This window comes from Carnobacterium sp., from assembly GCF_049673005.1.
GTDB lineage: Bacteria > Bacillota > Bacilli > Lactobacillales > Carnobacteriaceae > Carnobacterium_A.
Window position 1 is genome coordinate 1 of record NZ_JBATXB010000088.1, and the last position, 57671, is coordinate 57671.

Sequence of the window (57671 nt, forward strand, 5' to 3'; positions counted from 1 at the left end):
ACGATGCTTGAAGCTCATTAAAATGACTTGCTAGCGAAATTACTTTCACTTTGTTTCTTTTGGTTCGACCCTTGGTCGAACCGCCGTTCACAGTTTATTGTTTTACTTTGTTCAGTTTTCAAAGGTCTAATTTGTTTGTGTTGTCGTTTTGACAACTTATCAATATTATCATGTGTTGACTAACCTGTCAACAGCTTTTTAATATTAATTTTTTTGTTGTTGCGATGTATCGCTACGACATCTACTAATATAACAGCTATACACAGCTTCGTCAATGATTTCATTTAAATAAATCGGCTGATTCCAAAAAGGCAAACAATAGCAAATAATATGTTTATATATACTGTTTTTAACGCTAAAAAAAGATTAATCATCCCTTTGCGTTTAGCATTGTTCGTTTTTAAAAAAATAAGAATTCTTCATTTTAAATTAATGAAGAATTCTACTTAGGCGATTACTTAATTTTTATCTTTCCATTTCTTTTCAATAAACCCAACTCGACCCGATCCTTTACTGTATCCAGAATAATGCGCTGGATTTTTTTTGTAAAAATCTTGGTGATAAGTTTCAGCAGGATAGAAAACTACTGCTGGTTCAATTCTTGTCACAATCGGTTTTTTGAAGCGTCCACTGTTTTGTAGGTTTAGCTTAGAAGACTCTGCTATTTGTTTTTGTTCATTATTATGATAAAAAATAACAGGTCGATAAGAAGAACCTTTATCTGCAAACTGTCCACTTGCATCTGTCGGATCTGTCTGTCTCCAGTAAATTTCTACCAAATCTTTATAACTCATCAGTTGTGGATCGAAAGTTATTTGAACAGCTTCTGTATGGCCAGTCGTATCGCTACACACCTCTTGGTAGGTAGGATTCACAGTATGACCACCAGTATAACCTGAAACAACGGCCTCAATCCCGGGTTGCGTATCAAATGGTTTAACCATACACCAGAAACATCCTCCGGCAAAAGTTGCCTTTTGAAATTCTTGTTCACTCATCTTCATTTCCCCCTCTAATACTAGGCTAGATAGATTGTATCACGATAATTTAGCAGAAGATATTACTTTATTCTTCTATTAATGCTAGGAATACTAAAGTTTTTTAGCTCAACTAACTCGTGTATGCCTTAGATAATCTTATTTTATTCAGAAACAACAACAATTTTACCTAGAGCATGATGTGTTTCGCTTAATTCATGCGCATCATAAATTCCTTTTTCAGTAAGCGGGAATTTAGCCCCGATAATTGACTTAACTTTTCCTTCAGCCATTAAGTCTGCAATTTCCATTAACTGTTTGCCGTTGGGATCTAACCAAATACTATCAAACTCTACATCATATTGCTTTCTAACTTCCTCATCAGCAAGACCTACAATAGATATCATTCGACCAGTTTTGGGTTTTAAGACTTTAAAACTATCATTTTGTACTGCTCCACCCATGGTATCAAGTACCAAATCTACTCCACTTAAAATTTCTGAAAAATCTTCCGTTTTGTAATCAATAATTTGGTCTGCACCTAATTCAGCTAATAATTTATGATTTTTCTTACTTGCAGTAGTGATAACTTTAGCACCAATCGTTTTAGCTAATTGTATTGCATAAGTACCAACTCCACCTGCTCCAGCATGAATCAATACCGTCTCGCCTTTTTTTAACTTTCCATGATCAAACAACCCTTGCCAAGCAGTTAAGCCAGCAAGCGGAACAGCTGCTGCTTCTTCAAAACTAGTATTCGCTGGAATCTTAGCAAGTAAATCTTGGTCTACTATCGTGTACTCAGCATAAGTGCCAAAGCGAGTTGTTTCTGGTCGAGCGAAAACTTTATCTCCAACCTTCCATTCTGTTACTCCATCTCCAACTTCACTAATAACTCCAGCAACATCCCACCCTAAAATAATTGGAAATTGCCAATCCATCATTTGTTGTAAATATCCTTCACGTAATTTCCAGTCAATCGGGTTTATTGATGTTGCTTTAACTTCAACAACTACTTGATTTTTACTTGCCTTTGGATTGTCAACTTGCGCTTCCTTTAATACGTCTTTACCGCCGTAATTTTCAATTACTACTGCTTTCATCATTTTTCCTCCAATATCGCTATTATACTTATTTTTTGTTAGCTAGTTTCTTTTATATAATAAATGATTAAAATTTTAATTGCTAGTTATTTGACTTACTTCTTTATATAAAAAAAGGTATTCTACACACTAGACTAAACGCCTAGTGAATAAGATACCCTTTTCAAACACTATTCTATTTATTTTGTTTTTTTATCTCAGTAATTCCGCCCATGTAAGGAATCAGTACATCCGGAATCTTAACAGTTCCATCTGCTTGTTGGTAATTTTCTAGAATAGCCGCAAATGTTCTTCCTACTGCTAATCCTGATCCATTTAATGTATGGACATACTCTAATTTTTCTGTAGTTTCATTACGATAACGGATTTTTGCACGTCTAGCCTGAAATGCTTCAGTATTTGAACAAGAACTAATTTCGCGGTAAACGTGTTGTGCCGGAATCCAAACTTCTAAATCATACGTCTTAGCTGCAGAAAAGCCCATATCTCCGGTACATAAGGCTAGTACACGGTACGGAAGATCTAGCTTTTGTAATACTGCTTCAGCATTATTTGTCATTTTCTCTAATTCATCATATGAATTCTCTGGTTTACTAAATTTAACCATTTCAACTTTATTAAATTGATGTAATCGTATCAATCCACGAGTATCTCTTCCAGCGCTTCCTGCTTCAGACCTAAATGAAGGACTCAACGCAGTAAAGTAAGCTGGTAGTTGTTCTTCTTTTAAAATTTCATTTCGATAGTAATTTGTTAACGGTACCTCTGCTGTTGGTATCAGCGTTAAATCTCTATCTTGAATTTGAAACACATCTTCTTTAAATTTTGGAAATTGTCCCGTTCCATACATAGAATCACCATTAACTAAAATAGGTGTAATCATCTCTGTGTAGCCATGCTCTCCGGTATGCAAATCCAACATAAAATTATAAATCGCTCGTTCTAATCTAGCTCCCAGCCCTTTATAAAACACAAAACGACTACCCGCAACTTTTGATCCACGTTCAAAATCAACAATATCTAGGAGTTCTGCAATTTCCCAATGAGACTTAGCTTCGTAATCAAAGGTTTTTGGCGTCCCCCATTTTCTTACCTCCAAATTATCCGCTTCATCATCGCCGACAGGTACTGATTCATGAGGTAAGTTTGGTAGTCCTGAAGCAATATCTTCGATTTGGTAATCTAAAGTTTCAAGTTGCTCGTCTTTCATCTTAATTTCATCGCCGACTTCACGCATTTCTTTAATTTTGCTATCCGCATCTTCTTTATTTCGTTTTAAAGAAGCAATTGCTCCTGAAACTTCGTTACGATATTTTTTTAATTTTTCTGTTTCAACCAAAAGTTTTCTTCTTTTTTCATCTAAGGCAATAAATGTATCTAAAACCTCTTTTTTTACTCCACGATTTTTTAATTTCTTAGCTGTATTTTCATAATCATTGCGTAGTTCTTTTGTATCTAACATTGCATTCTCTCCTTTTTTTATTATCTTTTTTATCAAACAAAAAAACCACTCCATCCCAAATAACACATAGGGACGAAATGGCCTTGAATAATCGCGGTACCACCCAAATTTAGAAGCTAGTTTAGTTAACTTCTACACTTTACTTCAGATAACAGTCTGGAGCTGAAACAATTTAGTCAATTTTTACGTTGATTTCATTGTTTACTTCATACGACGGATTCAAATAAATAAACCATCAGTTTACACCAACCACTGACTCTCTTGTTGTATTTACTTACTTTACTATCTCGTATTACTAACGTTCGATCTATTTAATTATATGACTACAGTTTACCTAAACTTTATTATTAAGTCAACGAAATTAAGCGTTCCCAAAAAATAACAAGATATTAGAATTTAGTTGATCTATATCTAATTGCTTTTAAAAAAAAAGAACAAATTTCCCTTAGAAGAAATTTGTTCTTTCTTAGTTCTATTTAAACGTTAATTAAAATAAATCAGAAACAAAAACCTTAATCCAACGACCAGCTAGTACAAAGATGTTAGCTTTCTCTATTTCATTAGCAGCAATCACATCTACTTTAGCGCCTTTTGAACCATCAATGTAACCTAAATCATCATTTTTTATTGAGATTTCAGCTTGCCCAAGGTTTGTACCTTTTTTGATAGGCGCTTCAATTTGTTTTGAATCGTTTAAGATTTTTTTCTTAGCCGTAAATGTTGCTTCTTTATCTTTTACATCTGTGTTAGTAGGTACCAATAACGAAACATCTGATGCTACTGCTAATTTCACGTTGTCTGTTTTACCATTTTCCACTTTTAACGGCTTAACACCTTCTAAACCATCATTTTCTTTGTATACTTCAACTTTTTCCCAGTTTGAAAAAGCCCAATCCATCATTTTATCCGTTTCAACAAAACGTTTTTGTAAATCTTTCTGCCCATCAGTAGCGTTCATCACTACCGTAATAATACGCATCCCATTTTCTTCTGCAGTCCCAGTAAATGTTGCTCCAGCGAAGTCCGTTGTTCCTGTCTTTAATCCATCAACATTTTCACGTTCAGATACAAAACCTTTCAACATCCAATTCCAGTTTTCCATTTTGATAGAATCTGACGTTCCCTCTTTAAAAATCATCATAGGAATTGAAGTTGTCTCTAGTACTTCTGGATAAGATTCCAATAAATTCTGTGCTACAATCGCGATTGAACGAGCCGACATAGCATTTTCATTTTTTTCGTTACTACCAGGATACATATGTCCTTTCAAATCTGCGTTAGATAAACCAGTACTATTATAAAGCTCGTAATCTTTGATTCCCCAAGATTCTACTTTTTCTTTCATCCTATCAACAAACTCTGGTTCACTTCCAGCAATAGATTCTGCCATAGCTACAGTAGCAGCATTTGCGGAATAGATTGCCATTGCTTGATACAATTCTTTAAATGTATAGGTTTCATCCTGTCTTAAAGGAACGTTAGATAATGAATTATCTTGGCTTAGCTGTTGCGCATAATCACTTATAGGAACAGCTTGATCCCATTTAATCTCACCTTTTTCAATTGCCTCAAAAATAAGATATTCTGAGATCATTTTAGTCATCGAAGCGATTCCTAATTTCTCATCTCCATTTTGATTCATTAAAACTTTACCTGTACTAGGCTCAAGAATAAAAGCTGCTTTTGCCTCAATCTTTGGAGCAGCTCCAGCCGCATGTACTGTTGACACTGGATTAGTAACCGGTAAAAAAGCTCCCATCATTAATGTTATCACTGTTATTAGTCCAAATTTCATTGTTTTTTTCATTTAGTTAAATTCTCCTCAATAAGTTTCACGATTTAAATGGAATTTCCCACTCACTTTTCTATGTTAGCGAAATACAATGGAAAAAACAACCTTATTTTTCATTATTCATTATCTGACGCTTGTTTTTAAATTTATCCTCTAATTTTGATTCACGTGAAACAATTTGTGTATTTTGTTGACTAGGATGTAACGGAAAATGTAGTATAAATTGAGTTAAATTGTCATCAGACTTTGCGTAAATATAACCACCATGTAGCTCGACAATACTTTGCGCGATAGCTAAGCCTAAACCCGTCCCACCTGTTTCTTGAGACCGAGATTCTTCCACCCGATAAAAACGATCAAATAATTGATTCAATGATTGTGGCGGGATGGGCGTACCATCATTATTGACGGAGATAATAACTTCATTTCTAACTTGCTCAACCTCGATTGAAACTTGCAGTCCATCGTCTCCATAATTTAATGCATTTGAAATTAAGTTATTAAAAACACGTACAACTTTTTCTGTATCTGCTTCCATCATAATGACATCTTGTTTAGAATTTACTTCAATTTGCATATTTTTCTTTTTAGATTCAAATTCAAAATCTGCTGCTAACTGTTCTAGTAACTGAACCATATCAAATTCACTTAACGTTAAAGGAGTAGTTGTTTGTCGTACACGCGTATATTCAAATAAATCTTCCACTAAAACTTTCATTTGTTTGGCTTTTTTGTAGGCAGTATGCGTATATTTTAGTAATTCTTCTTCATCTTTATAACTACCTTGCTCTATCAATCCTAAATAACCAATAATAGACGTTAAAGGTGTTCTAATATCATGGCTAACATTCGTAATGAGTTCATCTTTAGATTGTTCAATTCTTCGCTCTTCTTCCATTGCTTGAACCGTACTATCCACTAACACGTGGATACTCTCTACAACCTTCTTCATATCGCTACTAAAATCTGTTGCAATCCTGTGTTCATAATGACCTTCTGCAATGTAATGAAGTTCGCTGATAATATGATGCAATTGCATTTGTCTATATCTTCTTTTTAAACGCCAATGGATAGCAATTACCGCAATGATAAAAAGAATGAACCCGAAGAACGGAGTGATAGAAATAACTTGATTACTCTGAATGCTAATAATCGCGTCACCAAATATCCAAAGAGAACGGATAATTTCCGGAAAAGCTAATACCATACGGCTAAGAATAATAAAAACCGCATAGTATAATAGACCGATCATTCCCATTGTGACTAGACCTTCAAGAATTAACTGACTCTTTTCTTTTCTAGTAATTTTCAAGCCTTTTCTCAACTCCTTTACATTAACCATCTTTCTAATTAACGATTCTCGATTTTATATCCTACACCCCAAACGGTTTGGATAACTTTCTCTCCGCCTGTAGCTTCTTCTATTTTGTCACGTAAATGACTAACGTGAACCATTACAGTTTTAGCAGAAATCAAACTCTCTTGTTGCCAGACTCTTTCAAAAATCTCATCTGCACTAAAAACACGATTTGGATGACTAGCTAGTAAATATAAAATACCAAACTCTAAAGCCGTAAGTTGAATAGATTGATTTGTTAGTGTCCAAACTTCGTGAGATTCTTTGCTAATTATTAAAGGTCCAATTTCTAGACTATCAAGTCCTTCTTGAGCAGTGGCATACGTACTCCTTCTTAAAAGTGACTTGATTCGAGCCATCACTTCTAATGGATTAAATGGTTTTGCTACATAATCGTCTGCACCAGAAATCAACCCTTTAATCTTATCAATATCCGTCGTTTTAGCACTTAACATCAAAATAGGCAACTGTGAATCTTGCCGGACTGTTTTAACCACTTCAATTCCATCAATGGTTGGCATCATGACATCTAGCACCATCAAATCAATATCCTTTTGGTTTGCTAACTTAGTCAACGCATCTTTACCGTTATAAGCCTTTTCAACTGTATAGCCTTCGTTTTTAATATAAATACTTAACAGTTCAACAATTTCTTTATCATCATCGACTACTAAAATCTTCATACTTCCACCTCATTTTAGCCGTATTTTTATCTAGCATACCAGAAATTACTAAAGTTTTTATTAAAAAAACTAAGTTAGCAGTCTGTTTTAAAAAACAGTTGCTAACTTAGTATGTCTAAACATAAGAATCAAAAAAGGAAACTTATCACTCTATTATTGAATAGAGTAGTTTGGTGCTTCTTTTGTAATTTGGATATCGTGTGGATGAGACTCTCTTAATCCGGCTCCACTCATTTGCACAAATTGTGCATCTTCACGAAGTTGTTTTAAGTTTGCTGCTCCAACATATCCCATTCCTGATCGTAATCCTCCAAGCATTTGGAAAATAATATCTGATACGCCACCTTTATAAGCAACACGACCTTCTATACCTTCTGGAACCATCTTATTTGCTTCATTCACACCACTTTGAAAGTAACGATCACTTGAACCATGTTCCATTGCAGCTAAACTACCCATCCCACGATATGTTTTGAAACGACGACCTTGGAAAATTTCAAATTCACCAGGAGACTCATCTGTTCCGGCCAACATACTTCCTAGCATAACCGCATGACCGCCGGCAGCTAATGCCTTAACGATATCGCCAGAATATTTAATTCCACCATCAGCAATAATCGTACGCCCATATTCTCTGGCAACTTCGGCTGCATCATAAATAGCTGTAAGTTGGGGAACTCCCACTCCTGCAACAACACGCGTTGTACAAATAGATCCAGGACCAATTCCCACTTTAACTACATCAACCCCTACATCGTATAAAGCTCGAGTTGCTTCTCCTGTAGCCACATTTCCCGCAATTAATGTAATATCAGGGAATGCTTCACGAATTTCTTTTATTTTACGTATCACGCCAGCACTATGACCATGTGCAGTATCTACAATAATTGCATCTACACCTGCATCGATCAAAGCTTGTGCACGTTCAAATGTGTCTGTCGTAACACCAACAGCAGCTGCTACTAACAAACGTCCATGACTATCTTTAGCCGCATTGGGAAATTCAAGAATCTTTTCAATGTCTTTAATGGTAATTAATCCACTTAAACGGCCTGTTTCATCAACAATCGGTAACTTTTCAATTTTATGTTTTTGCAAAATTTCTTCTGCTTCTTTTAAAGAAGTTCCTTTAGGAGCCACTACTAAATTGTCTTTTGTCATCACATCATTAATTGGCATCGAATAGTCCGTCACGAAACGTAAATCACGGTTGGTTAAAATCCCTACTAAAATACGATCTTCCATATTATCTACAATTGGAACACCACTAATTCGGTAACGACCCATTAATTTTTCTGCATCAGAAAGTAAATCAGTCGGAGTCAAAAAGAAAGGATCAATAATAACGCCACTTTCAGAACGCTTTACTTTTCTAACTTCGCCAGCTTGTTCTTCGGAACTCATATTTTTATGAATAACACCTAGTCCACCTTGACGAGCCATTGCAATAGCCATATTTGAATCAGTAACGGTATCCATACTTGCACTCATTATCGGAACATTTAATTTGATATTTTTAGCTAATTGAATACTCAAATCAACCTCATTTGGTAGAACATGACTTTCTGCAGGAACCAATAATACATCATCAAACGTGAAGCCTTTTTTTACGAATTTCGTTTCCCAATTTGACATCTAGTTAAACACTCCTTTTACATTCTTTATTTACAATTTGGTTTAGATTTTACTTACAAAAATAACAGAGATACTGCAGTCCGTCAAGGCTAGTTTTTTAAAATCCAATCAAATCAAGCGTTATCTTTATTTTTAAAATTAGTTCTGTCTATTAAAGTCCTAAAGATAGAAAAAAGTTTTCAAACTCTTAACGTTATAAGAGTTTGAAAACTTCTTTATTTAGAATAAGCCACCATGAATATTTAATTTACGTTTAAAGTAAATCTTAGCTGCAAAAGCTGTTATCCCAATAGCAATATTGACACCTGCTGACATCAAAATGTTGATAGAACTTGGAAGAAGAGCCATTGAGGCAGTCATGACAAACATCCATCCTAACATTCCAGTTGTTGATACGAGTATATAACGTAATGTGTTTCCTTTTTTATTTTTACCAGGCATATTTTTGGAAATCAATAAAATCACAAAACCACCGAGAACAAAGTTTAAAATCATGGTTATTATGCCCATTTCAGATCCTTGTCCTTTGCCTATAAAACTAGATAAACCAGTAATTAAGGCAAACATAGCACCCATCAATAAACCACCATCTAACATGATTTTCCAATCTTCAGAACGGCCGGTATCCGTATCTTTTGGTGAAGCCAATAGTACATTTGTACGTTCTGTTACTGTTCCATATAATTGACGAGCCGTTTGACCAGATTTTTGACCTTTAATTAAATTCTTCAACATTTCATTGTAAATAGCAACGCGCTTTTCTTCAGAAATATTTGCCGCAATCAAGGCTTTATCCAAACTCATCATGTATTGATCATTTCTTTTAGTCAGCTGTTGAAAAAGCTCTTTATTTTCTTCTTTTGTAGCTGCTTGTTCATTTATATTTTCTACTACCAATCGAAAAGCCTCCTTATTAAATCTTAAACGCTGTCTTAAATGAAGCAATTAACACTTTTATTATACATTAAAGCGGAACAACATAACATCTCCATCTTGAACAATATACTCTTTTCCTTCTGATCTGACACGGCCAGCTTCCTTAGCAGCTTGCATGTTTTCGTATTTATTTAAATCTTCAAATGAAACCGTCTCAGCACGAATGAATCCTCGCTCAAAATCTGTATGAATAACTCCGGCTGCTTGAGGAGCTTTCATCCCCTGTTTAAATGTCCAAGCTCTTACTTCTTGAACTCCTGCTGTAAAGTATGTTGCTAGTCCCAACAATGAATACGTTGTACGGATTAGTTTATCCAATCCTGATTCTGAAATCCCAAGATCTTCTAAGAACATCTCTTTTTCATCATCTTCTAATTCAGCAATTTCTTCTTCAATTTGAGCACAAACAACAACCACTTCTGATTTTTCATTTTCGGCAAATTCACGAACTAATTTTACATACTCATTATTATCTGCATTTGCTACTTCTTCTTCAGCAACGTTCGCTACATATAAAACAGGCTTAGTTGTTAGCAAGAACAATTGTTGAACATATTTTTCTTCTTCTTCACTAAAATCGATTGTGCGAGCAGATTCACCTTTTTCTAGTGTCGCAATAATTTTTTCTAATATAGCTGCTTCTACTAAAGCGTCTTTATCTTTTGTTCTAGCAATTTTAGCTACTCGAGTATACCGTTTTTCAACGGATTCAAGATCAGCTAGAATCAATTCAAGATTTATTGTTTCAATATCTGATAAAGGATCAACTTTACCCGTCACGTGAATAATATTATCATTGTCAAAACAACGGACAACATGACAAATTGCATCTACTTGACGAATATTTGCTAAAAATTTATTTCCTAGCCCTTCTCCTTTACTCGCACCTTTTACAATACCCGCAATATCTGTGAACTCAAATGTTGTCGGTACTGTTTTTTTAGGTATAACTAGTTCTGTTAAACGATCTAAACGATAGTCAGGTACTTCAACAACTCCAACGTTAGGATCAATAGTAGCAAATGGATAGTTCGCTGCTTCTACTCCTGCTTTTGTTATCGCGTTAAAAAGTGTTGACTTTCCTACGTTTGGTAAACCTACAATTCCTGCTGTTAATGCCATTCCTAATTCACTCTTTCTTTTATTAGTTTAGTTTAATCTTTACTTTTCTCAGCTTGTTCTAGCACTTTTTTCATCTTTTTTTCAAATTCTCTTCTTGGCATCATCACCATGTGCCCACACTTTAAACATTTAATACGAATATCCATACCCATTCTAATAATTTCCCAGCGGTTCTCTCCACAAGGATGAGCTTTTTTCATTTCAACTATATCGTTTAAATCGTACATTTTTTCACACTCCTGTTTCAATTTACCTATTCTTCATCAAATTGAATATCTAGAACATCTAAAATACGAGTTAAATCTTCCGTTGAAAGATACTCTATTTCGATTTTTCCTTTTTTATCTTTTTCGTGAATAATGACTGAGGTTCCAAACTTATCCATTAGTCTTTCTTCACTTTCACGAATATAATAAGGTTTTTTAGTTGTTTTTTCTATTTTTTCGACTTGTTCCTTTGGATTATTCATTTTAGTAACCAATTGTTCTAATTGACGAACGGTTAGATTTTCTTTTATAACTTTTTTAGCTAACTTAACAATTTGTTTTTTATCTTTTAAACCTAATAATGTTCTCGCTTGGCCCATTGAAATATCATTAGCTTGTAGCATTTGCTTTACCACTTCAGGTAACCCTAGTAGCCTCAGATAATTGGCAATGTATGGACGACTTTTTCCCAGTCGCGCAGCTACGTCTTCTTGTGTCAATTTCAACTTCTTCATCAACATGTCATAAGCTTCAGCTTCTTCAAGTGAAGTTAAGTCTTCTCTTTGCAAATTTTCTAGAACAGCGACTTCCATCATTTTTTCTTCATCAAATTCACGAATAATTGCTGGTATTGTCGTCTTCCCAGCTAATTTGGAAGCTCTAAAACGTCTTTCCCCAGCAATGATTTCATAGCCTTTTATTGTCGATTCGCGTAAAATAATTGGTTGGAATACCCCTGATTGCTTAATTGAGCGAGCCAATTCGTTAAGAGCTTCTTCATCAAATGTTTTACGAGGTTGATAAGGATTCGGACGGATATCAACTAATTCAATTTCTTGAACTCGTTCACTTGAAACATCAATTTTGTCTAAATCAGAATACTCGCTAAAAAGAGCATCGATACCTCTACCCAAACCTTTGCTATTTTTATTAACCATTCGCTAACACTTCCTTTGCTAACTCCAAATAGACTTCTGCCCCTCTTGAGCGTGGATCATAATCAATGATTGATAAACCGTGACTTGGCGCTTCAGACAAACGTATATTTCGTGGAATAATCGTTTTATATACTTTCTCGCGAAAATATTTCTTAACCTCATCGACTACCTCATAGCCTAAATTTGTTCTTGCATCTAACATCGTTAACAAAACACCTTCGATTTTTAAGTCTGGATTAAAGTGTTTTTGCACTAAACGTACTGTATTTAGTAACTGGCTTAGTCCTTCAAGAGCATAGTATTCACATTGAACAGGGATTAGGATTGTATCACTTGCCGTAAATGCGTTAATCGTTAAATGTCCCAACGAGGGTGGACAATCTATCAAAACAAAATCGTAGTCATTTGTGATCTTCGCTAATGCTTGCTTTAATCTCGTTTCTCGCGCCATTTGATTTGTTAACTCAATTTCTGCACCCGCTAATTGAATTGTTGCAGGTACGACCCACAAATTTTCTCTGGAAGAAGGCAGTACGACTTCTTCTATCGGAGTTTCATTTACTAAAATATCATAAATATCTTTCTCTACATCAACTTTGCGAACGCCTAGACCACTAGTTGCATTTCCTTGAGCGTCAATATCGACCAATAAGACTTTTTTACCGGAATAAGCTAAACAAGCACCTAAGTTGACTGTTGTAGTCGTTTTACCTACTCCGCCTTTTTGATTTGCGACTGCTATAATACGTGCCATTCTTTTCCCTCCATCTATGATCATGACTGTCTTTTATTTTTTAAAGAAATAAAAAAGAGAAAGAATACACGTGCGCATCTTTCTCTTACGCATTTTTTCAAAATGATCTATCATTTTTCGCTCTTTATTCACTTTTTTTATAAAGGACTTTTATTAGGTGTACCTGGTTTTCTAGGATACTTTTTTGGTGTTATTTTTTTCTTATCAATCAATAAAATGTGTCGTTCTCCAGCTTCTTTAGGTAATTCAAAAATAAACTCTTCTCTAAATTTCCCTCCAAGCGTTGCAATCGCTTTTTTACTATCTTTCATCTCATTATCGCTACTGCTAGCTTTTAAAGCTATAAAAACCCCATCTTTTTTTACTAATGGTAAACATAACTCGGCTAAGACACTCATTCGAGCTACTGCTCTAGCCGTTACGAAATCAAATGATTCACGAAACTGTTTATTTTGACCAAATAACTCAGCTCGATCATGATAGAAATGAACATCTTCTAACTGTAACGTTTTTGCTAAAATAGTTAAAAATTGGATTCTTTTATTTAACGAATCAACTATCGTTACTTTTAAATTTGGAAAAATAATTTTTAGGGGGATGCTCGGAAACCCAGCACCAGCACCTACGTCACATAAGCTTTGGACCCCTTTATTAAAATCCACATATAATCCAGCTGTTATTGAATCATAAAAGTGTTTTAAATAAACTTCTTCGCTTTCAGTAATCGCTGTCAAATTTATTTTTTCGTTCCACTCTTGTAATAAAATCAAATAATTATCAAACTGCTTCATTTGTTCTTCGTTAACGTCAATCCCTTTGTTATGAAGGGCTAGTTTAAACTCTTCTGGATTCATAAGACAACTCCTTTGATAGTGTGAAACACTGATTTGTTTCACAGGTTCATCTGTATAACTGTATAACAAATCTTAACTAAGTGCAATGCCTAATCTACTTTTTTTTGCCTTTTTATGTATAAAAAAAGATAACCCATTTCAATCTTATATTTTTTTTATAATATAATTTCCATTAATAACCTATTCATTTTTAGAAACAACTTAAATGACCAGTCATTCAAGCCTCTTATATAGAAAGAAGTTATCAAAATATAAAGATATTCTCTACACAAATAAGATTAAGTAGCTAGATATACTAATATTAGAAGAGCTAAGCTCAAATAATTTACCTAATCAGTCAAAAATAGTATGATATATAGTGAGTGGTCTGTATCTATTTACTATACGCTTAAATTTTAATTCAAGGATGATTAAGAAAATCTAATTCATTGGTATAGCTCTTATCCAAGTACTATCTTGAGCTGCCTAATAATTGAGCAGATTCTAGTTTTAGTTGCTTGACTTAATTTTTTAATAACGCTAGTCTTAACTTTGGTCTTTCGACCTTTGTTGAAGATATTCTGGTTAAATACTGTAAACAAATCAATTGAAAAATAGTACTTTAAAAAAAGATAAATCAAGCAAATTTTGGAGGGAAGATGAACGAATGGCACTAACTAATATAACTAGCAAAGACATGTATCATGCATTTTTACATGGAGCATATGAAGTTGTTTCGAATAGACAGTTTCTAAATAAGATAAATGTATTTCCAATACAAGACGGCGATACAGGTACGAATCTCTCTTCATTAATGGAAACAATTATCAACGAATCTACAGAAGGTGAGACTGTTAAGCAAACCTTAGAATCTTTTTCTGATGCGGCAATACGTGGAGCTAGAGGCAATTCAGGCATCATATTTGCCCAATACATTTATGGATTAAGTATGGAAGTTTCTGATAACGAATGCATTGATTATAATCAATATGCACTAGCTAGCAAAAAAGCTGCTGAATATGCCTATGACTCAATAGACCAACCTGTAGAGGGTACTATTTTAACTGTTATGAGAGATTGGGGAGAAGCTCTGAGTAAATATGATGGAGCAAATAATAATATTACCGAACTGTTATCTTTAGCGATAACCGTATTAAATGATGCAGTGACGAAGACACAATATCAATTAAAAGAATTGCGCAAAGCAAAGGTTGTTGATGCTGGAGCTAACGGTTTTTCTTTTTTTATCCACGGAATGCTAGAATATTTTAAAAAAGGATCCGTGATAGACATAGAATCCATTAAAAAATTACAAAGGGATAACATCGACATAACCGTTGAACACGATATGGACTCTGAAATAACTTATAGGTATTGTACCGAATGTTTAATAAGGGGATCCGAAATAGATACAAAAAGGATGAAGAAAAGTTTAAACCCACTAGGTGATTCTTTAGTGGTGGCAGCGAATAAAGATCAAGTGAGAATCCATATACATTCTAACGAACCAGAAAATGTTTTCGAAATCCTTCGTCAAAACGGAAACGTAGAATACCAAAAAGTAGATGACATGAAAAAACAACAAGATGTTATGTTACGAAGAAAATCAGATATAGCTATTTTAACCGATAGTATAGCCGATCTTCCTCAAGAATTTATAGATAGTGAGCAGATTCATATCATCAATATGACTATTTTGTTCGAAAATACTTCTTTTATCGATAAATTAAGCATCACTCCTAAACAATTATTAGACTATTCTAAAGATAGCAAGGATCTACCGACATCCTCCCAACCGGATGAAAAGTCAATAGAAAATATTTTACTTTATCTCTCTACTCATTATAAGTCATTGATTATTATGACCGTATCAAAGCAATTGAGTGGTACTTATAATACAATAACTAGAGTGGCTAAGAGAATAGAATCTGATCACTTCAAAATAGATACCATAGATACGAAACAAAATTCAGGCGCTCAAGGGTTACTAGTCGCAAAAGCTGCTGACTTAATCTCTCAAGGTTACCATCATAATGAAATCGTTGATATCATAAATAACGATAGAGCAAACAGCAAAATATTGGTTCGTGTAAAGACCTTAGACAATATGATAAAATCTGGTCGACTAAGCACGACGATGGGTAAAATAGGAAAAAGAGTTGGATTAAAGCCTATTGTTACTTTAGATAAAGATGGCAACGGGAAATTAGATAGTGTTTCTTTTACAACCAAAGATAGTCTCAATAAGTTAGTCAGACACGTTAAGAAAATAATGAAAAGCAATACTATAGAATCCTATAATATTGTTCACATCAATAATCTAGAAGAAGCTAAGGAATTAAAGATTTTGTTCACAGAATTAATTGGCAAAGAACCTAGATATATTATGGAAACTTCTTCTATAGTAGCTATCGGAGCGGGTTCGGGTGCCGTTGCATTATCCTACACACTAAAGAATCAGAAAAGTTAACGTTTACTGGATAGATATGTTTAATTTAACGCACCATAAAAAAATATATCCTTTGTCATTCTGTTGTGTAGTTTGATTATTTTATTGCTTGAAAAATATAGATAGTGAAAGTAGGAGATCGACTATGTTGGAATTTTTAAAGCATTACTTAATAGCCTTTGTTGCTTTTTTAGTAATTGACCTAATTTGGCTAGTATTTGTTGCCAAAGATTTGTATCAACGTGAGTTAGGCTTTATTATGAGTGATAAACCTAATTGGATTGCGGCCGCTATTTTCTATTTAATTTTTATAGGAGGATTGCTATTCTTTGTTATCAATCCTGCTATAGAAACCAATAGTTGGACCTATGCTTTATTTGCAGGAATGTTCTTAGGTTTGCTAACCTATGCTACCTACGATCTAACTAATTTAGCAACTTTGAAAGATTGGCCTCTCAAGATTACTATCATTGACTTAATATGGGGAACTTTTTTAGGAGGTTCAGTTTCTACTATTACATTTTTTGTAGCTAAATTCTTTAAATAAATTTTCAGCATAAAAAGACCACTAAATTTTGTCAAACGACATAAAAAATTCAGTGGTCTTTTTTCTATTCATAAATATATATATTATTTAAAACCCTTTTTTTTGACCTCGCCATGGCGGATTTTTACCTTCTTGAAACTCATCTATACCAGGTCCACCCAACCGCTTAAGTCTCCAAATCCCATAAATTAATGTTAAAACTAAAACTGTTACTGTTGCTGGAAAACCAAGTAAAATACTTGCCCATCCTAACTCTGTTAGATTCCCTCTATTGTATAAAAGTATTTGAAGAACCATTCTTGCTAAAAATAAGAGTGCCCAAACCACTGTTACTTCTCTATAAGCTGGTTTTACATCTTTTCTCAAAAACCATTCAAAATTCCAACCTCGTGATAAATGACTTAAAATCGCTGCGAGCGGTTTCCCAATAAGAACGCTTATAGTAGAGACTAAAAATAAGGCCCCACTTCCTATTATTTTAGGCAAAAAATAATTTGCTGCATTATCTGCAATCAATGCAAAACCAGAAGCAAGAGCTACTCCAGCAATCCCTGCCACAGCATATAAAAAACTCTCTTTCTTTAAAATTCTAACGACGGCTAAAATACTAGCAAGAGATAAAGCTAATATAACTCCTTCTTTAAGTCCAAATAGATTATTTCCTATTACATATACAATTGGTGGAATAATGGCATCAATTGTCTTTCCCGATAAAAAGTGCCTTAATTCATCCCCGATATCCTTAAATAGTTTTTTCATTTTTTCTCCTTTAAACCTTTACTAAATTATAGCACATGTCTTATAAATTGAGAGCTTTAAGTATAGGACACCTTCCCATCACTACCCATTCAAAAGGCTCTTTTTTATATTAAGCTATAAAAAATCAAAAAAAGTCGTACAAATTAATGCATGACTTTTTTCGATCATATGATGGTCCCAACTGGGCTCGAACCAGCGACCCCTACCTTGTCGAGGTAGTGCTCTCCCAACTGAGCTATGGAACCTTTAGCTTATTAAATTCTTCTTTACGATTATATCCTACTCTCCCTATTAAAGCAAAGTACTTTTTTATCGTTTTCCAGCAACAAAAAAAGCCGTACAAACTTAATGCATGGCTTTTTTTTGTTGCTATTAAATAGTTCTTACACTTTTACAATTCTGCCTTGCTCTATATAAACCATTAAGACAGAAATATCTGCTGGATTAACACCACTGATACGACTTGCTTGAGCAATTGTTTCAGGTTGAATAAGCGTCAATCTTTGCTTAGCTTCTGTTGCAATTCCATTAATAACAGAATAGTCGATACTTTCAGGAATTCGCTTGTTTTCCATTCTTTTTAACTTATCTACTTTTTGAATAGCCTTTTTGATATAGCCTTCATATTTAACTTGAATCTCAATTTGCTCTTCTACTTCTCTTGGTAGAGTGACATCTAACGGAGCAAACTTAAGAATGTCCCAGTAAGAAATTTCTGGTCGACGCAAGAAATCAAGGGCTAAAATACCATCTTTTAATGGCGCGATAGTTTTCTCAGCTAAAAACTCTTGAATTTCTACTGTTGGTTTCAATCGAATATGACTTAAACGGTTCATTTCTTGTTCGACATACTCTCTTTTCAAAAGTAACGCTTCGTATCGTTCTTTTGAAGCCAGCCCAAGATGGTAGCCTATTTCTGTCAAGCGTAAATCAGCATTATCATGACGCAATAACAATCTATACTCTGCTCTTGATGTTAATAATCTATAAGGTTCGTTTGTGCCTTTTGTTACCAAATCATCAATCATCACGCCTATATATCCTTCGCTGCGTTTCATCACGAACGGTTCTTTGCCTTGTGTCTTAAGAACAGCATTGATTCCTGCCATAATTCCTTGACCAGCAGCCTCTTCATAACCCGATGTCCCGTTCATTTGACCAGCTGTAAACAGATTTTCAACGGCTTTTGTTTCTAGTGACGGACGTAATTGATGTGGTACAACGACGTCGTATTCAATGGCATAACCACTACGCATCATTTCCGCATTTTCTAATCCCTCAATCGTATGCAAGATATCTTCTTGAACATCTTCAGGAAGTGAAGTAGACAGACCTTGTACGTAAACTTCCTCCGTATGACGACCTTCTGGCTCTAGGAATAATTGATGTCTTGGTTTATCACTGAAACGAACTACTTTATCTTCAATTGATGGACAATAACGAGCTCCTACTCCTTCAACAATACCTGTAAACATCGGTGCACGATGCAAGTTTTCTTGAATAATCTGATGTGTTTTATCATTAGTGTATGTTAACCAACAAGATAACTGATCTTTTAGATAGGAACTGCTAGGTGTTTCATAACTGAAATGATTTGCTTTTATGTCTCCTGGTTGCTCTGCAGTCACCTCATAATTAATAGTTGAAGCCTTAACTCTCGGAGGTGTCCCTGTTTTAAATCTATTCAGTTCAAAACCGTGTTCGATTAAGTTTTCTGAAAGTTTAATTGACGGTTGAGAATTATTTGGACCTGAAGAATATTTTAATTCTCCAATGATAATTTGCCCCCTTGAAGATGTTCCTGCTGTTAGAATGACAGCCTTCGAACGATAAATCGCACCTGTATTCGTAATAATTCCTTTACAAATGCCGTCTTCTATAATTAATTCCTCTGCAATACCTTGTTTTAAAACAAGGTTTTCGGTTGTTTCAATTGTCCGCTTCATTTCATTGGCATACATAAACTTATCTGCTTGCGCTCTTAGAGCTCTTACCGCTGGACCTTTTCCAGTATTTAACATTCTCATCTGAATATAGGTCTTGTCTATATTATGTCCCATTTCTCCACCTAATGCGTCTATCTCTCTAACAACAACCCCTTTAGCTGGACCACCTAATGATGGGTTACAAGGCATAAATGCGATCATATCTAAGTTTAGAGTGATTAATAACGTTTTACTTCCCATTCTTGCAGAAGCTAAAGCCGCTTCAGAACCTGCATGTCCTGCTCCAACTACTATAATATCAAAATTACCTGCTTCGTAATGTTGCATCAAATCATTCCTTCCATTTCATATTCACTTCGCTATTATTATTATTTCCCTAAACAAAATTGGCTAAATAATTGAGTCAAGAGCTCGTCTTGCACACTATCGCCAGTAATTTCGCCAAGTAATTCCCATGAGCGAGTCATATCTATCTGAACTAAGTCCACGGGCATTCCTGATTCGATCCCTGTAATCACATCATCTAAAGCAGATTCTGCATCATTTAGCAATGCAATATGACGTACGTTAGAAACATATGTGGCATCTTTTTCTCCTGTTTGTCCTGCAAAGAATAAATAAGCGATTTTTTCTTCTAATTTATCAATACCTGATTTAGTTAGAATAGATGTCTTCACAATAGAATCAGGATCAACAAGTTCTTCTAACTTTGTTAAGTCTAACTTATTTGGCAAATCCATTTTATTTAAAATTACAATCCGATGATTTTGATCTGTAGCTTTTATTAATAGTCTATCTTCTTCAGTTAATTTTTCATTTTGATTAAAAACAAGTAAAACTAAATCTGAATTCGCCAAAGCTTGACGGCTTTTTTCTACGCCAATTCTTTCTACAATATCTTCTGTTTCGCGTATTCCAGCGGTATCAACTAACTTTAAAGGAACTCCTCTAACATTTACGTATTCCTCAATAATATCTCGGGTTGTTCCAGCAACTTCAGTTACAATTGCTTTTTCTTCCTGTAACAAGAAATTCAGTAAGCTAGACTTCCCAACATTAGGTCGTCCTATAATCGCTGTAGCTAATCCTTCTCTTAATATTTTCCCTTGACTAGCTGTTTGTAGTAGTTGTTGAATTTGAGCTTTTACTAGCTTTGCTTTCTCTACTAATAATTGCGACGTTAACGTTTCTACATCATCGTATTCAGGATAATCAATATTAACTTCTACCTGAGCAAGAGTATCCAAGATATCTGATCGTAGATTTCTTATTAATGTTGATAAGTTACCGTCTAATTGTTGTAAGGCCACATGCATGGCTCTATCTGTTTTAGCTCTTATTAAATCCATCACTGCTTCTGCTTGTGATAAATCAATGCGGCCATTTAAAAAAGCTCTCTTAGTAAACTCTCCTGGCTCAGCTAAACGAGCACCAAATTGAAGAACAACCTGTAAAACTTGATTAACTGATGTAATACCTCCGTGACAATTAATCTCAACCACATCTTCACGCGTAAAGGTTTTAGGAGCTCGCATCACTGAAACCATTACTTCATCAACTGTCTTACCTGTCTTCGGGTTTTCAATATGTCCATAATGAAGCGTATGACTTTTTTGATTGATTAGTTTTTTTGTACCTGACCTATAAACACGATCAGCAATCTCTAATGCCTCATCTCCACTTAAACGAACAATCCCTATTGCACCTTCTCCTGGTGGTGTTGAAATAGCTGCTATTGTTTCAAATTCTAATGACAAACTCCTTCACTCCTTTTTAATTTTTCGCGCGAAAAAAGCGCCCACTCCACCCATTTGCTACTATCAAATGGAATGGATAAAGCACTTTGACTACTTTTATCATTCAGATAAATTTATATTCGTTTATGATTCACTTAATTGTTGCTGTTCCGTTTAGACTATACAAGTTCTCTAACTATTTGTCAACAATACAATACTATTTTTTTTTGTGTATGTTTCTACTATATATATATATATGTATGCACCGTCTAATTAAAATTAATTCAATCCATGCTAATAGCTCTAAATTTTTTATAATTATTCTATTTTTCTTTTTTAACCGTTTTATTATATTACAGTCTCTTTATCCTTTTTTAATAAAAAACCAAAATATACATTGTTTTTGTTCACTTTCTTGCTTTTTTTACTTCTTTCGAATAGTAAAAAAACTAGATTTGAACTTTTTTACAAAATAAAACTCGTTGTTCATTACGAATAATTCGCTAATGTGTCTAAAAAATTACAAAGAAAGCTCTTTCTTACAAAAAAGTTGATTTTCTATGCTTTTTCTTAATTTTATAGCTAAATAATACAAACATGATAAGAAGATATAACGATTAGGCTTTTCTCTTTATTTTAGATTTATTCATGGTAGGATAGCACATGTTGAAGGAATAACCCCTTCGTTATAAGTAATAGCACAAAATAAAAGCTGAAATGTCGCTCTTAAAACTACGGTCAATCGCTCTTAAAGGATGCAACCAAACTACTATCAATATGGAAAACAAAAAAGGAGATTAAAATTATATGTTTAACTTAAAATCAAAATTATTTATCGCAAGTGCAACTTTAGCTCTAACTGGTGTCATAGCTGTTTCAAACCCAACAGAAGCATCTGCTGCAGAATACAATGCTTCTACATGGGAAGCTCGCTCAGTTTCTGAAATCAAAGATGGGATTAAAAAGAATGAAGACGGAAGTTCTGAATACACCATTCAATGGGGAGATACCCTTTCTTCAGTTGCAGCTGCAACGGAAACTTCTCTTGATTCTTTAGTAAACGTAAATGATATAAATAATGCTAACATTATCTTTACAGGAAACACTATCTCATTATCTGCTGACCACTCAACTGTGACAGTCGAAAAAGAAGATAAAAAAGTTAGTTACGATGTAAGCCCAGCAACCGAAGTTGTAGAAACAGAAGCTCCAAAAGAAGAAGTACCTGTTCAAAATGAAGCTCCAGTAGAAGAACCTGTAGCAACTGTAGAAACTCCAGCTGCTGAGCCAGCTCAACAAGCGACTGGACAAACAGTGACTGTTCAAGCAACAGCTTACTCAACTAACCAACCTGAATTAAGTGATACGACTGCAACTGGGATTAATTTAAATTCAAACCCTAACGTTATTGCCGTTGATCCAAACTTTATTCCTCTAGGTTCAACTGTTACTATCCCGGGATATGGAACATTTATTGCTGGAGATACAGGTAGCGCAATCAAAGGAAATCGTATTGATATCCACATGACTGATCTTAACCGTGCTGTTAACTTTGGTAGACAGACAATGAATATCCAAGTTTCTAAATAATTTTTGTACTTCTATCAATACAAGTACAAAATTTAATAGAAAACAAATTATGTAAAAAACTCGTGAACTAATAAAGCCTCTGCTTTTTATGTTCATGAGTTTTTTTGTTTTTTAGACTGTTCGTTCTTTGTTTTAGTCACTCATTATAAATAATCATTCGTTAAGATAAATTGTATTGCTTTGATTCTTTTCGCTGCTAAATATGCTAAACTATAGATGGAAAATAAGAAATGAGAGGTCTTTTACAGTGAATAAATTTAACGAGATATCTTTGGAAATCCAAGGCGCTATCATTAATCAGAGCTATTTACCCGGTGATCTTTTACCAAGTGAAAATGAACTCGCAAAAAAATATAAGGTTTCTCGTGAAACTATCCGAAAAGCATTATCTTTGTTATTAGAAAACGGGTATATTCAAAAACAACAGGGCAAAGGTTCTATCGTTTTGGATATGAAACGCTTTGATTTTCCAATATCTGGATTAACTAGTTACAAAGAGTTGCAAACTGCTCAGCACATAAACAGTCAAACCGTTGTTTCTTCAAACATAAAAATGACTCTGCCTAATTCTTTGGCAGAACGTTTAAGAATATCCGATAGTACACAAGTTATCTATATAGAAAGACAGCGTAAAGTTGACGGTGAAGTTGTTATTTTAGACAAAGATTTTCTCTTAACTACTGTCATTCCTGATATACCTAACGAAGCCGCAGAAGATTCTTTATATGACTACATCGAAAACACCTTAGGCTTAGTTATAAGCTACGCACAAAAAGAAATTATCGTAGAATTAGCTACATCTGAAGATCATCGATTAATGGATCTACATGGTGACACTCATGTTGTAGTTGTTAGGAGTGATGTTTATTTGGAAGACACAACACTATTCCAATACACGGAATCAAGACATCGTTTAGACCGGTTTCGTTTTGTAGACTTTGCTCGTCGTAAAAATCCAAGTGAGCTAAAAAAAGAATCAACTAAATCAATAAAAGACAGCCATCTCTAGGATGCTGTCTTTTATTGATTTAGTTAAATTTGTTATTCTTTACTATCAAAATAAAAAGCTACCGTCTCATAGGGTTCCATTACAAATGGTGAGATTAATGTTTTATTTTTTTTATTTCCTATTAGATAACTATTTTGTCGATTCAAGAATTCTTTAGGAATCTCAACGCTAACTGGCTCATCATAAAAATGATTTAAAACTAATAATTGTTGCCCGTTGTATTCTCTAACATAAGCATAAACACTTGAATGTTCTAATAAGATACCACGATAATTTCCTTCCGAAATAACTTTCATTTCCTTACGTAATTGAATTAACTTTTTATAATACGACAGAATTTCACCTGTTGCTTGTTCTTTTTCTACATTGATCTGTAAATAATTATCTGCTACTTTTAACCATGGTTCACCGGTTGTAAAACCAGCATTGGGTTCATCTGACCATTGCATGGGCGTTCGACTATTGTCTCTAGACTTCTCTTTGATAATAGCCATCGTCTCTTTTAGCGAAAACCCATTCCCAATTAATTCAGCATAAGCATTGTGTGTTTCAACATCAACATAATCATCTAAATCTGAAAACCCAGGATTTGTCATCCCTATTTCCTCTCCTTGATAGATATAAGGCGTCCCTCTCAACAGGTGCATCGTTTGAGCCTGTAGTGTTGCTGACGCATAAAAATGGCGTTCAGGATCCCCAAAACGACTAATCGCACGAGGTTGATCATGGTTATTCCAAAACAATGCATTCCATCCGTTTTTTTCTGTCATACCTGTTTGCCAATCGTTTAATAATTGCTTTAACTCCATAAAGTCAAAAGGCATTAAACTCCATTTTTCGCTATCTAAATAATCTACTTTTAAATGGTGAAAACTGAATAGCATAGATAATTCTTCATTTTTAGGGTTTGAATAAGCTGCTCCATTTTCTATAGTAGTAGAAGACATCTCACCAACTGTCATTATATTTTCTTTTCTACCAAACGTTTCTTTATTTAACTCGTGAATATAGTCATGTGCTATTGGTTTATCTGTATAAAGAGATTTACCTACACCATCTATCGCATCAATTAATACTTCATCTTTTCCGATAACATTGATGACATCAAATCTAAAACCCGTTACCCCTTTATTTAGCCAAAAGTTAACAACTTTAAACATTTCTTTCCTAACTTCAGGATTACGCCAATTTAAATCTGCTTGCGAAACATCATATAGATGTAAATACTCTTTTCCAGTACTTCCAAATGGTTCCCAAGCTGGTCCACCAAATTTAGATACCCAATTAGTAGGATGACTACCATCTGATTTAGGTTCACGTAAGATGTAGTAATCTTGATACTTTTTTTCTCCTGCTAGTGCTTTTTGAAACCATTCATGATCAATAGAAGTATGATTTAAAACCATATCTAGCATAATTTCCATTTGATTTTTTTTTGCTTCTTCTACGAGTATTTCGAAGTCTTCCATCGTTCCAAATAAAGGATCAATCTCAGTATAATTGGAAATATCGTAGCCATTATCTTTTTGAGGTGATGAAAAAAATGGATTAATCCAAAGCATATCCACTCCTAAGCTAGCTAGGTAAGGAATTTTCTCAATAATCCCTTTTAAGTCCCCAATTCCATCTCCATTCGAGTCTTTAAAAGATTTTGGGTAGATTTGATAGACGACTTTTTCATGAAACGCAGTCAATTTTATTCCTACTTTCTACTAATTTATTTGCCTAATTCTGGTTCAGCAACTACTGTTTGCTCTGTTTGCTCTGTTTGCTCTGTTTGATCTGATTTATTAAAGATGTTGTACTTACGGAAGACAATCGTCAATACAAATGGTACGACAATTGCGATAGCCATGCAAATGATGAATATAAACCAATATTCGTTTTGAATAGACAGAAGACCTGGTAGTCCTCCAACTCCAATTGAGTTAGCTGTAACGTTAAATAATGTTGAAACCATTCCAGCGATACCAGAACCAATCATCGCTGCTACAAAAGGATAAATGTATTTAATATTAATCCCAAACATTGCTGGTTCTGTTACACCTAAATAGCAAGAAATAGCAGCTGGAATAGAAATTTGTTCTTCTTTTTTATCTCCACGATGTAAGAAAATAATCGCTAATACTGCAGAACCTTGTGCGATATTTGATAAAGCTATCATCGGCCAAAGATTCGTTCCACCAAAGTCAGCAACTAGCTGTAAATCAATGGCATTTGTCATATGATGCAATCCTGTAATAACTAAAGGTGAGTATAAGAAACCAAATAATGCACCGAACAACCAGTTTACAGAACTACCTAAACCAGTGTAAACCAATGTTGAAATCCAACCTCCAATAACCCATCCAATCGGTCCTAAAACAGTATGAGCAATCAATACTGTTGGAACTAAAGCAAAGAATGGAACAAATATCATGGATATTGCTTGTGGTACAATTTTTCTTAATCCCAATTCCAAGTAAGCTAATAAGAACCCTGCAAGCATAGCTGGGAGAACTTGAGCTTGGTACCCAATCATATCAATTTGGAAAAAACCAAAATCCCAAAACGGTATATCTGCTGCTGCAGTTCCAGCTACTCCATAAGCATTTAATAGCTGTGGTGATACTAGCGTGATACCTAAAACGATTCCTAAAATTTGTGTCGTACCCATTTTTTTTGCAATACTCCATGTAATTCCTACTGGTAAGAAGTGGAAAATGGCTTCGCCAATTAACCATAAGAAACTATTTACACCGTTCCAAAATTGGCTAACATCGACAATCCGGTTATAAATCGGATCTCCTGCTTCAGTAAATTGTTTCATCCCATCTACCACTAGTTGGCCCAGTGACTCCATCTGGATTTCTCCTAAAATATTTCTGAACCCTAAAATTAAACCACCAACAATAATTGCGGGAATAATAGGCGTGAATATCTCTGCTAAAACAGACATCGCTCGCTGAATGGGATTTTGATTTTGCTTACTAGCCGCTTTCACTTCATCTTTCGATACGCCTTCTTTTCCAGAAATTTTTGCAAATTGATTATAAAAAGTAGCAACATCATTTCCAATAATCACTTGATACTGACCTGCTTGAGTAAATGTGCCTTTAACTGCAGGAATATCCTCTATTTTTTTGTTATCTGCTTTTGCTGGATCCTTCAATACAAAACGCATCCGAGTAGCACAGTGACTGACTGCTGAAATATTTTCTGAACCACCGATAAATTCTAATAATTGCTTAACATCTTGACCATAATCTGCCATTCTTTTTCTCCTCCTTTTAGACGAACAATTCCTTAACTTGTATATACAAGTTGAATATACCTTATTTAAAAATAATATGCAAGCGTTTACCTTAGCTGGAAATGTTTTTTTTAGAAATAGTGTTGAACTTTTTTTAAGCTCCAATTTGTATAAGAATGGAGATTAAAATAAACAAAACGAACATTACGTTTGATTCGAAACAATTTCGTTCGTTTTCCTCTTGAAAAATCATTTAATTTATCTTATACTCCTTAAGTGGTTATATATTAACAATAAAAACAAAAAGATATGTATTGTTCGCATTTCCAACAATCTTAAAAGGAGGATTTATACGTGACAGCGAAAAAAGTTCCATACATCATTGTTGCACCCGGATTAATTTTATTAATTGTATTTTTAGTATTGCCCCTATTCTCTATTGTTTGGCCTACTTTTTACGATGGAGCATTTACCATTGCATCCTATCAAGCTTTTTTTTCAGATTCATATAATATAGGTATTTTATGGCGTACAATCCGAATTTCCTTACTAGTAACACTATTCAGTATTTTTCTAGGATTGCCTACTGCTTACTTTATTGCTAGAAGTGACCGTAAATATCGAAGTTTAATGATGGGCCTAGTCCTCTTTCCTTTATTAACAAATTCAATTGTGCGTAGTTTTGCTTGGATAAACATTTTAGGAACAAACGGTATTATTAATCGATTCTTGCTAACGATTGGTTTGGTTGAAGAACCTGTAAGGATGTTATATACCGATTTTGCAATCACGATTGGTTCTCTCTATTTGTTTCTCCCTTTAATGGTTACAACATTAGTAGGAACTATCGAAAATATTGATACTGAAATTATGGAAGCCGCTGAGACTTTAGGCGCAAGTCCATTAAGAGCCTTTATAAAAGTTATTTTTCCACTTAGCATTCCTGGAGTAATTGTCGGCAGTATTCTTGTTTTCACTGGCACCTTGACTGCTTATACTACTCCGCAACTTTTAGGAGGCAACCAGAATATGATGATGGCTACGTTCCTTTATCAAAATGCAATGACATTAGGAAACTGGAATAATGCAGGCGTTATCGCATTAATTATGATTGTCACAACATTATTTGTAATGACAGTATTTAACTGGTTAGCAGCTCAAGTTGATCGAAGAGGAGGAGATATCCATGCGTAAACAAAAGAAACTTTTCTTTTTTGTGTTTTTAGTCTTTCTTTTCTTATTTTTACCTTTATTGATTGTTGTCATTACTTCCTTTGGTGAAAATCCGAGTATCCAATTTCCTATCAAGGGTTTTACATTTCAATGGTATGCGAACGTCTTTAAGGTAGCAGGCTTTTTAAGTAGTTTTTGGTTGAGTTTAAAAATTTCATTACTCGCCACTCTACTCGCTTTAATTATTGGGATTCCAGCTGCTTATGCACTTTCTCGTCATGATTTCTTTGGTCGTAAAGGGTTGAAAAGCTTTTTTCTTTCTCCAACCATCATTCCAGGAGTTGTTGTTGGATTCTCCCTTTTTCAATTTATTGTCATTCGCTTGCAGCTACCTATTTTTCAAGGGTTACTGTTAGGTCACTTCATCATCAGTTTGCCTTATATTATTCGAGTTGTAGGCGGAAGTTTAGAACAATTAGATTTTTCTATCGAAGAGGCTGCTTGGACATTGGGAAGCACACGCCTATCTGCTTTTTTCAAAGTAATTTTACCTAATATTTCTTCAGGAATTTTTGCTTCATTTATGTTAGCTTTTATTAATTCCTTTAATAATATTCCCGTCTCACAATTTCTAACCGGTCCAGGAATCATAACTCTGCCAACTAATTTAATTAGTTACATTGAATATAACTATGACCCTACCGTTTCAGCTTTATCAGTAATGCTGATGATTACGACAATCGGTATGATGGTCTTAATTGAAAAAACATTAGGACTTGCTTCTATTTCTTAATTATCCTTAAACAAAATATACTGCTACATAGCTATTAAAAAGGAGGACGCCATCCCATGGCATTTGTAAGTTTAGATAATATCCGTGTTAGTTATGACGGAAAGACAGATGTTTTAAAAGATTTGCAACTATCTATCCAAAAAGGAGAGCTAGTTTCTCTTTTAGGACCATCTGGGTGTGGGAAAACCACCACACTTCGAACAATCGCAGGACTGATAGAACCAAATGACGGAACTTTTATCGTTGACAAAAATGATTTAACTAAAGTGCCTGTTCACAAACGGAACTTCGGAATGGTCTTCCAGTCCTATGCTCTTTTTCCTCATTTAACTATTCGTGAAAATGTAGAATTTGGATTGAAACTTCGGAAAGAAAGTAAGTCTAGCATGAAAGAAAAAGTTGATCGGATGTTGGAGGTTACTGGTCTAAATGAATTTTCTAAACGTTACCCAAAGCAATTATCTGGAGGCCAAAGACAACGTGTTGCTTTGGCACGAGCTTTAGTAATAGAGCCTAAGTTATTATTATTGGATGAACCGCTTAGTAATTTAGACGCAAAACTACGTGTCACTATGCGAATTGAAATTAAACGAATCCAACGAAAACTAGGTATCACTACTGTATTTGTAACTCATGATCAAGAAGAATGCTTCTCTATTTCAGATAAAGTTGCCGTTATGAATAAAGGAATTATCGAGCAATTTGATACTCCTGAAGAAATTTATCAGAATCCAAAAACAGAATTCGTAGCACGGTTCATTGGTTTTGAGAATTTTATTAACTTAGCGAAGGAAACAGATTATTGTTATATAGCAGAAGATGGCACTCTCTTTAAGACAACTCAGACAGTAGATCACTCTGATATAAAAGGCACTATTCGTCCTGATGATATCAAGATTCTTCCAGCTGGTACACCAACAGAAAATACAATCGTTGGAACCGTACTTATCCGCACTTTCTTAGGAAAGAGTTATCAATACGAAATAAGAACTGATTTAGGAAACTTACTTGTCAATGATGAAAATACCAATACCTATGAGACCGGAAGTAAAGTTAACCTATTCTTAACCCCTGAAAAAATAATTCTTGTTTAAATAATTTTTTTAACAGTATAAATAAAAAAGGAGATGTTTATATCATGAAAAATTGGAAAATGACTACTTTATCACTTGCGGTACTAACGTTGCTGACAGCGTGTGGAAATACAGATTCAGATAAAGCAGGAGTAGATGAGGAATTAGTTGTTTCTACTTTTGCCTTAAGTGAAGATGTTATTGATCGGGATATTTTTCAACCCTTTAAAAAAGATAAGGGAATTGAATTAGTTTATGAAGTGGGAAATTCGAGTGAACGTTTTACAAAACTACAAAATAATCCAAACTCTACTATTGATGTTATAGAACTATCTCAAGCTAATGCAGCTACTGGTATGGAGGAAGGTTTATTTGAACCATTAGATAAAACTAAAATTACGAATCTTGCTAACCTAGTAGATGGAGCCAAAGATGCCGTTGAGACTTCTGGAGCGCCTTATACAATGAACAGCATCGGAATTATCTACAATAAAGAAGCTGCCGGCATGGAAATCAATGAATGGTCTGATTTGTGGGATCCTTCTTTAGCTGGAAAAATTTCTATTCCTGATATCACGACTACATTTGGTCCTGCAATGCTTCATGTGGCTAGTGACTTTAAAGGCGTAGATATCACTAGTGATAACGGTGAAGCAGCTTTCGAAGCTTTAACTGAGTTAAAACCAAACATTACCAAAACGTATACAAAATCTTCTGATTTAGCTAATTTATTCCAGTCTGGTGAGATTGTTGCTGCTGTTGTAGGTGATTTTGCATATCCTATTATTTCTGAAGCAAATCCTGATGTAGCGTATTTGGTACCTGAATCTGGCACCTACGCAAACTTTAACACGTTAAATGTCGTTGCGAACTCTAAAAATAAAAAATTAGCTTATGAATTCATCAACTGGAAACTTAGCCAAGAACTCCAAACCACAACTGCTAAATCTCTAAATGAAGCACCCACTAACAAAGATGTAGAACTAAACGATGAAGTAGCAGCTAATAAGACATACGGCGGTATAGCCAAACGTGCTAAAGCCATTGACTACACATTTGTAAATAGTCATTTAGAAAAATGGATCACTACATGGAACAAAACCTTAAATCAATAAACTGCTTTCGCTGTCTCTAAACAGCTCTTGCCGGGACAACTGTTCCGGCTTTTATTTTAAACTTAATTATGAAGGGAGAACAGTATGCAAATCGACTTACTAATAGAAGAAGCTTTTGTATTCAACGTTTTTATAAAAACTTTTGAAAAGAAAAATATTGCCATAGCTAATGAGAAATTTTATTTTATCAGTGAGGAAAATTTACGTTATCTTCAATCCAAGAAAAAATTAAATGCGCAAGGAAAATATATTATTCCAGGCTTCATTGATATCCATATGCATATTGAAAGCTCCATGATTCCACCGTCTATTTTTTCAGGAGTCGCTCTTTCTTATGGAGTCACTACGGTTGTGGCTGATTCTCACGAAATTGCTAACGTCTTCGGTCTACCCGGAATGGAAGCCTTCATGCAAGAAACAACAGATTTAGATATCTTTTATGCCATCCCTTCTTCTGTTCCTTCTACCACCCCTAAACTTGAAACAACAGGTGGTTTTATTGGTGTGAATGAGATTAACTCCCTTTTAAATCATCCAAGAGTCATTGCTCTAGGCGAGGCGATGAACTTTAAAGGTATTACCGACGAACTAGATTCTCTAATCAGAAAAATTTTAAAAGAAGTTCAAGAAAAGAAACCGCTGATGCCTTTGGAAGGGCATATTCCACGTGTATCAGGAGAAATTTTGGCAAAATTCATGTATGCCGGACTTACAGCTGATCATACTCAACAGACACCTGAATCAATTTTAGAAAAAATAACTAAAGGGATCTTTTTAGAATTACAAAAAAAATCTATTACTCCAGAGAACATTCAAATTGTAGTTGATCATAATCTTTACGAGCATGTTGCTATCATTACCGATGATATTATGGCTGATGATTTACTGGCGGGGCATTTGGACAATAATATACGTCTTGCTGTTGAATGCGGTATGCCTGTTGAAGAAGCTATTTACATTTCAACCTACACTCCAGCTCGTCGAATGGGGTTCCAAGACCGAGGAGCAATCGCTTCGGGTTTCCTAGCTGATTTTATAATTATGGATAATTTAGAAAAAATAACCATTGAAAGTGTCTATAAAAAAGGAAAGTGTGTTCATCAAAAAGACACTAACATAACTTATCCTCCTACTAAACCAAGTTTCCCTGCCTATTTTTATGATAGCATTCAATGTAAACCTCTAGCGGAAGCAGATTTGCATATTTCAGTGGAAGGAAATCTTGATTCTGTTATTTGCAACGTTATCCAAATTCAAGAAATTGGCACTTTCACTGAGCACGTTCAACGAGAAGTTCCAGTTAAAAATGGACGATTAGATTGGGAAAATAGCAATCTTTCTTTAATTCTTGTTATGGAGCGCTATGGAAAGAACGGGAATATCGGTTATGGACTAGTGGAACACGCTTTAAAAGAGAAAGGGGCCGTCGCGACAACGTGGGCCCATGATCATCATAATTTAATGATAATGGGTACATCTACTGAGGACATACTCCTTGCACAACACAAGGTATTGGATTTAAATGGCGGCTATGTCGTTAGCAAAAGGGGAAGGCTTTCTGCAAGTTGTCCTTTACCGATTGGTGGCATTCTAAGTGATGAAACCATTTATACATTAGGCAATCAACTAAAGGAAGTAAGGCAAGCTATGATTGATTTAGGTTATAAAAATACCAATGAAATCATGTCTTTTTCCACCCTTTCTTTACCCGTTTCTCCTAAGTTGAAAATAACTGATTTCGGAATGATGGATGTACACACACATGCCCACGTGCCGCTAATAGAGGTGAATCAATGAGAACTTTGATTACTCATGTACATGTGCTAACAATGGACGATAACTTTAACGAATACTCTTCTGGTTACATCCTTCTTGAAGATAATGTTATTCTGAAAGTAGGTCCGATGTCTGAAGTCCCTGATCTGTCTGGAATCTATACGATAGATGGCAAAGGAGCTATCGCCATGCCAGGAATGGTAAACACCCATACTCATATTGGAATGATCCCTTTCCGTTCATTAGGCGATGACACCCCTGATCGACTAACTCGCTTCTTGTTCCCACTAGAAAATACCTGTATGACAAAAGAACTAGCCTATCATAGCGGAAAATACGCAATTGCTGAAATGCAGTTAGCTGGCGTTACAACGTTTTTAGATATGTATTATTATGAAGATGAGTTAGCACGCGCATCCGATGAAATGGGTGCACGAGCTATTTTGGGAGAAACTATTATCGAGAAGGCGTGTGATGTTTCAGAACCTTATGGTGGATTGCTTTATTCAGAGAAGTTCATCTCTAAATGGATTAATCACGACCTTATCACTCCTGCTATTGCACCTCATGCACCTTACACTAATACAGATGAATCTTTAAAAGAAGCATCCCGTATCGCTCGTAAATACAATGTACCTCTTTCAATCCATGTAAGCGAAATGGAATTTGAAATGCGTAAATATGCCGAAGAGCTTGGTAAAACACCCGTTGCATATTTATCCGATTTGGGAATTCTAGATAAAAAAGTTATTCTAGCTCACGGTATTTTTTTAACCGACGACGATATTAAACTTCTTAAAAAAAATGATGTGGCAATTGCTCATTGCATCGGTGCTAACACAAAATCTGCAAAAGGTGTTGCTCCTGTCCAAAAAATGTTACAAGCTGGTTTACGAGTTAGCCTTGGGACAGATGGACCTAGTAGCGGGAACACGTTAGATTTATTTATTCAAATGAGACTCTTTGCTAATTTTCATAAACTAACTTTAAAGGACCGTTCCGCTTTTCCAGCTCGAGATATTGTCCAGATAGCTACAATTGGAGGTGCTAATGCTTTAGGGATGGCTAAAGAAATTGGATCCTTAGAAAAAGGTAAAAAGGCTGATCTAATTTTAGTAGAAACCCATTCTGTCAATATGTTCCCCATCTTTGATCCTTATTCTGTACTTGTATACTCGGCTAATTCTAGTAATGTACAAGATGTCATGATCAACGGAAAATGGGTCGTACGTAATAAAAAGCTCATTCAGCATGATTTAAATAAATTGCAAGACAATCTTTCAGAGCAAATGAGTGATTTCCGGAAATCTGCCTTCAAAATGGATGGAAAAAATAACTAGAACGTTTTACTAAAATTATCTGACGGACAATAAAAAAAGCATCTTGAGTACAATGTACTTAAGATGCTTTTTTTCTCAGCTTGCTTATTTACTTTACAGGTTCAATTACTAAGTAACGATGAGGCTCGTTACCTTCAGAATGGGTTGTAACAAGCTTGTTTTTACTTAAATAAAAATGAATCTGTTTTCTTTCAAAAGCAGGCATTGGTTCTAAAAAGACAGGTAAATTAGTACGCACAACTTTTTCAGCCGTTCGCTCAGCTATATTTTTCAAACTTGCTTCACGACGTTCACGGTAATCACCAACATTTACTATTACAGTAAATTTAGTTTTTGCATGTTGATACAACAGGACTTGCGCAAGTGATTGCAAAGCATTTAGAATTCTACCATGTTTACCGATAATCAAACCAGCATTTTCGGTATGGATATGAAAAATTACTTGTCTTTCAGATAAACTAACCTTTGTCGTTACAGTAGTTTCAATCCCCATTTTACTAGAAACATCAACCAAGTAATCAGAAACCAATTGCAACGCTTTATCATCATCTTTGATAATTTCCTCTTCATCAACTTCACTTGCAACAACCAAGTCTTCGATCTTTTGATTTTGTATTGTTGTATTCTCAGTAAATAGTGAAGCATGATCTTGAATAGATGGCTTTGGTTCTTTGTTAGCTTTTTCTTTATCAATCAAGCTTTTTTCTACTATTACTACAGCATCCTTTTTCCCAAAACCAAAGATACCTTTCTTTCCTTCAGTAACAATTTCAATAGAAGCATTTTCCTTATTGATACCCAAAATTCCTAATCCCTTTTGAATAGCTTCCGCCACTGTTGCTGCTTGAGCTGTGTACTTCTCCATCCGCTTATCCTCCGTTCTATCTGCTTTTAAACGATAGTAAAGATTATTTCTTTTTCTTTTTCCTCTTCGGATTTAATGCTTTATCTAATGTGCGTTGACGTTCGCGTTCAACTTGAAGTTTTTCTTCTCGCTCTTTTATAATTTTAAATGGATTATTTAAAGCTAGTGTTTGTAAGACAGAAAATGCATTTCCCACTACCCAATACAAAGATAAAGCACTTGGCAAAGTAATACCCATAAATAAAATTAATGCGGGCATCATGTACATCATTGACGAAGTTGCAGGGTTGGATTCTGCTTGACTCATAGTCGATAATTTAGTTGTTGCATACGTTAAAATAGCAGCTACAACAGGCAGTACAAACATTGGATCTGGTTTTCCTAGATTCATCCATAAGAAATTCCCAGTACTCAGTGCTTCAGTCCGACTGATAGCCTGATATAACCCCATTAAAACTGGCATCTGAATTACTAAAGGTAGACACCCTGCTACTGGATTTACTCCTGCTTCAGAATATAGTTTAGACGTTTCTTCTTTTAACTTACCCTGTGTTTCAGCATCTTTAGAAGCATACTTAGCTTGTAGCGCTTTTAACTGAGGTTGTATTTCACTCATTTTACGAGTGCTTTTTGTTTGTCCGTGCATCAAAGGCAATAAAATAATTCTAATCAGCAAAGTAAAGACAATAATTCCTAGTCCATAACTTCCACTAAATAAATCCGATAACCAAATGATAACACGAGAAAAGTTTAGCACAACATATTTATCCCAGAACCCTGTACTATCTGCAGTAATAGGCTCCGTACCACAACCTACTAATACAACAGCTAACAGCACTGTCCCAAGCAAAAGAAGTAATCGCTTACGGTTTTTCATAGTTTTCCCTCCACATTCTGTAAATAAAAAAATAAGCTAATCTAACATCTTAGCCAATTTCAAAACGTGAATTAAACTTTTTTTAGTTTCTTTTACTGACATATCTGCCGCTGGTTTACGGGCGATAACAATAAAATCTTTCTCCGTTTTTAATTTGGGCTTTAATTCTGTTAAGCTTTGTCGTATTTTTCTTTTAACATTATTCCTTACAACAGCGTTACCAATTTTTTTCCCAACAGATAATCCTACTCGAAAATGAGGCTGCTCTTTTTTATCTAGTATATATAGAACAAACTGTCGATTGGCTGTAGATTTTCCGTGATGAAAGACTTTTTGAAAGTCTGATTCTTTTTTGACACGATAGGCTTTTCTCATTCAAATAACCTCTCATCTCTTTTTTCTTAAAATACTTTTTTTATACTCAATAAAAAAAGAAAAAAAAGACCACTGAGACGTTCAGTGATCTATGCAGACAATGATTTTCTGCCTTTACGGCGTCTACTTTGTAATACATTACGTCCATTTTTTGTACTCATACGTTTACGGAAGCCATGTAATTTTTGACGTTTACGTTTTTTAGGTTGGTAAGTTCTTTTCATTCGTAATACACCTCCTACGATAACTATCTCTCATTAATTTTTTTATCAGTATAAGACAGTTTTAATTTATGACAACGAAATAAAAATAGTCCCATCAAAATTAAGAACACCTTATTTTCAATCATTCACTTCAACATGATAGCACAAATAAAAAAAATAAGAAACCTTCTTTTCATATTTTCATTGAATTTGTTTCATAAACCTTCCAAATTCAGTTTATTATCCCTTCTAATTTTTATTTTCTAAAATTAACTAGTTTTATTTTTTCTATCTAATAGCAATAAATAAAATTAACTTTAATGCCCTCACCATCATTTATAAAGAGTAAAATTAATTCTAAAAAACGACTATAACTAAAAACTTATAGTCGTTTTTCGGAAATTTTTTTTGGGAAAAAGATATCCACAGTTGCATTTTATTATCCACATGCTCAAGTATAAGTTTTTTTTGTGATTTTATTAAATATAAGTTACAATATAGTTATCCACAAATGAACAGCATGTGTACATATCAAGCTTGTATAATTCCGCACTCTGTGGATAACTTCAAAGAAGAGCATTGTATCAGCGTTTGAAGGATTTTTTTATCCACTGATTTATTTGTAATTCGTGGATAAAAAAAAGTTACTAACACTTTATTTCTCCTTGTGGATAACTATATATACAGGTACGGGATAAATATTTAACAGTTAGAAACTATCTGTGGAAAACTTTTTATTAACGTGCTAAAATGAAACAGACATATTTATAAAGGAGGTTCTCTGTTTGGATGATTTACAATCTTTGTGGAATTTTTTAAAAGAAAAATTTAAAGAATCGCTTTCAAAGGTCAGTTACGATACTTGGATTGAAAGTGCCAACCCTATTCGCATTACTGAACATAATATTATTATTGAAGTTCCATCTTCTTTGCATAAAGAATATTGGGAAAATAATCTAGCTACTCGGATTGTTGAAAATATTTACGAGTACTCTAGTCGCGAAATTTCTCCATTATTTGTTATAAAGAATGAACAAGAAAATACGAATAGCAATGGAAAACAAAAAAGCCAATCTTTAACACAAAAAAATTCTTTTAGAAAAGATATTCAATTAAACGATAAATATACATTTGACACTTTCGTTATTGGCAAAGGAAACCAAATGGCTCATGCTGCTGCATTAGTCGTTGCAGAAGAACCAGGAACAATTTATAATCCACTCTTTTTCTATGGCGGAGTTGGATTAGGAAAAACACATTTAATGCATGCTATTGGACACCAAATGTTATTACTCAATCCTGATGCAAAAGTTAAATATGTAAGTAGTGAAACCTTTGCAAATGATTTTATAAACTCTATCCAAAACAAAACACAAGAGAAATTCAGAAATGAATACCGTAGTGTTGATCTATTATTGGTAGATGATATCCAATTTTTTGCAGATAAAGAAGGCACGCAAGAAGAATTCTTCCATACTTTTAATGCTCTATATGATGATCGTAAACAAATTGTCTTAACAAGTGATCGACTGCCTAATGAAATACCGAAATTACAAGAGCGCTTGATATCTCGTTTTGCCTGGGGTCTATCTGTCGACATCACTCCACCTGATCTTGAAACACGTATTGCTATTTTAAGAAAAAAAGCAAACGCAGAGAGATTAGAAATTCCTGATGATACCCTTAGTTATATTGCAGGTCAAATCGATTCTAATATCCGTGAATTAGAAGGTGCTTTAGTTAGAGTACAAGCATTTGCAGCTATTGAGAGTCGTGATATAACTACTAGCTTAGCAGCTGATGCATTAAAAAGTATGCTCCCTTCAAATAAACCAAGTATTTTATCTATCTTAGATATACAAAATGTTGTTTCTAAGTACTATCAAATTTCTTTAACTGATTTAAAAGGAAAAAAACGTGTTAAAGCTATTGTCTTACCTAGACAGATTGCTATGTTCCTTTCACGTGAACTAACTTCTAATTCGTTACCAAAAATTGGAGCTGAATTTGGTGGAAAAGATCACACCACTGTTATTCATGCTTACGAAAAAATCAATCAAGCTATCACAAAAGATTTTCAACTAAAGCAAGATATAGAAGAAATAAAAAATAAATTAAATTAATTTTTTTAACTAGCTATTATTTTATTATTCCATCTAATTTTGAATGATGAAAAAGTAATATGTAACTTACTTTTGTCTCCTTTAATAGAAAACATCAATTTACTCACATGTGTATAACTGCAAAAGTTTACCTTGTTTTTTCCACAGCTTATCCACATGTGGAAAACTACTAACCTTATGGGCTGAACATACTTACCAACAGAATCCACAGGCCCTACTACTATTACTAAAGATCTTATTAAATTAATTAACTATAATTTTGGAGGTTTACTCAATGAAATTTACAATTAAAAGAAGTGCATTTTTAAAAAGTATGGCGGATGTTCAGCGTGCTATTTCTTCAAGAACAACTATCCCTATTTTGACAGGAATAAAAATTGTTGCTAACGAAGAAGGACTTACGTTGACTGGTAGTGATTCTGATATCTCTATCGAAACATTTATTCCAGTATCAGATGAAAGCAATACTTTAATTATTGAAAAAACAGGAAGTATTGTATTACAAGCACGTTTTTTCAGTGAAATCGTTAAAAAATTACCAGAGGAAACTATGGAAATAGAGGTTCTTGATCATTTTCAAACCTTGATTACTTCAGCAACTGCTTCTTTTACTATTAATGGTTTAGATGCGAACAACTATCCTCATTTGCCAGTAATTGATACAAATGAATCATTTATTTTACCAGTTGGTTTATTCAAGCAAGTAATAGGGCAAACTGTTATTGCTATTTCAACTCATGAAAGCAGACCTATTTTAACAGGAGTCAATATGGTTATTGAAAATAGCCAAATTTTAGCCGTTGCTACAGATAGTCATCGACTAAGTCAACGCATCATTCCGCTAGAAATGACAGAAGAACAAGCAGGTAAGAAATACAATGTCATTATTCCTGGAAAAAGTTTAGTCGAATTATCTCGTACGTTAGATGATAATTCTGATACAATTGAATTAATGATTACTGAAAATCAAGTGTTATTTAAAACAGAAAATATGTTTTTCTATTCTCGATTACTTGAAGGATATTATCCAGACACGAAACGTTTAATTCCCGAAACATCTGCGACAGAAATCGAATTTAATGCAAATGTATTATTGGGAGCTATTGAAAGAGCATCTTTGTTGTCTCATGAAGGAAAAAATAATGTTGTTAAAATTACAATTAACCCAGACTTAGTTGAAATTTCAGGCAATTCTCCTGATATAGGAAATGTTAAAGAAGAATTAGAGTATCTTTCTGTTAGTGGCGATCCTATTGAATTGTCCTTTAATCCAGATTATATGAAAGACGCACTAAGAACATTTGGTCAAACAACAATTAAAATTAAATTTACTTCACCTGTTCGGCCGTTTATCTTAGTACCGAGTGAGAATGATCAAACTTTTATTCAACTCATTACACCTGTCCGAACATTTTAATAATTAGTGAAAAGCTGCTTTTCTGAGAATTCAGAAAAGCAGCTTTTTATTGAATTGTTCAAAAACAGGTTTTTTTTCACTTTTAAGCAACTTTCGCACGTTTAAGGTCTTTTTGTATTTAGCTATTAAAACGTAAAGAACCATATCTAAATTCTAATAGACATTGTATTCTTCCTGAAAAAGAGTTATAATAATACTAATAAAGAAGTGCGACTTGCGTGGTTTTTATACTCCACGCTTATTTTGATGAGAGCAGGTGATTTTATGAAAAAAAATATTACGATTAATAGTGAATTCATTACTTTGGGACAATTTTTAAAACATGCAAATGTTATCAGTAGTGGTGGAATGGCAAAAGGATATTTAGCCGAACACACAATTTTAGTAGATAACGAATTAGAAAACCGCAGAGGTAAAAAACTTTATCCAGGTACGGTTGTAGAAATTCCGGATGAGGGGACATTTTTTGTTCAATCTGTTAATTCAGCAAAACAATCGACTAAGGATGAAAATTAATGTTTCTAAAAGATATTCAACTATTGAATTATCGTAATTATGAAAGTGCACAGGTTAATTTTTCTCAAGGAATCAATGTTTTTTTAGGAGAGAATGCACAAGGTAAAACGAGTTTAATGGAAGCTATCTATGTATTGGCTATGGCAAGAAGTCATCGAACAGTAAATGATAAAGAATTGATTCGATGGGAGCAAGATAACGCACGGGTAAGTGGAAGAATTCAAAAAAAGAACTCTAACTTTCCGCTAGAAATTCTGATTTCTACAAAAGGGAAAAAAGCTAAATTTAATCATTTGGAACAAAAAAAATTAAGTGCTTATATTGGTAATTTAAATGTGATTCTTTTTGCTCCGGAAGATCTTTCTTTAGTTAAAGGTTCGCCCTCTGTTCGAAGAAAATTCATAGATATGGAAATGGGGCAAATGAGCCCTATTTATTTGCACCATTTAGTCCAATATCAACGGATATTGAAGCAACGAAACCACTATCTAAAACAATTAGCCTTTCAAAAAAAACAAGATATTACGTTTTTAGATGTTTTAACAGAACAGCTAGCAGAACACGGTGCAGCTATTTTATTTGAACGGTTTTTGTTTATAACAAAACTAGGGAATTGGGCTGCACCTATTCATTACGAGATTTCTAAACAGAAAGAACGATTGGAAATTGATTACAGCTGTGCATATACGCTTTCTAATACGCAAGATAAAAAGCAAATTTACTTAGATTTACTTCAAACATATAAAGAGGGGCAAAAACGAGAATTAGATCAAGGGATCACTCTTTTTGGTCCTCATAGAGATGATTTGAAGTTTAAGGTTAATGGACGGTATGTACAAACGTATGGTTCACAAGGCCAACAAAGAACAACAGCTTTAAGTATTAAGTTAGCAGAAATTGATTTGATGAAGGAAATGACGGGCGAATATCCCCTTTTATTATTGGATGATGTCCTGTCTGAATTGGATGATGAACGCCAAACACACTTATTAAAGGCGATTCAAAATAAAGTTCAAACTTTTTTAACGACAACTAGTTTAGACGGAGTAAAAAAAGAAATGTTGGAAGCTCCCAAAGTCTTCCGTATCGAGAATGGTCATGTAGAAATGGAGAGTGAATGAGTTTGTCTGAAGAAATTAGAAGTAAAAATGATATTGCTCAAGATTATGATGCAAGTCAAATTCAAGTATTAGAAGGTTTAGAGGCCGTCCGTAAAAGACCAGGTATGTATATTGGATCAACTAGTGGAGAAGGTTTACACCACTTAGTCTGGGAAATCGTAGATAACTCAATTGATGAAGCTTTAGCTGGTTTTGCAGATGAAATCAATGTCATTGTTGAAGAAGATAACAGCATTAGTGTTAGTGATAATGGACGTGGAATTCCTGTAGATATTCAAAAGAAAACAGGTCGTCCAGCACTTGAAACAGTTTTTACAATTCTTCACGCAGGAGGAAAATTTGGTGGCGGAGGCTACAAAGTTTCTGGTGGATTACATGGTGTTGGTGGTTCTGTTGTAAATGCTCTATCTTCAAGTTTAGAGGTAAGAGTACACAAGAACGGGAAAATCTATTTCCAAGGCTACTCTAGAGGAGCTGTTTTGAATGATGTTGAAATCATTGGAGACACAGATCGTCATGGAACAACGGTACATTTCTTACCAGATACTGAAATTTTCAAAGAAACAATTGTCTACGATTACGATAGATTATCTGTTCGTGTTCGTGAATTAGCCTTCTTAAATCGTGGATTAAAAATTACTATTGAGGATAAGAGACACGAAAAACCTCAAAGACAAGAATATCACTACCAAGGTGGAATTAAGAGTTACGTTGGATTTCTGAATAAGAATAAAAATGTTTTATTTGAAGAGCCAATTTTCTTAGAAGGCGAGCAACAAGGTATTTCAGTTGAAGTGGCGTTACAATATACAGATGGATACCACTCTAATCTACTAACGTTTGCTAATAATATTCATACTTATGAAGGTGGAACACATGAGTCTGGTTTTAAGACAGCCTTGACACGTGTCATTAATGATTACGCAAAACGCAATAAATTAATAAAAGAGAATGAAGATAATTTGACCGGAGAAGATGTGCGTGAGGGGTTAACAGCTGTAGTTTCTATCAAACATCCAGATCCACAATTTGAAGGACAAACAAAAACTAAATTAGGAAATTCTGAAGCCAGAACGATTACTGATCGTCTTTTTTCTGCGCATTTTGATAAATTTTTAATGGAAAATCCTCAAACAGCAAGAAAAATAGTTGAAAAAGGTCTTTTAGCTTCGAGAGCACGTCTAGCAGCTAAACGAGCTCGTGAAGTAACGCGTAAAAAAAGTGGTTTAGAAATTAGCAATTTACCCGGTAAATTAGCAGATTGCTCTAGTAAAAATCCTGAAATCAGTGAAATATTTATTGTTGAGGGAGATTCTGCCGGAGGTTCAGCTAAACAGGGACGTTCACGCTTATTTCAAGCAATTCTACCTATACGTGGTAAAATTTTAAACGTTGAAAAAGCTACATTAGACCGTATATTAGGAAACGAAGAAATACGTGCACTCTTCACAGCTATGGGAACAGGATTTGGTGGAGATTTTGATTTATCTAAAGCTCGTTACCATAAATTGGTCATCATGACCGATGCTGACGTTGATGGCGCACACATTCGCACACTGCTATTAACTCTTTTTTACCGTTATATGCGTCCAGTCGTAGAAGCTGGATTTGTTTATATTGCGCAACCTCCTTTGTATCAAGTAAAACAAGGTAAAAAAATGGTTTACCTTGATTCTGAAGAAGAATTGGATAATTTATTAAAGGAATGGCCTCTTGCTCCAAAACCTGTTATTCAACGTTATAAAGGACTAGGAGAAATGGATGCTGAACAATTGTGGGAAACAACAATGAATCCTGAAAACAGACGTTTACTTCAAATAACTGTTGAAGATGCAATTGAAGCTGATCAAGTAATGGATATGCTTATGGGTGACAGAGTAGAACCTCGTCGCAAATTTATTGAAGATAATGCCCGTTATGTTCAAAACTTAGATATTTAAACGAGGGAGGATAATAAAGAATGGCCGAAGAATTTAAAGAAAATATTGAACATAAAAATTTAAGCCATGAAATGCGGACATCATTCCTTGATTACGCAATGAGCGTTATTGTAGCACGGGCATTACCTGATGTACGTGACGGTTTAAAACCGGTTCACCGTAGAATACTTTACGGAATGAGCGAATTAGGCGTAACACCTGACAAAGCTCATAAAAAATCAGCGCGTATTGTTGGAGATGTTATGGGTAAGTACCATCCTCATGGGGACAGTGCTATTTATGAATCAATGGTACGTATGGCACAAGATTTTAGTTACCGTTATCCTTTAGTGGATGGACATGGGAACTTTGGATCAGTAGATGGAGATGGCGCCGCAGCGATGCGTTATACCGAAGCACGAATGACTCGTATGGCTTTAGAAATGTTGCGTGATTTAAATAAGGATACAGTAGATTATCGAGATAACTATGATGGATCAGAGAGAGAGCCAGAAGTTTTGCCAGCTCGTTTTCCTAACCTTCTAGTTAACGGAGGAACAGGAATCGCGGTTGGAATGGCAACAAATATTCCGCCACATAATTTGACTGAAGTTATTTCTGCGCTGCATATTTTGATGAAGGATCCAGATGCAACAACTGCAGAATTGATGGAAGCTTTACCAGGTCCAGATTTTCCAACAGGTGGATTGGTTATGGGTAAATCAGGTATTAGGAAAGCTTATGAAACAGGTCGAGGTTCAATTACAATTCGTGCTAAAGTAGAAATTGAAATTACTAAAACGGGTAGAGAAAGAATTATTGTTCATGAGTTGCCATATATGGTAAATAAAGCACGCTTAGTAGAACGTATTGCAGATTTGGCTAGAGATAAACGTATTGAAGGAATAACCGACTTAGCGGATGAATCAGACCGTGATGGTATGCGTGTGGTTATCGATATCCGTCGCGATATGAGTGCAAGTGTTGTTTTAAATAATTTATACAAATTATCTTCTTTACAAACATCATTTGGCTTTAATATGTTGGCTATTGTTAATGGAATTCCTAAAGTGCTGAGTCTTAAAGAAATTTTAGAAGAATATTTAAAGCATCAAGAAAATATTATTCGCAGAAGAACAGCCTATGACAAGAAAAAAGCAGAAGCACGCGCTCATATTCTTGAAGGTTTGCGTATTGCATTAGATCATATAGATGAGATTATACGGATTATTCGTGGATCTAAAACTGGTGAAATTGCTAAAAATACGTTAATCGAAACATATGGTTTATCGGAGAAACAATCCCAAGCTATTTTAGATATGCGTATGGTTCGTTTGACAGGTTTAGAACGTGAGAAAATAGAGTCTGAATACAATGATTTGATAGAATTAATTGCTGATTTAACTGACATTTTAAGTAACCCAGAACGAGTTCATACTATTATTGAAACAGAACTTTTGGATTTACAAGATCGATTTGGTGATGAGCGTCGTACCGAATTACTAGTTGGAGAAGTGTTAAGTCTTGAAGATGAAGATTTAATTGAAGAAGAAGAAGTTGTTATTACATTAACTCATAACGGCTACGTTAAAAGAATTGCTAGTTCGGAGTTTAAAACTCAAAGACGTGGTGGGCGTGGTGTTCAAGGAATGGGCGTTCATGATGATGATTTTATTGAAACGCTTGTTTCTTGTTCAACTCATGATACATTGCTGTTCTTCACGAATAGTGGAAAAGTTTATCGTTCTAAAGGATACGAAATTCCGGAATATGGACGTACGGCTAAAGGTATTCCGGTTATTAACCTATTAGGAATAGATTCTGATGAAAAAATCCAAACGGTTATTAATTTAAAAAATAAAGCAGATGATGCACACTATCTTTTCTTTACTACGCGTCAGGGAACTGTTAAACGTACAAGTATATCCGCCTTTTTAAATATTCGAAGCAACGGAATCAGAGCAATTGTATTGCGTGAAGACGATGAGCTAATGAAAGTTTCAATTACTGACGGAAAACAAAATATTATCATCGGAACTCATTTAGGTTATGCAGTAAGTTTTGAAGAAACTGCCGTGCGTAATATGGGGAGAAGTGCAAGTGGTGTTCGTGGTATCCGTTTGCGTGAAGATGACTATGTTGTTGGGATGGATCTGTTAACACCTGAATCAGAGGTGTTAATCATTACTGAAAAAGGGTACGGGAAACGTACAAATGCAAGTGAATATGCTGTTAAAGGCCGTGGAGGTAAAGGAGTTAAGACTGCTAATATTACCGACAAGAACGGGAACTTAGCTGGTTTAACAACGGTCAAGGGTGAAGAGGACATCATGCTAATTACTAATGCAGGTGTTATTATCCGCTTTAGTGCCTCTAGTATTTCTCAAACTGGACGAGTTACATTAGGTGTACGCTTAATACGTGTAGGAGATAATGGTGCCGTATCAACTATGGCAAAAGTAGATGCAGAAGAGATAGATGTTGAAGAAGAAGCGAATGACCTAACGACTATTGCAACGGATAGTCAACAAGCATCGCCTAACGAAGAAACTTCTATTTCAGAACAATCCTTATTGGACGAAGAAGATAGTACTCAAGAATAATAAAAAAGAGACTTTAAACGATAAATAGCCGTTTAAAGTCTCTTTTTCTGTTTTAATAGTGTAAAAGGGTACTCGCAATAGGTGAACAGGCTTTTTTTAACAGATTAACTCTAAAACAACACAATAAAAGGTATAAATTAAATAGTAATAAAGTTATTTTAAATAAAAGTATTGATGTTTATTAGTTAATATGATATATTTACTAGACGTGAGTAATCTATATATAGATGCTCTCCTTGCTCTTTCAAATGAATGAGCCAAAGTCCATAAGGAGGTGACAGTCAAGATGAACCAAGTAACAAACTACGAAATTTTATACATTATTCGTCCAAACATTGAAGAAGCTGATAAAGCTGCTTTGATCGAACGTTTCGATACTATTTTAAAAGATAATGGTGCTGAAATCACTGAATCTAAAGACTGGTCTAAACGCCGTTTAGCTTACGAAATTAAAAAATTCCACGAAGGAATTTATCATATCGTAAAACTATCAGCAACAGACGCAGTAGCAATCAATGAATTCGATCGTCTATCTAAAATCAATGATGATATTTTACGTCATATGACTATTAAAGTAGAAGCTTAAATTTATGGTTGTTTCATGTGAAACAATTTTTGAAAGGAGCTATTATTGTGATTAATAATGTTGTTTTAGTTGGAAGATTAACTAAAGATGCGGATTTGAGATACACTTCAAATGGTGCAGCTGTCGCATCGTTTACTGTAGCGGTAAATAGACAGTTTACAAACCAAAAAGGTGAAAGAGAAGCAGATTTCATTAACTGTGTAGCTTGGAGAAAGACAGCTGAAACATTGGCTAACTTTACTCGTAAGGGATCGTTGATTGGTGTGGAAGGACGTATTCAAACACGTTCTTACGATAACCAGCAAGGACAGCGTGTTTATGTTACTGAAGTAGTCGTTGAGAATTTTTCAATGTTAGAATCTAAATCTGCTAACGACCAACGTCGTGGTTCAGATGATACTGATAACACATCGAAAACATATCAACAAAGTTCAGCTAATCAAACACAGAATAATTATTCGCAAAAATCAGCTCCTCAAAATCAAAATTCACAATATCCTGATTTTGGAAACTCTGATCCATTTGAGAAGAGTAGCCAACCAATAGATATTTCAGATGATGATTTACCGTTCTAATTTAAATTAGAAACATAAGGGAGGAATAGAAAAAATGGCTATCCAACGTAGAGGCGGACGTAAGCGCCGTAAAGTTGATTATATTGCAGCTAACCACATTGAAAATATCGATTTTAAAGATTTAGATTTATTAAAACGATTTATCTCTGAAAGAGGTAAGATTTTACCTCGTCGTGTTAGTGGCACTTCAGCTAAAAACCAACGTAAAATAACAATTGCAATCAAACGTGCACGTATCATGGGATTATTACCATTCGTCACAGCTGAATAATAGAGTTAGAAGGAATCGTGATGATATCATGGTTCTTTTTTTTATTCAAATTATTTAATTACTAAATTTCTCGAAATTGTTTCACATGAAACAATTTCGAGAAATCTAGTGCCTAGTATCCGAATAGAAAACATGGTAAAATATAAGTTGTTGCTTAAATAAAGGGACAGATTAAAAAGGAGTTAATTATGAAAAAGTTATCTATAGAAAAACTCCCGAATTTTTTGAATGATGCTAAATTTAAATGGTTTGCTGTTGTTATTGGTATATTGCAACTAGTTACAATCATATTAGGTTTTTTTGTTCATTTCATGGTCGGAACAGTTTTGTTAGTTGCTTTTATCATTACGGTTCTCTCTTTGTATTATTTGGCTAAAAGAATCAGTATAGAAACGCATAAATATATTACTGATTTATCTTACCGAATTAAAAGAGGAGAACAAGAAGCGCTTATCAAAATGCCGATCGGTATTTTATTATTTAATGAAGATTATGAAGTACAATGGACAAATCCTTATCTTCAAAGTTATTTCGGGCATCAAGAAGTATTAGGTAAAAAAATTAATGAGATAGACAGAGAACTAGCGGATGTAATTCAAAGTAGTCAATCATCCGGTTTGAGAACAGTTCACTGGGGAGATAATGTTTATCAAATTATCGTTCAGGAAGATATCCGTGTAGTGTATTTGATGGACATTACTGAATATGCACAAATTAAAGTTAAGTATGCTGATGAAAAAATAGTTATTGGAAATATCTTTGTCGATAATCACGATGAAATTGTTCAAGGAATGAATGATCGAAGTATTTCTAATTTAAATAATTTTGTTACGACAGAACTATCTAATTGGGCGAAAGAACATCATATTTATTTAAAAAGAGTAACAGAAGATCGATTTATTGTAGTGATGCATCAGTGGTCGTTAGAGAAAATAGAAGAAGATAAATTTGCTATTATTGATCGCATTCGAGAAAGAACATCTAAGCAAAATTTCCCATTAACATTAAGTATTGGATTAGCATATGACAACAATGATTTAAGTCTACTAGCTAAGCAAGCACAAATTAATCTTGACCTAGCACTAGGAAGAGGTGGAGACCAAGTTGTTGTTAAATCATCTAGTGGTGAGCCTCGTTATTATGGTGGAAAGACAAATCCAATGGAGAAGAGAACGCGTGTTCGCTCTAGGATAATTAGTCAAGCCTTGCAAGAATTAATGAAGCAAGCTGATCAAATTTTCATTATGGGTCATAGCTATCCGGATATGGATGCTATAGGTTCTGCTCTAGGCGTGCGAAGAATTGCTGAAATGAATAATAAGGAAGCATGGATTATAATAGATCCAGATAACTTAAGTAAGGACATTACTCAACTGGTTGAAGAAGTAGAAAAAGATAACTCTATTAGTCGATATATTATTACACCTCAAACGGCTGAAGAAATGGTTACTTCTAACACCTTATTGGTCATGGTAGATCATCATCGACCATCATTGTCAATAGCACCTAAATTGGTTAATCACATTAATAATATTGTGGTTATTGATCATCATCGAAGAAGTGAAGAGTTTCCAGAAAAACCAGTCCTAGTGTACATCGAACCTTATGCTTCTTCAACAGCTGAGCTAGTAACAGAATTGTTTGAATACCAACCAAATGAAGCGGATTCGATTAATAAAATTGAAGCGACGGCTATGTTAGGCGGTATTATAGTCGATACTAAAAGTTTTTCTTTGCGAACAGGTTCACGTACATTTGATGCGGCTAGTTATTTAAGGTCTTGTGGAGCGGATGCTGTTTTAATTCAGCGGTTATTAAAAGAAGATAAAGATACCTATTTGCTTCGTAGTCATTTGATTAAAACAATTGAATTTATTAGTGAAAAAATGGCAGTAGTTGTTGGCGAAGAAGATAAGAGTTATGATACAGTAGTAGCTGCGCAAACAGCAGATACTATGTTAGGTATGACTGGTGTTGATGCAGCCTTTGTTATAACGAAGCGACTAGACGGAAAAGTGGGTATTAGCGCACGAAGTTTGGGTGAAATCAACGTTCAAATTATTATGGAAAAACTCGGTGGTGGTGGTCATTTATCTAACGCAGCCACTCAAATAGAAAATTGTACAGTTCTACAAGCAAAAGAAAAATTATGTATGGTAGTAGCCAACCAAGATGAGGAGGAATAAATATGAAAGTTATTTTATTAGAAGATGTAAAAGGTAAAGGTAAAAAAGGTGAAGTTAAAAACGTAGCAGATGGATATGCACATAACTTCTTAATTAAAAATGGTTTAGCTAAAGAAGCAACTACAGGTAGTTTGAGTGAACTAAAAGGAAAAATACATGCTGAAGAAAAACAACAAGAAGAAATTAAACAAGAAGCGCAAAAAGTAAAAGAATTATTAGAACAAGAATCGAATGCGTTAGTAATCAAATCTAAAGCAGCTGAAGATGGACGGTTATTCGGATCAATTACAACTAAACAAATTTCTGCAGCAGCTCAGAAACAATTGGGTATAAAATTAGATAAACGTAAAATAGAATTAAATGTACCAATACGTACAGTTACTTCTATGAAGGTAGATGTTAAAGTTCATCCTGAAGTAGTTGCAACTCTAACAGTAAACGTATTACCAGAATAATAAATTATACTAAAAATGTTTAATCAGAGACAATACTGATTAAACATTTTTTAATAGAATGCACAAAATAGAACGTTTGTTCGCTTTTTTTGATTGTATTTATTGTAGTACTAAGGTAAAATAAGAAAATAATCCATAAAAAGTAAGATAAGAAGTAGTGCTGTTGAAAGGAAGATTAAAATTGGCAAATGAAGCTTTTCAGGACCGCTTACCACCTCAGAGTATCGAAGCTGAACAAGCTGTATTAGGCTCTGTTTTCTTAGATCCGGATACAGTCGTAGGGGCATTAGAATTTATAGAATCAAAAGATTTTTACAGACGGGGACACCAACTTATTTTTCAAGTAATGTTGGATTTAAATAATAACAATGAAGCTATTGATATTGTAACCATTACGAATGCATTGGAGTCTAAAAATCAGCTAGAAGATGTTGGTGGGATGGCTTACTTAGCTGATTTAGCAATGATTGTTCCAACGGCTGCAAATATGGAGCATTACGCTAAAATTGTTGAACAAAAATCTATTTTAAGAAATTTAATTCGAACAGCCACAGAAATTGTTGCAAAGGGATATGACGAAGGAGACGAGCTTGCGTCAATTTTAGATGAGGCTGAGCGAAGTATACTAGAAGTTTCTGAGAAGCGTAGCAGGAGCGGTTTTTTGTCTATATCAGAAGTGCTGAATACTTCTATTGCACGAATTGATGAATTGTATCAAAATGATGAAGAAATTACAGGTTTGCCAACAGGCTATAAAGCTTTAGATAAAATGACAGCTGGACTCCAAAAAGAAGAACTGATTATTCTAGCTGCTAGACCTGCGGTTGGTAAAACGGCCTTTGCTCTAAATATTGCGCAAAATGTCGGAACAAAGACAGATAAAACAGTGGCTATTTTTAGTTTAGAGATGGGAGCAGAGTCGCTCGTAAACCGTATGCTTTGTGCGGAAGGAAGCATCGATGCTAGTAATTTACGTACGGGTAATCTTTCTGAAGAGGAATGGCAAAATTTAATTGTAGCGATGGGTAGTTTATCAAAAGCAAGTATTTATATAGATGATACACCTGGAATTAGAGTTGCTGAAATTAGAGCTAAATGTCGCCGTTTGAAACAAGAAAAAGGCGAGTTAGGATTAATTTTAATAGATTATTTACAGTTAATTGAAGGAACTGGAAAAGAAAGTCGTCAACAAGAAGTTTCTGAAATTTCACGACAATTAAAAAAATTAGCTAAAGAACTAGACGTACCTGTTATGGCATTATCTCAATTATCACGTGGGGTGGAGCAGAGACAGGATAAACGACCAGTACTAAGTGATATTCGGGAATCTGGTTCTATTGAGCAAGATGCTGATATTGTTGCTTTTCTTTATCGAGATGATTATTATGATCGAGAAGAAGGCGATGAAGACGAAGACTCAGATATGGCTGGACAAGAAAATATTATAGAAGTTATCATTGAAAAAAATAGAAGTGGTGCACGCGGAACAGTTAAATTATTGTTTATTAAGGAATACAATAAATTTTCATCACTATCCTATTTTCCAGAAGATATTCCTCAAAGATAAAAATAAAGTTAAAAACGAGAACGTTCGTTTTTAACTTTATTTTTTATTGGAAACAAATTTATTAATCGGTTTTCAGTTAAATAAACTTTAGTTATTTAACTATCATTCGTGTTTTTGTTGAATTTATAAAAATAAACTGATAAACTAGCTTAGTACTTTAATAAATCTAATAATAGATGAGGTGTTTTGATGTCTTCAGTAGTAGTAGTCGGCACGCAATGGGGCGATGAGGGAAAAGGAAAAATCACAGATTTTTTAAGTGAAAACGCAGAAATTATTGCACGTTATCAAGGTGGCGATAATGCTGGACATACGATTAAGTTTGATGGGAAAACCTATAAGCTTCATTTGATTCCATCAGGTATATTTGCTTCTAAAAAGATAAGTGTTATTGGAAATGGTGTTGTAATTAATCCTAAAGCTCTTATCAAGGAACTTTCGTATTTGCATGAAAATGGAATAAGTACAGATAACCTACGCATTTCTGATCGTGCACATGTTATTTTGCCCTATCATATTCAATTAGATCAATTACAAGAAAACTCAAAAGGCGACCAGAAAATTGGAACAACTATTAAAGGAATAGGACCTGCGTATATGGATAAAGCTGCTAGAGTAGGTATAAGAATAGCTGATTTACTAGATAAAGAAATTTTTGAAGAACGATTACGTAGTAATTTAGAAGAAAAAAATAAATTATTTACAAAAATGTATGATTCAAGACCAATTGAATTTTCAACTGTTTTTGAAGAATACTATCAATATGGACAAGAAATAAAGCAGTATGTATGTGATACATCAGTTGTTTTAAATGATGCTTTAGATGCTAATAAACGTGTATTATTTGAAGGTGCTCAGGGAGTAATGCTTGATATTGATCAGGGAACCTATCCTTTTGTAACCTCCTCCAATCCTGTTGCAGGAGGAGTAACTATTGGAAGTGGTGTAGGTCCTTCTAAAATAGATAAAGTTGTTGGCGTGTGCAAAGCGTATACTTCTCGTGTCGGGGATGGTCCCTTTCCTACAGAGCTAGAAGACGAGACAGGTCAACGTATTCGTGATATTGGAAAAGAGTATGGAACGACAACAGGGCGTCCACGCCGTATTGGATGGCTTGATACTGTAGTCATGCGTCATTCAAAAAGGGTTTCAGGAATTACGAATCTTTCATTAAATTCAATTGACGTCTTAAGTGGATTAAAGACAATCAAAATATGTACCGCTTATGAACGAAATGGAGAGCATATCTTGCATTATCCAGCAAGTTTGAAAGAGTTATCAGAATGTAAACCAGTCTATGAAGAACTTCCGGGATGGGATGAAGATATTACTAAATGTAAAACGCTAAAAGAACTTCCAGAGCAAGCACAAAACTATATTAGACATGTGTCTGAATTAGTAGAAGTTCCTATTTTAACTTTCTCAGTAGGTCCAGATCGTGAACAAACAAATGTACTAGAAGATATTTGGTCAGGACTATAACTTTTTGCAAATAGAAAAAGAAAACCCATTCGCTTGTAATGAGCAGATGGGTTTTTCGGCCTTACATAAGGCAAAAGGTTCAAGGAAAAAACAGGAGTCAAAAAAATAGGCTGGGGGCAGATTGTGCCGTAGCCTATTTTGTTTCTCTCACAAGTATATTTACGTAAAGGGAGCTCAAGAAGGCGTTAAATTACTATTCAGGCAAAGGCAAAGGCAATGAAAAGAAAGTTGAATAGGGTCATAAAAAATAAAGTACAGTATTAACATTAAAATGCTTGAAGAGAAATAAAAGAAAATGTGGAGTATACATAAGGCCCTTACAAAACTTACGGAAGTTCATTCTTGAAAAATGAAGGATTATCAAAATACTTAATACCTCATCAACCTATCTTTTGTAACCCGTTCGTCAAGTCTAAATCCCGAAATCAGGTGATATATGAGAGGTCGAGAGTTAGCCATGCACTTCTACTTGATTTAATAACTCGTTCGATGTTTAACTGATTTATACATCTCTACGTCCAGAATTTGAGAGGAATGTTAAGAATTTTAGAGAATAAAGAGCACAAAGTCCGACGATAACATAAACTATTTTAGAAAGGATAGCTGTTTTTCCACCTAAAATAGCAGCCACAAAATCAAATTCAAAAAGACCAATGAGCAACCAATTTAGACCGCCAACAATTAAGATACCTAAGATAACCTTATCTAAGGGTTTCATTATATCTCCCCCTCCTCCTATATAGTTTCACTATAAATCACTTTTTTGAGAGCGTCTAATAATAAGACTTCATTTATATTGCTTAAAAATTGCTAAAATTCTCTTTAAGCTTTATTATTTAGCCTAAGGAAAAAATAGAAGTATTAAAGGAGATGAGATGATGAAAAATGGCGTTATGATGCAATACTTTGAGTGGTTTGTAGCAGATGATGGCAAACATTGGAATCGCTTGAAGGAAGACGCAAAACATTTGAGTGAAATAGGAGTGACAAGTGTTTGGATTCCTCCTTGTTTTAAGGCAACAGGGAATAATGATGTTGGTTATGGTATTTATGATTTGTATGATCTTGGAGAATTTAAACAAAAAGAAGATGTACGAACTAAGTATGGAACAAAAGAAGAATTAAAGTCTGCAATTGATGAGTTGCATAAATACAACATTCAAGTTTATGCAGATATTGTCTTGAATCATAAAGCTGGAGCAGATGAAACAGAAAAATTTTTAGTTAAAGAAGTTGACCCTAACGATCGCAATAAAACGATTAGTGAGGCCTATGAAATTGAAGGATGGACTAAATTTACATATCCTGGTAGGCAAGACGCTTATTCTCAATTTAAATGGTCATGGGAACACTTTACAGGAATTGATTTCAATCAAGCTAATGAAAAAAAGGCCATTTATCGTATTGAAGGAAAAGATAAAGGATGGGCAGATGACAACAAGGTAAATAACGAAAATGGAAATTACGATTACTTAATGTATGCTGATGTTGATTACAATCATCCAGATGTCATTAAAGAAACTAAAAATTGGGCAGAATGGTTTGTTAATGAAACGGGAGTAGATGGATTTAGATTGGATGCCATTAAGCATATTAATGAAGAATTTATTTTTGATTTAATTAAGACCATGCGTGAAAAATTTGGAGATGATTTTTTTGTAGTTGGAGAATATTGGGGAAATACTTACAATGAAATGGAAGAGTATTTACAGGCTGGAGATTTCGTACTCGACTTAGTTGATGTGAGTCTACATACTAAGTTTGAGGAAGCATCAAAAAACGGAGAAGAGTATGATTTACGTCAATTATTTAGTGATACATTGATGGAAAAAAATGACTCCCATTCAGTTACTTTTGTTGATAATCATGACTCACAACCGGGTCAATCATTGGAATCATTTGTAGAGCCTTGGTTCAAACCGATGGCATATGGCTCAATTTTGCTACGAGAAAAAGGATATCCCTGTCTTTTTTATGGTGATTATTATGGCATTCAAGGAGATCATCCGATAGAGTCTCAAAGAAAAATAATGGATCAACTTCTTTACATTCGAGCTAACTATGCATACGGTGAACAAGTTGATTATTTGGATCATTCAAATTGTATTGGTTGGACTCGACTAGGTAATGAGACGTATCCAAATGGGTGTGCGGTCGTTTTATCTAATGCAAAAGAAGGTTATAAAGATATGTATCTGGGCGAAGTACATTCTGGAGAAACATTTGTAGATTATCTGGAAAACAGTCAAGAATTGATAACAATTGATGAAAATGGATGGGGGCATTTCTTAGTTAATGCTGGCTCAATTTCTGTTTGGATTAAGAAAAATAATGATTAGAAAAAAAGTTCTAGCTGCATTTTTGCAGCTAGAACTTTTTTATAGATTAAATTTGACCACGACGATCTTCAATTTTTATATCATTATGAGAATCTAAGTCTTCTAACGGTGGGTATTCTTGGTTTATAGCGTCTGTTTCATCAAAGAGATTCATGGGATCAAGTTCGATAGTTGATTCCTCTGATAAATTTGCAGTAGCATTTAAATCGTCTTCCATACTTGCTATAGTATCGGCTAAGTTTTCATTATCATAATAAATTTCTTCTTCAACTTCTTGATAAGCAACTTTTACCTCATCTGCTAACTCATTTACTTTATCCATTGCTTGATTCTTCATAGATAAAGCTTCTTCCTTTAAGTCGTTACGTAACTCTCGACCAGATTTTGGAGCAAATAATAAAGCTGTAATAGCTGCTGCAGCTCCGACAAATAAGGTGCCCATAAAATTATTTTTTGACATAGTTATAATCTCCTTTAGTTAAATTAATTTATAATGCAATCATTTTAAGCCATTTTTTGTTTTTTAACTAATTTTTGAATTGTTTTTTTTACAGTAGAGATAGAAAGCGTGCGTTGATTAGATTGTTTATTTGAAAAATTAAAAAAACCTGAAAAGAAATGTTCAAAAGATTTCTTCAACTCATCTAAAGCATTTTGAAAATCCGTTGTTGTTTCTGAAAAATAATCAATGTTTTTCATTTTATGATTTATTTTTACAGATATTCCATCAACTCTATTTGTTATATTCTCTATTTTAGATTTAATGGCATTTGTATCATTGGTAAAGAATTCAATTTTATCTTGTGCAACAGCGGTTGTTCTATTGATTTCTTTAATCAAGTGAGCAGCTTTTTTTAAAACAGTCAAACCGAACACGCCTAAGACAATTAAAGCCAAAACAACAATGATTAGTGCTATAATTCCACCAGACATCTATTTTTCGCGCTCCTTTCTATTCTTAAAGATCATTTATGTCTTTAGATTACCATTAAATATACAATTATCCAAACAATATGTAATCGGATACTGCAGTCTGAGCTTTCCTTTATTCATTTATGACTAACTGAGATTAAATAAGTAGATTTCTTTGAATATATAGTCAAATGGCGTTTTATCCGTTACAATAAAGGGTACACGAATAACAAATAAGAAGCCGATTGAATAAAAAGATACGAAGTCATTGGGGGATGATTAAAGTGAGTATGTTATCAAATGAATCAGGACAAAGAAGTAATGTGGAAGACGTTATAAAGATGGAATTATATTCTGTAACAGATGGGAAAATTATTTCAATTGAAGACGTAAAGGATCCCGTATTCTCAGAAAAAATGATGGGTGACGGTTTTGCAGTAGAACCCACATCAGAAATCGTATTAGCGCCAGTGAGCGGCAGACTATTTCAAGTTGCAGATGCACTGCATGCATATGGAATTGTTACAGATAAAGGAATTGAGGTACTGGTCCATATTGGTTTAGATACAGTGACATTAAGAGGCGAAGGATTCACAAGCTCTTTAAAAGAGGGAATGTTAGTTAAAAAAGGCGATCCTTTGGCAACTGTAGATTTTGATTATCTTATTGAGCAAGAGAAAAAATTAACAATTTCAGTAGTGATTATTAATGGCTGTAGTGAAGCCTATCGATATGAGTTAAATAAAGAATCGGCTGCGGTAGCTGGAGAGACAATTGCGCTAACGGTCTATAAAAAAACTGGGAAATAAGAATTAAAGTCTACTTTAAGAAGAAAAAGATAAATAGTTTTAATAAAGAAAGCGGATACTACTTTGTTTTGCACTTACCTAACGTGTTGGGTATAATGAAGGATAGAGTAGGTTTATTTTATCTTCTTACCTGA

The 57671-nt window shown here is 34.3% G+C and carries 50 protein-coding genes, 1 tRNA gene and 1 other annotated feature; of the genes, 25 read left to right on the plus strand and 26 right to left on the minus strand.

What is annotated here, in order from left to right; translation table 11 throughout:
* Positions 1–458 precede the first annotated feature (458 nt).
* From msrA to rsmG, 13 genes are all read right to left on the minus strand, one after another.
* Positions 459–998 (minus strand): peptide-methionine (S)-S-oxide reductase MsrA, encoded by a 540-nt coding sequence (msrA, locus tag WBF61_RS06620; RefSeq protein WP_424255017.1) that lies wholly within the window; start codon positions 996–998, stop codon positions 459–461.
* A 143-nt stretch (positions 999–1141) separates the two neighbouring features.
* Positions 1142–2080: an NADP-dependent oxidoreductase gene (locus WBF61_RS06625; protein ID WP_424255018.1), complete on the minus strand. Its 939-nt coding sequence runs from the start codon at positions 2078–2080 to the stop codon at positions 1142–1144.
* Positions 2081–2255: 175 nt separating this feature from the next.
* On the minus strand, positions 2256–3542 hold the full coding sequence (serS, locus tag WBF61_RS06630; protein ID WP_424255020.1) for a serine--tRNA ligase: 1287 nt from the start codon (positions 3540–3542) through the stop codon (positions 2256–2258).
* 65 nt (positions 3543–3607) lie between these two features.
* Positions 3608–3847, minus strand: a binding site (T-box leader).
* 182 nt (positions 3848–4029) lie between these two features.
* Positions 4030–5349 (minus strand): serine hydrolase, encoded by a 1320-nt coding sequence (locus WBF61_RS06635; protein WP_424255021.1) that lies wholly within the window; start codon positions 5347–5349, stop codon positions 4030–4032.
* A gap of 91 nt (positions 5350–5440) precedes the next feature.
* Positions 5441–6676, minus strand: coding sequence for a sensor histidine kinase (locus WBF61_RS06640; RefSeq protein ID WP_424255023.1), 1236 nt, complete (start codon positions 6674–6676; stop codon positions 5441–5443).
* A gap of 8 nt (positions 6677–6684) precedes the next feature.
* On the minus strand, positions 6685–7374 hold the full coding sequence (locus tag WBF61_RS06645) for a response regulator transcription factor (protein WP_424255024.1): 690 nt from the start codon (positions 7372–7374) through the stop codon (positions 6685–6687).
* Positions 7375–7527: 153 nt separating this feature from the next.
* Positions 7528–9009 carry an IMP dehydrogenase gene (gene guaB / locus WBF61_RS06650; protein WP_424255026.1) on the minus strand — a complete coding sequence of 494 codons (1482 nt, stop codon included), beginning with the start codon at positions 9007–9009 and terminating at the stop codon, positions 7528–7530.
* Positions 9010–9228: 219 nt separating this feature from the next.
* Entirely contained in the window at positions 9229–9906 is a 678-nt protein-coding gene (locus tag WBF61_RS06655; RefSeq protein ID WP_424255027.1) for a DUF1129 domain-containing protein, read from the minus strand.
* Between the two features lie 60 nt (positions 9907–9966).
* Complete coding sequence (gene ychF, locus WBF61_RS06660; RefSeq protein ID WP_424255029.1) at positions 9967–11067, minus strand: redox-regulated ATPase YchF; 1101 nt, start codon at positions 11065–11067, stop codon at positions 9967–9969.
* A gap of 32 nt (positions 11068–11099) precedes the next feature.
* Entirely contained in the window at positions 11100–11294 is a 195-nt protein-coding gene (locus WBF61_RS06665) for a DUF951 domain-containing protein (RefSeq protein WP_424255031.1), read from the minus strand.
* A 26-nt stretch (positions 11295–11320) separates the two neighbouring features.
* A complete protein-coding gene (locus WBF61_RS06670; RefSeq protein WP_424255033.1) occupies positions 11321–12211 on the minus strand; it encodes a ParB/RepB/Spo0J family partition protein in 891 nt (296 codons plus the stop codon).
* The gene (locus tag WBF61_RS06675) at positions 12204–12965 is read right to left on the minus strand and encodes a ParA family protein (protein WP_424255035.1); all 762 of its coding nucleotides are present in this window, start codon (positions 12963–12965) and stop codon (positions 12204–12206) included. Before WBF61_RS06675 ends, WBF61_RS06670 begins: the two co-directional genes overlap by 8 nt.
* Positions 12966–13102: 137 nt before the next feature.
* Positions 13103–13819, minus strand: coding sequence for a 16S rRNA (guanine(527)-N(7))-methyltransferase RsmG (gene rsmG, locus WBF61_RS06680; protein WP_424255036.1), 717 nt, complete (start codon positions 13817–13819; stop codon positions 13103–13105).
* A gap of 646 nt (positions 13820–14465) precedes the next feature.
* On the opposite strand from rsmG, the gene WBF61_RS06685 reads away from it, so the two are divergent.
* Together WBF61_RS06685 and WBF61_RS06690 are read left to right on the plus strand one after the other, a co-directional pair.
* Entirely contained in the window at positions 14466–16268 is a 1803-nt protein-coding gene (locus WBF61_RS06685; RefSeq protein ID WP_424255038.1) for a DAK2 domain-containing protein, read from the plus strand.
* A gap of 124 nt (positions 16269–16392) precedes the next feature.
* A complete protein-coding gene (locus WBF61_RS06690) occupies positions 16393–16794 on the plus strand; it encodes a DUF2177 family protein (RefSeq protein ID WP_424255040.1) in 402 nt (133 codons plus the stop codon).
* An 87-nt stretch (positions 16795–16881) separates the two neighbouring features.
* Here WBF61_RS06690 and WBF61_RS06695 read toward each other — a convergent pair whose 3' ends face one another.
* The 4 genes from WBF61_RS06695 to mnmE form a co-directional block, all read right to left on the minus strand.
* A complete protein-coding gene (locus tag WBF61_RS06695) occupies positions 16882–17553 on the minus strand; it encodes a DUF3159 domain-containing protein (protein WP_424255041.1) in 672 nt (223 codons plus the stop codon).
* A 172-nt stretch (positions 17554–17725) separates the two neighbouring features.
* A tRNA-Val gene (locus tag WBF61_RS06700) sits at positions 17726–17798 on the minus strand.
* 138 nt (positions 17799–17936) lie between these two features.
* Positions 17937–19826 (minus strand): tRNA uridine-5-carboxymethylaminomethyl(34) synthesis enzyme MnmG, encoded by a 1890-nt coding sequence (gene mnmG, locus WBF61_RS06705; protein ID WP_424255042.1) that lies wholly within the window; start codon positions 19824–19826, stop codon positions 17937–17939.
* A 41-nt stretch (positions 19827–19867) separates the two neighbouring features.
* Positions 19868–21256, minus strand: a complete 1389-nt coding sequence (gene mnmE / locus WBF61_RS06710) for a tRNA uridine-5-carboxymethylaminomethyl(34) synthesis GTPase MnmE (protein ID WP_424255044.1) — start codon at positions 21254–21256, stop codon at positions 19868–19870.
* A gap of 786 nt (positions 21257–22042) precedes the next feature.
* Here mnmE and WBF61_RS06715 point away from each other — a divergent pair.
* Together WBF61_RS06715 and treR are read left to right on the plus strand one after the other, a co-directional pair.
* Entirely contained in the window at positions 22043–22825 is a 783-nt protein-coding gene (locus WBF61_RS06715; RefSeq protein WP_424255045.1) for a 3D domain-containing protein, read from the plus strand.
* Between the two features lie 247 nt (positions 22826–23072).
* Positions 23073–23834 (plus strand): trehalose operon repressor, encoded by a 762-nt coding sequence (treR, locus tag WBF61_RS06720; RefSeq protein WP_424255047.1) that lies wholly within the window; start codon positions 23073–23075, stop codon positions 23832–23834.
* 32 nt (positions 23835–23866) lie between these two features.
* On the opposite strand, the gene treC is transcribed toward treR, so the two are convergent.
* Both treC and treP read right to left on the minus strand, forming a co-directional pair.
* Entirely contained in the window at positions 23867–25528 is a 1662-nt protein-coding gene (gene treC / locus WBF61_RS06725) for an alpha,alpha-phosphotrehalase (protein ID WP_424255048.1), read from the minus strand.
* 23 nt (positions 25529–25551) lie between these two features.
* Positions 25552–27087, minus strand: a complete 1536-nt coding sequence (gene treP / locus WBF61_RS06730) for a PTS system trehalose-specific EIIBC component (protein ID WP_424255049.1) — start codon at positions 27085–27087, stop codon at positions 25552–25554.
* Between the two features lie 333 nt (positions 27088–27420).
* Between treP and WBF61_RS06735 the strand changes: the two genes are divergently transcribed.
* From WBF61_RS06735 to WBF61_RS06760, 6 genes are all read left to right on the plus strand, one after another.
* Positions 27421–28260, plus strand: a complete 840-nt coding sequence (locus WBF61_RS06735; protein ID WP_424255051.1) for an ABC transporter permease — start codon at positions 27421–27423, stop codon at positions 28258–28260.
* Positions 28253–29032, plus strand: a complete 780-nt coding sequence (locus WBF61_RS06740) for an ABC transporter permease (protein ID WP_424255053.1) — start codon at positions 28253–28255, stop codon at positions 29030–29032. Before WBF61_RS06735 ends, WBF61_RS06740 begins: the two co-directional genes overlap by 8 nt.
* A gap of 56 nt (positions 29033–29088) precedes the next feature.
* Positions 29089–30126 (plus strand): ABC transporter ATP-binding protein, encoded by a 1038-nt coding sequence (locus WBF61_RS06745; RefSeq protein WP_424255055.1) that lies wholly within the window; start codon positions 29089–29091, stop codon positions 30124–30126.
* Between the two features lie 44 nt (positions 30127–30170).
* Positions 30171–31220, plus strand: a complete 1050-nt coding sequence (locus WBF61_RS06750) for an ABC transporter substrate-binding protein (RefSeq protein WP_424255056.1) — start codon at positions 30171–30173, stop codon at positions 31218–31220.
* A gap of 84 nt (positions 31221–31304) precedes the next feature.
* Positions 31305–33017 (plus strand): adenine deaminase C-terminal domain-containing protein, encoded by a 1713-nt coding sequence (locus WBF61_RS06755; protein ID WP_424255058.1) that lies wholly within the window; start codon positions 31305–31307, stop codon positions 33015–33017.
* Positions 33014–34336, plus strand: coding sequence for an amidohydrolase (locus WBF61_RS06760; RefSeq protein WP_424255059.1), 1323 nt, complete (start codon positions 33014–33016; stop codon positions 34334–34336). The genes WBF61_RS06755 and WBF61_RS06760 overlap by 4 nt, the downstream gene beginning before the upstream one ends.
* A gap of 88 nt (positions 34337–34424) precedes the next feature.
* Here the strand turns inward: WBF61_RS06760 and jag are convergent, their stop codons facing one another.
* The 4 genes from jag to rpmH form a co-directional block, all read right to left on the minus strand.
* Positions 34425–35201 (minus strand): RNA-binding cell elongation regulator Jag/EloR, encoded by a 777-nt coding sequence (jag, locus tag WBF61_RS06765; RefSeq protein ID WP_424255061.1) that lies wholly within the window; start codon positions 35199–35201, stop codon positions 34425–34427.
* A gap of 43 nt (positions 35202–35244) precedes the next feature.
* Positions 35245–36078, minus strand: a complete 834-nt coding sequence (gene yidC, locus WBF61_RS06770) for a membrane protein insertase YidC (protein WP_424255063.1) — start codon at positions 36076–36078, stop codon at positions 35245–35247.
* Positions 36079–36114: 36 nt separating this feature from the next.
* Complete coding sequence (rnpA, locus tag WBF61_RS06775) at positions 36115–36453, minus strand: ribonuclease P protein component (protein ID WP_424255065.1); 339 nt, start codon at positions 36451–36453, stop codon at positions 36115–36117.
* Between the two features lie 89 nt (positions 36454–36542).
* Positions 36543–36677 carry a 50S ribosomal protein L34 gene (rpmH, locus tag WBF61_RS06780; protein WP_034551597.1) on the minus strand — a complete coding sequence of 45 codons (135 nt, stop codon included), beginning with the start codon at positions 36675–36677 and terminating at the stop codon, positions 36543–36545.
* A 764-nt stretch (positions 36678–37441) separates the two neighbouring features.
* On the opposite strand from rpmH, the gene dnaA reads away from it, so the two are divergent.
* The 13 genes from dnaA to WBF61_RS06845 all read left to right on the plus strand — a co-directional run bounded on the left by dnaA (position 37442) and on the right by WBF61_RS06845 (position 53477).
* On the plus strand, positions 37442–38779 hold the full coding sequence (dnaA, locus tag WBF61_RS06785) for a chromosomal replication initiator protein DnaA (protein ID WP_424255067.1): 1338 nt from the start codon (positions 37442–37444) through the stop codon (positions 38777–38779).
* A gap of 274 nt (positions 38780–39053) precedes the next feature.
* Positions 39054–40196 (plus strand): DNA polymerase III subunit beta, encoded by a 1143-nt coding sequence (gene dnaN, locus WBF61_RS06790; protein ID WP_424255069.1) that lies wholly within the window; start codon positions 39054–39056, stop codon positions 40194–40196.
* Positions 40197–40460: 264 nt separating this feature from the next.
* Positions 40461–40712, plus strand: a complete 252-nt coding sequence (gene yaaA, locus WBF61_RS06795; RefSeq protein ID WP_424255071.1) for a S4 domain-containing protein YaaA — start codon at positions 40461–40463, stop codon at positions 40710–40712.
* Positions 40712–41833: a DNA replication/repair protein RecF gene (recF, locus tag WBF61_RS06800; protein WP_424255073.1), complete on the plus strand. Its 1122-nt coding sequence runs from the start codon at positions 40712–40714 to the stop codon at positions 41831–41833. Before yaaA ends, recF begins: the two co-directional genes overlap by 1 nt.
* Positions 41830–43773 (plus strand): DNA topoisomerase (ATP-hydrolyzing) subunit B, encoded by a 1944-nt coding sequence (gyrB, locus tag WBF61_RS06805; RefSeq protein ID WP_424255075.1) that lies wholly within the window; start codon positions 41830–41832, stop codon positions 43771–43773. Before recF ends, gyrB begins: the two co-directional genes overlap by 4 nt.
* A 20-nt stretch (positions 43774–43793) precedes the next feature.
* Positions 43794–46355: a DNA gyrase subunit A gene (gene gyrA / locus WBF61_RS06810; RefSeq protein ID WP_424255077.1), complete on the plus strand. Its 2562-nt coding sequence runs from the start codon at positions 43794–43796 to the stop codon at positions 46353–46355.
* Positions 46356–46641: 286 nt separating this feature from the next.
* Entirely contained in the window at positions 46642–46941 is a 300-nt protein-coding gene (rpsF, locus tag WBF61_RS06815; protein WP_424255079.1) for a 30S ribosomal protein S6, read from the plus strand.
* 47 nt (positions 46942–46988) lie between these two features.
* The gene (gene ssb / locus WBF61_RS06820) at positions 46989–47516 is read left to right on the plus strand and encodes a single-stranded DNA-binding protein (RefSeq protein ID WP_424255080.1); all 528 of its coding nucleotides are present in this window, start codon (positions 46989–46991) and stop codon (positions 47514–47516) included.
* Between the two features lie 34 nt (positions 47517–47550).
* Entirely contained in the window at positions 47551–47787 is a 237-nt protein-coding gene (gene rpsR, locus WBF61_RS06825; RefSeq protein ID WP_424255082.1) for a 30S ribosomal protein S18, read from the plus strand.
* Positions 47788–47975: 188 nt separating this feature from the next.
* Positions 47976–49973: a DHH family phosphoesterase gene (locus tag WBF61_RS06830; protein ID WP_424255084.1), complete on the plus strand. Its 1998-nt coding sequence runs from the start codon at positions 47976–47978 to the stop codon at positions 49971–49973.
* A gap of 2 nt (positions 49974–49975) precedes the next feature.
* A complete protein-coding gene (gene rplI / locus WBF61_RS06835) occupies positions 49976–50428 on the plus strand; it encodes a 50S ribosomal protein L9 (protein WP_424255086.1) in 453 nt (150 codons plus the stop codon).
* A 181-nt stretch (positions 50429–50609) separates the two neighbouring features.
* On the plus strand, positions 50610–51995 hold the full coding sequence (dnaB, locus tag WBF61_RS06840; RefSeq protein ID WP_424255088.1) for a replicative DNA helicase: 1386 nt from the start codon (positions 50610–50612) through the stop codon (positions 51993–51995).
* 189 nt (positions 51996–52184) lie between these two features.
* Positions 52185–53477 (plus strand): adenylosuccinate synthase, encoded by a 1293-nt coding sequence (locus WBF61_RS06845; protein ID WP_424255090.1) that lies wholly within the window; start codon positions 52185–52187, stop codon positions 53475–53477.
* 502 nt (positions 53478–53979) lie between these two features.
* On the opposite strand, the gene WBF61_RS06850 is transcribed toward WBF61_RS06845, so the two are convergent.
* On the minus strand, positions 53980–54195 hold the full coding sequence (locus WBF61_RS06850) for a DUF378 domain-containing protein (protein ID WP_424255092.1): 216 nt from the start codon (positions 54193–54195) through the stop codon (positions 53980–53982).
* A 160-nt stretch (positions 54196–54355) separates the two neighbouring features.
* Here WBF61_RS06850 and WBF61_RS06855 point away from each other — a divergent pair, with 160 nt between their 5' ends.
* Positions 54356–55816, plus strand: coding sequence for an alpha-amylase (locus WBF61_RS06855; RefSeq protein ID WP_424255093.1), 1461 nt, complete (start codon positions 54356–54358; stop codon positions 55814–55816).
* A 46-nt stretch (positions 55817–55862) separates the two neighbouring features.
* Here WBF61_RS06855 and WBF61_RS06860 read toward each other — a convergent pair whose 3' ends face one another.
* Together WBF61_RS06860 and WBF61_RS06865 are read right to left on the minus strand one after the other, a co-directional pair.
* Positions 55863–56276 carry a YtxH domain-containing protein gene (locus WBF61_RS06860; RefSeq protein WP_424255095.1) on the minus strand — a complete coding sequence of 138 codons (414 nt, stop codon included), beginning with the start codon at positions 56274–56276 and terminating at the stop codon, positions 55863–55865.
* Between the two features lie 44 nt (positions 56277–56320).
* Positions 56321–56749, minus strand: coding sequence for a DUF948 domain-containing protein (locus WBF61_RS06865; RefSeq protein WP_424255096.1), 429 nt, complete (start codon positions 56747–56749; stop codon positions 56321–56323).
* 269 nt (positions 56750–57018) lie between these two features.
* On the opposite strand from WBF61_RS06865, the gene WBF61_RS06870 reads away from it, so the two are divergent.
* Positions 57019–57537, plus strand: coding sequence for a PTS sugar transporter subunit IIA (locus tag WBF61_RS06870; RefSeq protein ID WP_424255122.1), 519 nt, complete (start codon positions 57019–57021; stop codon positions 57535–57537).
* Positions 57538–57671: the final 134 nt, after the last annotated feature.

Excerpts from the sequence above, each read along its gene's own strand:
- yaaA (WP_424255071.1), top strand. The coding sequence starts at position 40,461 with ATGAAAAAAAATATTACGATTAATAGTGAATTCATTACTTTGGGACAA.
- WBF61_RS06675 (WP_424255035.1), bottom strand. The coding sequence starts at position 12,965 with ATGGCACGTATTATAGCAGTCGCAAATCAAAAAGGCGGAGTAGGTAAA.
- WBF61_RS06690 (WP_424255040.1), top strand. The coding sequence starts at position 16,393 with ATGTTGGAATTTTTAAAGCATTACTTAATAGCCTTTGTTGCTTTTTTA.
- WBF61_RS06670 (WP_424255033.1), bottom strand. The coding sequence starts at position 12,211 with ATGGTTAATAAAAATAGCAAAGGTTTGGGTAGAGGTATCGATGCTCTT.
- WBF61_RS06870 (WP_424255122.1), top strand. The coding sequence starts at position 57,019 with ATGTTATCAAATGAATCAGGACAAAGAAGTAATGTGGAAGACGTTATA.
- treP (WP_424255049.1), bottom strand. The coding sequence starts at position 27,087 with ATGGCAGATTATGGTCAAGATGTTAAGCAATTATTAGAATTTATCGGT.
- rpsF (WP_424255079.1), top strand. The coding sequence starts at position 46,642 with ATGAACCAAGTAACAAACTACGAAATTTTATACATTATTCGTCCAAAC.
- gyrB (WP_424255075.1), top strand. The coding sequence starts at position 41,830 with ATGAGTTTGTCTGAAGAAATTAGAAGTAAAAATGATATTGCTCAAGAT.
- WBF61_RS06645 (WP_424255024.1), bottom strand. The coding sequence starts at position 7,374 with ATGAAGATTTTAGTAGTCGATGATGATAAAGAAATTGTTGAACTGTTA.
- WBF61_RS06830 (WP_424255084.1), top strand. The coding sequence starts at position 47,976 with ATGAAAAAGTTATCTATAGAAAAACTCCCGAATTTTTTGAATGATGCT.
- recF (WP_424255073.1), top strand. The coding sequence starts at position 40,712 with ATGTTTCTAAAAGATATTCAACTATTGAATTATCGTAATTATGAAAGT.
- WBF61_RS06760 (WP_424255059.1), top strand. The coding sequence starts at position 33,014 with ATGAGAACTTTGATTACTCATGTACATGTGCTAACAATGGACGATAAC.
- rpmH (WP_034551597.1), bottom strand. The coding sequence starts at position 36,677 with ATGAAAAGAACTTACCAACCTAAAAAACGTAAACGTCAAAAATTACAT.
- mnmG (WP_424255042.1), bottom strand. The coding sequence starts at position 19,826 with ATGCAACATTACGAAGCAGGTAATTTTGATATTATAGTAGTTGGAGCA.
- serS (WP_424255020.1), bottom strand. The coding sequence starts at position 3,542 with ATGTTAGATACAAAAGAACTACGCAATGATTATGAAAATACAGCTAAG.
- rpsR (WP_424255082.1), top strand. The coding sequence starts at position 47,551 with ATGGCTATCCAACGTAGAGGCGGACGTAAGCGCCGTAAAGTTGATTAT.
- dnaN (WP_424255069.1), top strand. The coding sequence starts at position 39,054 with ATGAAATTTACAATTAAAAGAAGTGCATTTTTAAAAAGTATGGCGGAT.
- WBF61_RS06685 (WP_424255038.1), top strand. The coding sequence starts at position 14,466 with ATGGCACTAACTAATATAACTAGCAAAGACATGTATCATGCATTTTTA.
- gyrA (WP_424255077.1), top strand. The coding sequence starts at position 43,794 with ATGGCCGAAGAATTTAAAGAAAATATTGAACATAAAAATTTAAGCCAT.
- yidC (WP_424255063.1), bottom strand. The coding sequence starts at position 36,078 with ATGAAAAACCGTAAGCGATTACTTCTTTTGCTTGGGACAGTGCTGTTA.
- rnpA (WP_424255065.1), bottom strand. The coding sequence starts at position 36,453 with ATGAGAAAAGCCTATCGTGTCAAAAAAGAATCAGACTTTCAAAAAGTC.
- WBF61_RS06640 (WP_424255023.1), bottom strand. The coding sequence starts at position 6,676 with ATGGTTAATGTAAAGGAGTTGAGAAAAGGCTTGAAAATTACTAGAAAA.
- WBF61_RS06755 (WP_424255058.1), top strand. The coding sequence starts at position 31,305 with ATGCAAATCGACTTACTAATAGAAGAAGCTTTTGTATTCAACGTTTTT.
- rsmG (WP_424255036.1), bottom strand. The coding sequence starts at position 13,819 with ATGAATCCAGAAGAGTTTAAACTAGCCCTTCATAACAAAGGGATTGAC.
- WBF61_RS06855 (WP_424255093.1), top strand. The coding sequence starts at position 54,356 with ATGAAAAATGGCGTTATGATGCAATACTTTGAGTGGTTTGTAGCAGAT.
- WBF61_RS06750 (WP_424255056.1), top strand. The coding sequence starts at position 30,171 with ATGAAAAATTGGAAAATGACTACTTTATCACTTGCGGTACTAACGTTG.
- WBF61_RS06740 (WP_424255053.1), top strand. The coding sequence starts at position 28,253 with ATGCGTAAACAAAAGAAACTTTTCTTTTTTGTGTTTTTAGTCTTTCTT.
- WBF61_RS06625 (WP_424255018.1), bottom strand. The coding sequence starts at position 2,080 with ATGAAAGCAGTAGTAATTGAAAATTACGGCGGTAAAGACGTATTAAAG.
- WBF61_RS06865 (WP_424255096.1), bottom strand. The coding sequence starts at position 56,749 with ATGTCTGGTGGAATTATAGCACTAATCATTGTTGTTTTGGCTTTAATT.
- WBF61_RS06695 (WP_424255041.1), bottom strand. The coding sequence starts at position 17,553 with ATGAAAAAACTATTTAAGGATATCGGGGATGAATTAAGGCACTTTTTA.
- guaB (WP_424255026.1), bottom strand. The coding sequence starts at position 9,009 with ATGTCAAATTGGGAAACGAAATTCGTAAAAAAAGGCTTCACGTTTGAT.
- jag (WP_424255061.1), bottom strand. The coding sequence starts at position 35,201 with ATGGAGAAGTACACAGCTCAAGCAGCAACAGTGGCGGAAGCTATTCAA.
- WBF61_RS06850 (WP_424255092.1), bottom strand. The coding sequence starts at position 54,195 with ATGAAACCCTTAGATAAGGTTATCTTAGGTATCTTAATTGTTGGCGGT.
- rplI (WP_424255086.1), top strand. The coding sequence starts at position 49,976 with ATGAAAGTTATTTTATTAGAAGATGTAAAAGGTAAAGGTAAAAAAGGT.
- WBF61_RS06860 (WP_424255095.1), bottom strand. The coding sequence starts at position 56,276 with ATGTCAAAAAATAATTTTATGGGCACCTTATTTGTCGGAGCTGCAGCA.
- WBF61_RS06745 (WP_424255055.1), top strand. The coding sequence starts at position 29,089 with ATGGCATTTGTAAGTTTAGATAATATCCGTGTTAGTTATGACGGAAAG.
- WBF61_RS06665 (WP_424255031.1), bottom strand. The coding sequence starts at position 11,294 with ATGTACGATTTAAACGATATAGTTGAAATGAAAAAAGCTCATCCTTGT.
- WBF61_RS06635 (WP_424255021.1), bottom strand. The coding sequence starts at position 5,349 with ATGAAAAAAACAATGAAATTTGGACTAATAACAGTGATAACATTAATG.
- WBF61_RS06715 (WP_424255045.1), top strand. The coding sequence starts at position 22,043 with ATGTTTAACTTAAAATCAAAATTATTTATCGCAAGTGCAACTTTAGCT.
- msrA (WP_424255017.1), bottom strand. The coding sequence starts at position 998 with ATGAGTGAACAAGAATTTCAAAAGGCAACTTTTGCCGGAGGATGTTTC.
- WBF61_RS06845 (WP_424255090.1), top strand. The coding sequence starts at position 52,185 with ATGTCTTCAGTAGTAGTAGTCGGCACGCAATGGGGCGATGAGGGAAAA.
- ychF (WP_424255029.1), bottom strand. The coding sequence starts at position 11,067 with ATGGCATTAACAGCAGGAATTGTAGGTTTACCAAACGTAGGAAAGTCA.